The sequence below is a fragment of the Microbacterium proteolyticum genome, assembly GCF_014192415.1.
GTDB lineage: Bacteria > Actinomycetota > Actinomycetes > Actinomycetales > Microbacteriaceae > Microbacterium > Microbacterium proteolyticum.
The window spans coordinates 406463-464133 of the sequence record NZ_JACHXY010000003.1; the positions used below are offsets into that span (position 1 = coordinate 406463).

General features: G+C 70.7%; 49 protein-coding genes (1 of these 49 cut by a window edge). 25 read left to right on the top strand and 24 right to left on the bottom strand.

The annotated features are described in order from the left end of the window. Both FHS07_RS14035 and FHS07_RS14040 read right to left on the bottom strand, forming a co-directional pair. On the bottom strand, positions 1–3109 hold the 5' end (the start) of the coding sequence (locus FHS07_RS14035; protein ID WP_183420516.1) for a PA14 domain-containing protein. 3731 nt of this gene lie to the left of the window's left edge; the window shows 3109 of its 6840 coding nt (coding positions 1–3109); its start codon is at positions 3107–3109; its stop codon lies off the left edge, out of view. Between the two features lie 310 nt (positions 3110–3419). Further along, entirely contained in the window at positions 3420–3977 is a 558-nt protein-coding gene (locus tag FHS07_RS14040) for a helix-turn-helix transcriptional regulator (RefSeq protein ID WP_183420517.1), read from the bottom strand. A 132-nt stretch (positions 3978–4109) separates the two neighbouring features. On the opposite strand from FHS07_RS14040, the gene FHS07_RS14045 reads away from it, so the two are divergent. Genes FHS07_RS14045 through cydC form a run of 4 tightly spaced genes read left to right on the top strand, consistent with a single transcriptional unit; the run spans position 4110 to position 10000 of the window. Beyond that, positions 4110–5549, top strand: a complete 1440-nt coding sequence (locus FHS07_RS14045) for a cytochrome ubiquinol oxidase subunit I (RefSeq protein ID WP_183420518.1) — start codon at positions 4110–4112, stop codon at positions 5547–5549. 9 nt (positions 5550–5558) lie between these two features. Further along, complete coding sequence (cydB, locus tag FHS07_RS14050) at positions 5559–6584, top strand: cytochrome d ubiquinol oxidase subunit II (RefSeq protein WP_183420519.1); 1026 nt, start codon at positions 5559–5561, stop codon at positions 6582–6584. Between the two features lie 30 nt (positions 6585–6614). Then, positions 6615–8303, top strand: coding sequence for a thiol reductant ABC exporter subunit CydD (cydD, locus tag FHS07_RS14055; RefSeq protein ID WP_183420520.1), 1689 nt, complete (start codon positions 6615–6617; stop codon positions 8301–8303). Further along, positions 8300–10000 (top strand): thiol reductant ABC exporter subunit CydC, encoded by a 1701-nt coding sequence (cydC, locus tag FHS07_RS14060; RefSeq protein ID WP_343054730.1) that lies wholly within the window; start codon positions 8300–8302, stop codon positions 9998–10000. The genes cydD and cydC overlap by 4 nt, the downstream gene beginning before the upstream one ends. A gap of 84 nt (positions 10001–10084) precedes the next feature. On the opposite strand, the gene FHS07_RS14065 is transcribed toward cydC, so the two are convergent. The 3 genes from FHS07_RS14065 to modA form a co-directional block, all read right to left on the bottom strand. Continuing rightward, positions 10085–11107 (bottom strand): sulfate/molybdate ABC transporter ATP-binding protein, encoded by a 1023-nt coding sequence (locus tag FHS07_RS14065; protein ID WP_343054731.1) that lies wholly within the window; start codon positions 11105–11107, stop codon positions 10085–10087. A gap of 119 nt (positions 11108–11226) precedes the next feature. Then, positions 11227–12006 carry a molybdate ABC transporter permease subunit gene (gene modB, locus FHS07_RS14070; RefSeq protein ID WP_183420522.1) on the bottom strand — a complete coding sequence of 260 codons (780 nt, stop codon included), beginning with the start codon at positions 12004–12006 and terminating at the stop codon, positions 11227–11229. Continuing rightward, the gene (gene modA, locus FHS07_RS14075; RefSeq protein ID WP_183420523.1) at positions 12003–12776 is read right to left on the bottom strand and encodes a molybdate ABC transporter substrate-binding protein; all 774 of its coding nucleotides are present in this window, start codon (positions 12774–12776) and stop codon (positions 12003–12005) included. Before modA ends, modB begins: the two co-directional genes overlap by 4 nt. A gap of 215 nt (positions 12777–12991) precedes the next feature. On the opposite strand from modA, the gene FHS07_RS14080 reads away from it, so the two are divergent. Together FHS07_RS14080 and FHS07_RS14085 are read left to right on the top strand one after the other, a co-directional pair. Next, positions 12992–13837: a helix-turn-helix transcriptional regulator gene (locus tag FHS07_RS14080; RefSeq protein WP_183420524.1), complete on the top strand. Its 846-nt coding sequence runs from the start codon at positions 12992–12994 to the stop codon at positions 13835–13837. 129 nt (positions 13838–13966) lie between these two features. Next, positions 13967–14896, top strand: a complete 930-nt coding sequence (locus FHS07_RS14085; RefSeq protein WP_183420525.1) for an SDR family oxidoreductase — start codon at positions 13967–13969, stop codon at positions 14894–14896. Positions 14897–15005: 109 nt separating this feature from the next. On the opposite strand, the gene FHS07_RS14090 is transcribed toward FHS07_RS14085, so the two are convergent. Further along, complete coding sequence (locus FHS07_RS14090) at positions 15006–15401, bottom strand: TOBE domain-containing protein (protein WP_183420526.1); 396 nt, start codon at positions 15399–15401, stop codon at positions 15006–15008. Between the two features lie 524 nt (positions 15402–15925). On the opposite strand from FHS07_RS14090, the gene moaA reads away from it, so the two are divergent. From moaA to FHS07_RS14115, 5 genes are all read left to right on the top strand, one after another. Next, the gene (moaA, locus tag FHS07_RS14095; RefSeq protein WP_183420527.1) at positions 15926–17137 is read left to right on the top strand and encodes a GTP 3',8-cyclase MoaA; all 1212 of its coding nucleotides are present in this window, start codon (positions 15926–15928) and stop codon (positions 17135–17137) included. Next, positions 17134–17904 carry a HesA/MoeB/ThiF family protein gene (locus tag FHS07_RS14100; RefSeq protein ID WP_183420528.1) on the top strand — a complete coding sequence of 257 codons (771 nt, stop codon included), beginning with the start codon at positions 17134–17136 and terminating at the stop codon, positions 17902–17904. The genes moaA and FHS07_RS14100 overlap by 4 nt, the downstream gene beginning before the upstream one ends. 64 nt (positions 17905–17968) lie before the next feature. Next, positions 17969–19192, top strand: a complete 1224-nt coding sequence (locus FHS07_RS14105; RefSeq protein WP_183420529.1) for a molybdopterin-binding protein — start codon at positions 17969–17971, stop codon at positions 19190–19192. Beyond that, positions 19189–19734, top strand: coding sequence for a cyclic pyranopterin monophosphate synthase MoaC (moaC, locus tag FHS07_RS14110; RefSeq protein WP_246383597.1), 546 nt, complete (start codon positions 19189–19191; stop codon positions 19732–19734). The genes FHS07_RS14105 and moaC overlap by 4 nt, the downstream gene beginning before the upstream one ends. Continuing rightward, on the top strand, positions 19731–19967 hold the full coding sequence (locus tag FHS07_RS14115; protein WP_183420530.1) for a MoaD/ThiS family protein: 237 nt from the start codon (positions 19731–19733) through the stop codon (positions 19965–19967). Before moaC ends, FHS07_RS14115 begins: the two co-directional genes overlap by 4 nt. 102 nt (positions 19968–20069) lie before the next feature. Here FHS07_RS14115 and FHS07_RS14120 read toward each other — a convergent pair whose 3' ends face one another. From FHS07_RS14120 to FHS07_RS14130, 3 genes are read right to left on the bottom strand one after another with little or no spacing between them, the layout of a single operon-like run. Beyond that, the gene (locus tag FHS07_RS14120; protein WP_183420531.1) at positions 20070–20540 is read right to left on the bottom strand and encodes a molybdenum cofactor biosynthesis protein MoaE; all 471 of its coding nucleotides are present in this window, start codon (positions 20538–20540) and stop codon (positions 20070–20072) included. Then, on the bottom strand, positions 20537–21019 hold the full coding sequence (locus tag FHS07_RS14125) for a molybdopterin-binding protein (protein WP_183420532.1): 483 nt from the start codon (positions 21017–21019) through the stop codon (positions 20537–20539). Before FHS07_RS14125 ends, FHS07_RS14120 begins: the two co-directional genes overlap by 4 nt. A 50-nt stretch (positions 21020–21069) precedes the next feature. After that, complete coding sequence (locus FHS07_RS14130) at positions 21070–22674, bottom strand: SDR family oxidoreductase (protein WP_246383599.1); 1605 nt, start codon at positions 22672–22674, stop codon at positions 21070–21072. Positions 22675–22738: 64 nt separating this feature from the next. Between FHS07_RS14130 and FHS07_RS14135 the strand changes: the two genes are divergently transcribed. The 5 genes from FHS07_RS14135 to FHS07_RS14155 all read left to right on the top strand — a co-directional run bounded on the left by FHS07_RS14135 (position 22739) and on the right by FHS07_RS14155 (position 28823). Beyond that, a complete protein-coding gene (locus FHS07_RS14135; protein WP_343054732.1) occupies positions 22739–23368 on the top strand; it encodes a response regulator in 630 nt (209 codons plus the stop codon). Beyond that, on the top strand, positions 23365–25050 hold the full coding sequence (locus FHS07_RS14140; protein WP_183420534.1) for a hypothetical protein: 1686 nt from the start codon (positions 23365–23367) through the stop codon (positions 25048–25050). Before FHS07_RS14135 ends, FHS07_RS14140 begins: the two co-directional genes overlap by 4 nt. An 11-nt stretch (positions 25051–25061) precedes the next feature. Then, the gene (locus tag FHS07_RS14145; protein WP_183420535.1) at positions 25062–25733 is read left to right on the top strand and encodes a GAP family protein; all 672 of its coding nucleotides are present in this window, start codon (positions 25062–25064) and stop codon (positions 25731–25733) included. 7 nt (positions 25734–25740) lie between these two features. Continuing rightward, positions 25741–27291, top strand: coding sequence for a carboxylesterase/lipase family protein (locus FHS07_RS14150; RefSeq protein WP_183420536.1), 1551 nt, complete (start codon positions 25741–25743; stop codon positions 27289–27291). Positions 27292–27353: 62 nt separating this feature from the next. Continuing rightward, positions 27354–28823: an MFS transporter gene (locus FHS07_RS14155; protein ID WP_183420537.1), complete on the top strand. Its 1470-nt coding sequence runs from the start codon at positions 27354–27356 to the stop codon at positions 28821–28823. Between the two features lie 234 nt (positions 28824–29057). Here FHS07_RS14155 and FHS07_RS14160 read toward each other — a convergent pair whose 3' ends face one another. From FHS07_RS14160 to FHS07_RS14170, 3 genes are all read right to left on the bottom strand, one after another. Further along, a complete protein-coding gene (locus FHS07_RS14160; RefSeq protein ID WP_183420538.1) occupies positions 29058–31064 on the bottom strand; it encodes a helicase HerA-like domain-containing protein in 2007 nt (668 codons plus the stop codon). A gap of 10 nt (positions 31065–31074) precedes the next feature. Next, entirely contained in the window at positions 31075–31788 is a 714-nt protein-coding gene (locus FHS07_RS14165; RefSeq protein WP_183420539.1) for a phosphatase PAP2 family protein, read from the bottom strand. A gap of 264 nt (positions 31789–32052) precedes the next feature. Beyond that, complete coding sequence (locus FHS07_RS14170) at positions 32053–33399, bottom strand: Bcr/CflA family efflux MFS transporter (protein ID WP_183420540.1); 1347 nt, start codon at positions 33397–33399, stop codon at positions 32053–32055. Between the two features lie 232 nt (positions 33400–33631). Here FHS07_RS14170 and FHS07_RS14175 point away from each other — a divergent pair, with 232 nt between their 5' ends. Next, positions 33632–34339 (top strand): thioredoxin-like domain-containing protein, encoded by a 708-nt coding sequence (locus tag FHS07_RS14175; protein ID WP_183420541.1) that lies wholly within the window; start codon positions 33632–33634, stop codon positions 34337–34339. A 2-nt stretch (positions 34340–34341) separates the two neighbouring features. Further along, a complete protein-coding gene (locus FHS07_RS14180; protein ID WP_183420542.1) occupies positions 34342–35013 on the top strand; it encodes a DUF305 domain-containing protein in 672 nt (223 codons plus the stop codon). A gap of 497 nt (positions 35014–35510) precedes the next feature. Here FHS07_RS14180 and FHS07_RS14185 read toward each other — a convergent pair whose 3' ends face one another. From FHS07_RS14185 to FHS07_RS14195, 3 genes are all read right to left on the bottom strand, one after another. Further along, entirely contained in the window at positions 35511–36488 is a 978-nt protein-coding gene (locus tag FHS07_RS14185; protein WP_183420543.1) for a carbohydrate ABC transporter permease, read from the bottom strand. Further along, positions 36485–37837, bottom strand: a complete 1353-nt coding sequence (locus FHS07_RS14190; RefSeq protein ID WP_425488160.1) for a carbohydrate ABC transporter permease — start codon at positions 37835–37837, stop codon at positions 36485–36487. The genes FHS07_RS14185 and FHS07_RS14190 overlap by 4 nt, the downstream gene beginning before the upstream one ends. A 126-nt stretch (positions 37838–37963) precedes the next feature. Then, positions 37964–39295, bottom strand: coding sequence for an ABC transporter substrate-binding protein (locus FHS07_RS14195; protein ID WP_183420544.1), 1332 nt, complete (start codon positions 39293–39295; stop codon positions 37964–37966). 237 nt (positions 39296–39532) lie between these two features. Between FHS07_RS14195 and FHS07_RS14200 the strand changes: the two genes are divergently transcribed. Then, the gene (locus FHS07_RS14200) at positions 39533–40543 is read left to right on the top strand and encodes a LacI family DNA-binding transcriptional regulator (protein ID WP_183420545.1); all 1011 of its coding nucleotides are present in this window, start codon (positions 39533–39535) and stop codon (positions 40541–40543) included. Between the two features lie 96 nt (positions 40544–40639). Here the strand turns inward: FHS07_RS14200 and FHS07_RS14205 are convergent, their stop codons facing one another. From FHS07_RS14205 to FHS07_RS14220, 4 genes are all read right to left on the bottom strand, one after another. Then, a complete protein-coding gene (locus tag FHS07_RS14205; RefSeq protein ID WP_183420546.1) occupies positions 40640–45283 on the bottom strand; it encodes an ExeM/NucH family extracellular endonuclease in 4644 nt (1547 codons plus the stop codon). A gap of 359 nt (positions 45284–45642) precedes the next feature. After that, entirely contained in the window at positions 45643–46029 is a 387-nt protein-coding gene (gene rplL, locus FHS07_RS14210) for a 50S ribosomal protein L7/L12 (RefSeq protein WP_055956082.1), read from the bottom strand. Between the two features lie 38 nt (positions 46030–46067). Continuing rightward, entirely contained in the window at positions 46068–46583 is a 516-nt protein-coding gene (rplJ, locus tag FHS07_RS14215; protein ID WP_055956078.1) for a 50S ribosomal protein L10, read from the bottom strand. A 341-nt stretch (positions 46584–46924) separates the two neighbouring features. Continuing rightward, positions 46925–47326 (bottom strand): SIP domain-containing protein, encoded by a 402-nt coding sequence (locus FHS07_RS14220; protein ID WP_183420547.1) that lies wholly within the window; start codon positions 47324–47326, stop codon positions 46925–46927. 103 nt (positions 47327–47429) lie between these two features. Between FHS07_RS14220 and FHS07_RS14225 the strand changes: the two genes are divergently transcribed. The 4 genes from FHS07_RS14225 to FHS07_RS14240 all read left to right on the top strand — a co-directional run bounded on the left by FHS07_RS14225 (position 47430) and on the right by FHS07_RS14240 (position 51745). Next, positions 47430–48110, top strand: a complete 681-nt coding sequence (locus FHS07_RS14225; protein ID WP_183420548.1) for a YqaJ viral recombinase family protein — start codon at positions 47430–47432, stop codon at positions 48108–48110. Positions 48111–48206: 96 nt separating this feature from the next. Beyond that, a complete protein-coding gene (locus tag FHS07_RS14230; protein ID WP_183420549.1) occupies positions 48207–49967 on the top strand; it encodes an MDR family MFS transporter in 1761 nt (586 codons plus the stop codon). Next, positions 49960–50433, top strand: a complete 474-nt coding sequence (locus FHS07_RS14235) for a MarR family winged helix-turn-helix transcriptional regulator (protein ID WP_183420550.1) — start codon at positions 49960–49962, stop codon at positions 50431–50433. The genes FHS07_RS14230 and FHS07_RS14235 overlap by 8 nt, the downstream gene beginning before the upstream one ends. 292 nt (positions 50434–50725) lie before the next feature. Continuing rightward, on the top strand, positions 50726–51745 hold the full coding sequence (locus FHS07_RS14240) for an NADP-dependent oxidoreductase (protein WP_183420551.1): 1020 nt from the start codon (positions 50726–50728) through the stop codon (positions 51743–51745). A gap of 2 nt (positions 51746–51747) precedes the next feature. Here the strand turns inward: FHS07_RS14240 and FHS07_RS14245 are convergent, their stop codons facing one another. Further along, a complete protein-coding gene (locus FHS07_RS14245; RefSeq protein ID WP_183420552.1) occupies positions 51748–52632 on the bottom strand; it encodes an ArgP/LysG family DNA-binding transcriptional regulator in 885 nt (294 codons plus the stop codon). A 69-nt stretch (positions 52633–52701) separates the two neighbouring features. Between FHS07_RS14245 and FHS07_RS14250 the strand changes: the two genes are divergently transcribed. Then, positions 52702–53349, top strand: coding sequence for a LysE family transporter (locus FHS07_RS14250; protein WP_183420553.1), 648 nt, complete (start codon positions 52702–52704; stop codon positions 53347–53349). Between the two features lie 123 nt (positions 53350–53472). After that, a complete protein-coding gene (locus FHS07_RS14255) occupies positions 53473–53748 on the top strand; it encodes an acylphosphatase (protein WP_183420554.1) in 276 nt (91 codons plus the stop codon). 32 nt (positions 53749–53780) lie between these two features. Here FHS07_RS14255 and FHS07_RS14260 read toward each other — a convergent pair whose 3' ends face one another. The 4 genes from FHS07_RS14260 to FHS07_RS14275 form a co-directional block, all read right to left on the bottom strand. After that, complete coding sequence (locus FHS07_RS14260) at positions 53781–54824, bottom strand: NAD(P)H-dependent flavin oxidoreductase (protein WP_183420555.1); 1044 nt, start codon at positions 54822–54824, stop codon at positions 53781–53783. Positions 54825–54850: 26 nt separating this feature from the next. Then, on the bottom strand, positions 54851–55651 hold the full coding sequence (locus FHS07_RS14265) for an amino acid ABC transporter ATP-binding protein (protein WP_281369422.1): 801 nt from the start codon (positions 55649–55651) through the stop codon (positions 54851–54853). Then, positions 55638–56303, bottom strand: coding sequence for an amino acid ABC transporter permease (locus FHS07_RS14270; protein ID WP_183420556.1), 666 nt, complete (start codon positions 56301–56303; stop codon positions 55638–55640). The genes FHS07_RS14265 and FHS07_RS14270 overlap by 14 nt, the downstream gene beginning before the upstream one ends. Before the next feature lie 132 nt (positions 56304–56435). Then, positions 56436–57242 (bottom strand): amino acid ABC transporter substrate-binding protein, encoded by an 807-nt coding sequence (locus tag FHS07_RS14275; RefSeq protein ID WP_183420806.1) that lies wholly within the window; start codon positions 57240–57242, stop codon positions 56436–56438. Positions 57243–57671: the final 429 nt, after the last annotated feature.

Below are 57671 nucleotides of genomic sequence, written 5' to 3' on the forward strand. Positions count from 1 at the left end.
CGGCGGTCACCCCGTTCGCGTTCAGAATGCTCTGCGGCGCGGCAGCCTTCCGAACGTCTTCGGGAGGGGTCGCGGATGCCACGCGCCCCTCCTTGGTGAAGTGATAAACCTTCCCATCCTCGTCGGTGAAGACCACCCACCCGTTGCCGTCGAGGGAGAGTACCCCGAATTCCCCGCTCGGCGCCGTGTAACCGCCGGTCGCGACCTTCGTGTACGTGTGCGCCTTGCCGGTGGTGTCGGTGAGGACGACGGAGGCGTCGGTGACCTGCGCGGAAACCCACGTCGCGGCCGTTCCCGACAACGGCACCGAGGCACCCCACCCCTGCGGGAGCGTCGAAACGCGCTTGGTGAACCAGTCCGGCTGGACGTCAACCCGCGTGGGGGCCGAGGCGCCGTCGGGGATGTACTCGATCCACAACGCGACGTAGGCATCACCGGTTGCTTCGTAGTACTCCACCTGAATCGGCTTCGCCCCTCCGGCGCCGGTGACCGTCGACGCCGCCGCCGTCACCCATCCCCCTCCCTGCCACTTCTCGACCAGTTTCTGACCGTCGTACGTGACGCGGATCCCGTCATCGTGGGTCGCGCCCAAACGCAGGGGCTTGCCGACAAGGCTCGGCGGCAACGTGAGGAACCCCGACCAGCGCGCCAAGAAATGATCAGTGGGCAGCGCGTCCGCAGGCGCGCCCGTCCCCCATCGAAAGGACACCGCCGGATCGGTGCGGACCATCGCCGCCGTCTTGTTCTCGAAGGTGTACCCGCTCGGGGAGGTGGGCGCCGCACCTGCGACACGGGCATCGAAGTACTCGCCGGTCAGTCCCCGATTCGCGCCCGCGACCTCCTGCGAGTTGTAGGTGAACGACATGCCCATCGCGCCGCCCAGCGTCGTCACCGTCGGCGAGGCGAAGGACACGTTGACGTTGCCGTTGGCTAAGTTCGTGGTCACCGGTCCCGCCGTGTCGTAGGGCGAGGGTCCCGATGACCCGAGACGAAGGTCGGTGCGGAGGCGCCGCACCCAGCCGTTCTCGGTGTTCGTGTCCTGACCGTCATTGGTCGTGACGGTCCAGGAGTAGACGCCGCCGTCTTGCAACGTGCCCGCGGGCACCGTCCACGCCGCCATGCCGTTCGCCGCCGTGATCCACCCCGAGGTGACGACAGCGCCGGAACGGGCGTCCTGCCCCGTGGCGATCTTAAACTTGTAGGTCATCGTGCCGCCGGTGCCGTCGGTGTCGGCGACGGCGCCCACCTGCAGCGTGGGCGTCAGCGTCGTGACGGTGGCAGGCGTCTCGGTCACCGCGCTCCCGGGCGCCGCCGTCCCGGCATCCGGAAGCGGCACGACGTTCGTCGTGAAGCTGTACACCGGCGACTGGCGGAACGTCGATTGACCCCACAGTCCATTGAGGTCGTCGACCAAGGAAGCGCGCCAGTAGTAGGTGGTGGCCGCTCGGAGGATGCCGGTGGGCATGTCGTACTGACCGCTGCTGCTCCACCCGCGGGTAGCAACGAGATTCGTCATGTTCGGGTCCGTCGCGACCTCGATGGCGTACTGCTGGGGACGGCTTCCGGGATTGGTGGCCCCCAGAGCGAAGTGGGGCGCCAGAGACGCGCCTCTCGCGCCGTTCGACGGGATGCCGCCCCACACCGACGGGTACTCCCACGACTCGATCCACATGTCTGCCTGGACGCGCTTGAAGGAGTATGAGGGTCCTTCCCACCCCCCGATCATGAACGCCGGACGATCACCGCTTCGCAGCTGGCTCGCGAGCCGGGCAGCGACGCCGTCGCCCTCCGTGTCGGCCCATCCACTGTCGATCGTGTAGTTCGCGAGGTGCGGGCCCATTCCGTTGTAGCTGAAGCCCATGGCGTGCTGCACCCAGCCCGTCTGCCGGGACGTGGTGCCGTAGCCGTCGTAGCCCACTCCGATCTGCGCACCCGCGATGAAGCGCCCGGGGACGGAGCCGTAGTCGAAGGTCACGACCGATCGCCAGTACCGGTCGCCGGTGCTCTCCCGCGTGTTGCCGACGTACGTGAGCCCGGAACGGACGGTTCCGTCCGACTTGTACGCCGTCGTCCCGTTCGGCGTCATCACCGTCGGATCGATGCGCACGGGATACACCCGTACACGGTCGTGCAGCCACGTTCGATCGGCGCGCAGGCTGTACCGCCACGAACCGTCGGAGGCCTGCCGAAGCCCGACCCGCAGCGGGGTCTCGGCATCGGCGGACCGGCCATCGACACCGCTCGAATCGATCGCGACCGGCGTCGGGATCATCAACACGGCCGCACCGGCTTGGTCGTTGAAGATGACGGAGTCCGCCTCCCCGAGCGTCGGCGTGAGCGACCCCGCCTCGATGCGCCACGTCCAGGACGTCCGCCATTCGGGGGCGGTATCCAGGACCAACGATTCCTTCACCCCGCCCGGCTCGACGCGATACTCGAGGTCAGCGCTGCCCGAGACGTCGCGGTAGGTCAGCTGCTCCCAGTCGTCCCACCACCAGAAGGGCGCCGCCACGTCGCCCGGCTCAGCGCCGATAAGCGAGAACGACACGTCGTGCCCCTCTCGAGAGACGGTCACCGCGGGGGCCTCGTCGCTTCCCCCGCGGAACACGGGTTTCAGCGGGTGATCGGCGACCGTCCAGTCGTCGTTGCGGCGAGACACCGACGTATTCACATCGACCCAGTCGCCGTCATCGTTGCGCGCGCGGGTGGGATCCGTCGTCAGGTGCGTGACGGTTCCCCCCGACGGACCGCGGTACTGCGCAGAGTCCTCGGACTCGGCGACGACCTCCATGCCGGACGCCGGGACGGAGCGCTTCTCCCACTCGGCGACGGCAGACGTTCTCTCGGGCGGCGTCACGGGTGCAACGGGCTGCGGGGCTTCGACGGTCTCGGCGACCGGGGAGGGAATGTCGAACGCTCCCTCGGGAAGCTTCGGCTGCGCATCGGGTTCGTCGGTGGACGGGAGCGCCGGGGCATCGTCGGCGGTAGCGACCGGGGTATCGACCGAGGGTGTCGCCGCGCGCGCGGCGTCTGCCGGTACGCCCGCGCCGATGAGGAGGGCGATCGTCGCAACGATCGACACGAGCGAGAGACGAGGAAGAGAAGGCACGGGCAACCCCCGGAGGGCCGCCGGCGTGGCGGTCGACGTCGCCTGAATTCAGACAACGCCGATCGTGCGCATAGCGTTCGTCCAGGAATTGTCGATCCCCCGGAATGACGCGGACCACGTCAGCCGAATTCACCCGCGACTCATCCGGATCCGGATCCACGGCTCTCGCTCGTCAGACGACCGCCGCCGGGTCCGTCGTAGGCAGCGCGCAGGTGAAGGCGCGGAGGCCGCCACGATCGATTGCGCTCGACCCACACGACGGCACCACCGGAGCGGCCGGCGCCCGGTTGCCCACCGTCGCGAGTGGGATCTATCCGACGGAACGGGCGGGCCTACCGCGGCGCGGGCGGTCCTCGGACAACGCGAACGGGGTCGCCCCGGCGGCGAGCACCGCCACCTCGTCGAGCCACCGCAGGTCGGCCTCGAGCCGCGCGCGCCGGGCCGCGCGCACGATCGCCGCGGGCACGGCATCCGCGTCCCTTTCCTCCGACGCAGCCTCGGCCTCGGCGAGCGCCGCGCGGACCGCCGCACGCTGGGCGGACAGGATGCCGCCGATGTCGGCGCCCGGCAGCGTCACCGCCAGGGCGATCTTCAGCGCCACGTCGTCGCGTCCCTCGGCGAGCGAGGCGGTGGAAAGCCACGCGCGGACCTCGGCGCGCCCGGCCTCGGTGGGCTCCCAGAGCACGCGCGCCTCGTCGTCCACGCCGGCGCCGGTCACCAGTCCATCGCGCTCGAGCCGCTCGAGCGTCGTGTACACCTGCCCGACGTTGACCCGCGCGCCGGTGCGCCGTTCGTACTCGGCGCGCAGCTGCGAGCCGTAGCAGGCGCCGCGATCAAGGATCGCGAGCAGGCTCTGACGAACGGACACGGGCGCCTCCTGGCGGGTCAGAAATGACTTGCCGAGTATATCGTTCGACGCCGAGGGATCCCCCGACGCGCCGGGGAGCCCCGGCGTACCATGTGGTCTGACCACACAATCCGGTTCGATCGGAGGCTCCTGATGGAGTGGCTCGACCCCCTCGCCCTCGCCCGCTGGCAGTTCGGGTTGACGACGCTGTACCACTTCCTGTTCGTGCCCCTGACGCTGGGCATGTCGCTGATCGTGGCCGTGTTCCAGACCGTCTGGTACCGCACGGGAGACGTCCGGTGGCTGCACATCACGCGCTTCTTCGGGAAGATCTTCCTCATCAACTTCGCCATGGGCGTGGTCACGGGGATCGTGCAAGAGTTCCAGTTCGGAATGAACTGGTCGGCGTACTCGCGCTTCGTCGGCGACGTCTTCGGCGCCCCCCTCGCCTTCGAGGGGCTGCTCGCGTTCTTCCTCGAAGCGACCTTCATCGGCCTGTGGATCTTCGGGTGGGACAAGCTCCCCCGTCTCGCCCACCTCGCGAGTATCTGGATGGCGTCGATCGGCGCCACCCTCTCGGCGTATTTCATCATCGCCGCCAACGCCTTCATGCAGAACCCGGTCGGCTACCAGATGTCGGCCGAGGGCCACCGCGCCGAACTCGTCGACTTCTGGGCCCTGCTCACCAACCCCGTCGCCCTCGCCGCCTTCCCGCACACGATCTTCGCCGGCTGGATGTTCGCCGCCATGATCGTCGTCGCCATCTCGGCCTGGCACCTGTCACGCGGACGCAACACCGACATGATGCGGAAGACCCTGCGCTTCGGCCTGTGGTCGACGGTGGTGTCGTTCGTGCTCGTCGCGATCGTGGGCGACCAGCTGAGCCTGGTCATGGTGGCCACCCAGCCGATGAAGATGGCCGCGGCCGAGGCGACCTTCAACACCGTCTGCGGAGCGGATGCCTCGTTCTCGATCTTCACGCTCGGAACCCCCGACGGCACGAGCGAGCTGTTCTCGATCCGGGTGCCGTTCCTGCTGAGTCTGCTGTCGACGCACTCGCTCGATGGATGCGTCGAGGGGATCAACGACCTCAACACCCTCTACAGCCAGCAGTTGTTCCCGCAGTTCGCCGACCAGGTGGACGGCAACTTCGCCCCCGTACTGTGGGTCACCTACTGGGCGTTCCGCTGGATGATCGCGCTCGGCGGCATCACGGCGCTGGTGTGCGTCGCGGGCCTGTGGGTCACGCGCAAGAAGGCGACGCGCCCCGTCGCACCGTGGATGTGGCGCGTGGCCATCTGGGCCGCTCCCCTGCCGATGCTCGCCAGCCTCGTCGGCTGGGTGTTCACCGAGATGGGTCGTCAGCCCTGGATCGTGTTCGGCCTCATGCTCACCGAAGACGGCGTCTCACCCAGCGTCCCCGGCTGGAGCGTGCTGATCTCGCTCGTGGCGTTCACCCTCGTGTACGCCAGCCTCGCCGTCGTGGAGTTCGGACTCATCAAGAAGTACGCGCAGAAGGGCCCCGACCCGCTGCCGGACCCGGATGCCGAGCGCGACGACTCCATCGAGAACACCCCGACCACGGTCTACTAGGAGCTCATCATGGATCTCGCGTACCTCTGGTTCTGGATCGTCGCCTTCCTCTTCGTCGGCTACTTCGTGCTCGACGGCTTCGACTTCGGTGTCGGCATGTCGATCCCCTTCCTCGGCAAGGACGACATCGCCCGCCGACAGATCATCAACACGATCGGCCCCGTGTGGGACCTGAACGAGACGTGGGTCATCGTCGCGGGAGCTGCGCTGTTCGCCTCGTTCCCCGAGTGGTACGCGACGCTCTTCAGCGGGTTCTACCTGCCGCTGCTGGTCATCCTGCTCGCGCTCATCGCCCGGGGCGTGTCGTTCGAGTACCGGCACCAGCGCGACTCCGCGACGTGGAAGAGGTCGTTCGACCGGATGATCTTCTTCGGGTCGGCGCTTCCCGCGTTCCTCTGGGGCGTCGCCTTCGCGAACATCGTGCAGGGAGTCCCCCTGGATGCCGATCACGAATACGTCGGCACCGTGCTGACGCTGCTGAACCCCTACGGCATCCTGGGCGGGCTGACGACGCTGACGCTGTTCTTCCTGCACGGGCTCTATTTCGTCGCGTTGAAGACCGACGGACAGGTGCGGACCGATGCGCGCCGCCTCGCGGGGCGCGCGGGTCTGGTGACCATCGCTCTGGCGGCACTGTTCCTGGCGTGGACCGTCGCGAACGCCGCCGACGCCCCCCTGTTCTTGGGGGTCGTGGGCCTCTCGGCAATGGCCGCACTCGCACTCATCGGTTCGTGGGTGGCGAACAGCCGCGACCGAGAGGGCACCGCGTTCGCGCTGGGAGCGGTGACCATCGTGGCGGCCGTGGCGGCGCTCTTCTTCGCCCTCTTCCCCTACGTCATGCCCTCGACCCTCGCCGAGGGCTCGAGCCTCACGATCGAGAACGCCTCGAGCACCGACTACACGCTGACGATCATGAGTTGGGCAGCGCTCATCTTCCTGCCGCTGATCCTGGCGTATCAGGGCTGGACCTACTGGGTGTTCCGCAAGCGGGTCACCCGCGCCCGTATCGAGAAGGCCGCGCTCGTCGCGCACTGACGGCCCGCTCCCTTCCCTGGACACCTCCCCATGAAACCCGTCGATCCGCGGCTGCTCCGCTACGCCACCGCCTCCCGCGGCTTCCTCGCCCTCACCGCGGCGATCGTGCTCGCGCAGACGGTCGTCGTCGTCGGGTTCGCGTGGACGCTGACCACCGCGCTGGTCGGGGCGATCGAGGGCCGGCCGCTCGACGAGCTCTGGGGACACGTCGGGATCGCGGCATCCCTCGTCGTGGTCCGAGGTCTGTTGATCGCGGTCTCGGAGCGCGTGTCGGCGCGAGGCGCTGCGACGGCATCGCTGCAGCTGCGGGCCGCGCTGGTCGCGGCGGTCGGCAGACTCGGCCCCGCGTGGCTTGCCCGGCGCAACGCCGCCTCGCTCTCGGTGACCGCGGGGCACGGCCTCGACGCGCTGGATGCGTACTTCGGCCGGTACCTGCCGCAGTTGGTCGCCACCGCGATCACCATGCCCGTGCTCATCGGCACGATCGCCCTCGCCGACCCGCTCTCGGGCCTCACCGTCGCTCTGACGATCCCGCTGATCCCGCTGTTCATGGTGCTCATCGGTCTCGCCACCCGCGGTGTCCAGCAGCGGCAGTACCGCACGCTCGGACGCCTTGCGGCGCGCTTCGCCGACACCGTCGAGGGTCTCGGCACGCTCAAGGCGTTCGGCCGGCAGCACCGGGCCGCCGACTCGATCGAGAAGATCACCCGCGACTACAAGCGCGAGACGATGACGGTGCTGCGCGTGTCGTTCCTCTCGGGCTTCGCGCTGGAATTCCTGGCATCCATCTCGGTCGCCATCATCGCCGTGACGATCGGCTTCCGCCTGCTCGCGGGCGATCTCAGCCTGCTCGTGGGGCTCTTCGTACTGCTGCTGGCGCCCGAGGCCTACCTGCCGCTGCGTCAGGTGGGGGTGCAGTTCCACGCGGCGAGCGAGGGGGTGGCCGCGACGGAGCAGATCTTCGACACGTTGGATGCTGCGCGGGAGGTCCCGACCCCGGATGCCGCGCACTCGGCGCCCGGATCGACGCTGGCGCTGCACGAGGTGGAAGTCGACCGAGAGGGCACCGCACTGCCGCGGGTGTCGCTGTCCGTCGGTCCGGGCGAGGTCGTGCTCGTGACGGGGCCGAGCGGCGTGGGGAAGTCGTCGCTGATCGCCGCCCTGCTCGGCTTCGCCGCTCACGACGGCGAGATCCGCGTCGACGGGGTCGCCGTGCCGCACGCGCGCTCGTCGGTGGCGTGGGCCGGGCAGCGGCCGGGGCTCGTCTCGGGCACGGTGGCCGAGAACGTCGCTCTCGGCTCCGTGGCGGATGCAACCTCCATCGTCGCTGCGCTGACCGACGCGGGAGCCGCGGACATCGCCCCCGAGACGCCCCTCGGCGCGGGGGGTGCCGGACTCTCCGGCGGCGAGGCGCAGCGCGTCGCCGTCGCCCGCGCGCTGTACCGGGCCCGGGTCGTGGGCGCATCTGTGCTCGTGCTCGACGAGCCCTCGAGCGCCCTGGATGCCGCGACCGAGGCGCACCTGTGGACGACGCTCCGCCGTGAGGCCGACGCCGGCCGCGGCGTGCTGCTGGTCTCGCACCGTCTGTCGGCGCGGGCGATCGCCGACCGCGTGGTCTCGCTGCGCCCCGCGCGGGAGTTGCCGAAGATGGTCGCCTCCGCCGACCGCGAGGCGACGAGTCGCGGCAACTCAAGCCGAGCCGATGGGGTGCGGGCGTGAACGGGCGGGTGCGCGGCATCCTGCGATCGGCGATGCCGTCGCCGAGACGCTTCGCGCCCGCGGTGCTGTCGGGCTTCGGCACCGCGGCGAGCGCGATCGCGCTGCTCGCGGCGAGCGCGTGGCTGATCGCCCGGGCGTCCGAGCAACCGCTGGTGATGTACCTGTCGATGGCGGTCGTCGGGGTGCGGGCGTTCGCGCTGTCGCGCGGGGTGTTCCGGTATCTCGAGCGTCTCACCGGCCACGACGCCGCCCTGCACCAGCTCGCCGGGGTGCGCGCCGACCTCGTCCGCGAGATCGTGCCGCTCGCCCCCGACGGCCTCGCCCGCGCGCGCCGGGGCGGCCTGCTCTCGAGCGTCGTCGACGACGTCGAGGAGCTGCAGAACCTGCCGCTGCGCGTCGTACTGCCCCTGGCGGTCGCCGCCGTCACCTCCCTCGCCGCGGTCGTCTTCACCGCGCTCGTCTCGTGGCCGGCCGCACTCGTGCTGCTCGGATGCCTGATCGTGGCGTTCGCCGTCGCGGTGGCCGTGGGCTGGGCGGCCGGAGCGCGCGCCGAGCGGTCGATCGCGCCCTTGCGTGCGGCCGTCGCCGACGCCGTGCACGACCTGCTCGCGAACCTCGACGTGCTCACCGCGTACGGAGCCCTGGATGCCGCGACCGCCCGCGTCCGCGCCGCCGACGCCGCGCTGCGCCGGGCTGTCGTCCGCCGCGGCGGGGCGCAGGGACTCACCTCCGGGGTCGTATCGATGCTCGCCGGCATCGCATCGCTCGGCGCCCTGCTCGTCGCCGCCCCCGCGGTGACCGGCGGTGCGCTGTCCGGGCCGGGACTGGCGGTCGTCGTGCTGCTGCCGATGGCGGTATTCGAGGTGTTCGGCCCCGTGCCGCTCGCCCTCGCGTCCTGGCGACAGGTGCGGGCCGCCGCCGAGCGCATCGCCGAGGCGGTGCCCGAGCGCATCCCCGAGGGTCTCCCGCAGGGCGAACCGACCCCGACCGGCGACGCCCCCGCCCTGGGCCGCGGGCTCGAGCTCCGCGGCATCCGGGCCCACTGGCCCGCGCGGGGCGACGCCGACGGGGACTCCGGGAGACTCGTCGACGTCGACCTGCACGTCGGCCCCGGCGAGCGCGTGCTCGTCACCGGACCCAGCGGCGCGGGGAAGACGACGCTGGCCCACGTGCTCGCGAGGTTCCTGGACTACGAGGGGTCGTACACGATCGACGGCGTCGAGGTGCGCGAACTCTCGGGGGACGACCTGCGCCGTACCGTCGGGCTCATCGAGCAGGCACCGCACCTGTTCGACGAGTCGGTGCGGCAGAACCTGCTCTTCGCCCACGAGACCGCGACCGACGCCGACCTCTGGGACGTTCTCGCCCGCGTCGGCCTCGACACCTGGACGCGCGAGCGCGGCGGCCTCGACACCCCCGTCGGCGACCGCGGCGTCCTCGTCTCGGGAGGGCAGGCGCAGCGCCTCACCCTCGCCCGCGCGCTGCTGCGCGGATTCCCGGTGCTCGTGCTCGACGAGCCGACCGCGGGCGTGGACCCCGCGGCATCCGATGCTCTGCTTCTCGACCTGCTCGGCGCTGTGGGGCGCGAGCAGGCGGTGGTGCTCGTGTCGCACGTCGACGTGCCCGCGGGGCTGGTCGATCGCGAGGTGTGCGTGGAGGGCGGGCGGGTGACGGCGTCCACGCCGTCACCCCGTTGAGTGTCCAGAACACGCGGGGCGCTTCGAGAAACGTCCGAGTGTCGTGGACACTCAACCGGGCATCGCGGCGTGACGCCGCACAGATCAGGCCACCGCGACGAACCGCACGCGATCCGGCGCGATGCCGAGGAGCACGACGTCGCCCGGACGGATCCCCGCCGCGTCGCCCGGAGCGACCTCCGCAGCCCCGTGGTCGGTGACGACCCGCACGCCGGTCGGGGTCGGCTCGAGGTGCGAAACAAGCGCCGGTGACCCCTCCCCCAGCCGTGCGTCAGCCGCGCGGAAGACGGCGGCCAGACGGGCGCCGTCGATGGCGGCGAGCGCGCGCGACGCGGCATCCGTGGACGAAAGCCGCAGCCCCTCCCGCTCGAACGCCCCGCCCCGGGCAACCCCGACGACGCGCTCCAGTCCCGCGATCTTCGCCGCCACCTCGGTCGCGGGCGCCGCCAGCACCTCTCGCACCGACCCCTCCTGTGTCACCGAGCCCCGCTCGACGATCAGCAGGCGGTCGGCCAGCGCCGCGGCATCCACCGCGTCGTGGGTCACTGCGATCGTCGTGACCCCGTCGAGGCTCTCCCGCAGCATCGCGCGGATCTCGGATGCCGTCACCGCGTCGAGAGCGACGAGCGGCTCGTCGAGAAGGACGACCCGCGGCTGGGCGGCGAGCGCCCGCGCGACCGCGACGCGCTGCTGCTCGCCACCCGACAGCCGGGTGGGGCGACGATCGCCCGCGCCCGGCAGCCCCACCCGCGCCAACCACTCGTCGGCTCGGGAACGGGCATCGGATGCCGAGACCCCGGCCGCCCGCGGACCGAAGGCGACGTTCTCACGCGCGGTGAGGTGCGGGAAGAGCCGGGCGTCCTGCCCGAGCAGGACGATGCCGCGGTGCATCGGGGCGGTGCGAAGCCGCGGGGGGCGGTCGAGCACCCGCCCGTCGAGCGAGATCTCGCCGCCGTCGAGGGGGGTGAGCCCCGCGAGCGCGTCGAGGAGGGTCGATTTGCCCGCACCGCTGCGGCCCATCACCGCGACGGTCTCCCCCCTCGCGACGTCGAGCGCGATGGCGACGTCGAAGTCACGGCGGCGTACGACGACGTCGGCGCGGAGCACGGGGGCGTTCCGACCATCCCCGCCCCAGCGCGGCCCGACGCCGACCCGTGCGTGCGACTCGGACACGGCGGCATCCGGGTTCGCCCCAGCCGGATCTCGGGCCTCCGCACCGCCCCCGTTCATCGCCCCACCCCCGGGCGCCACCCGCGCACGAGCAGCAGGACCGCGACCGCGGTCACCAGCAGCAGCATCGACAGCGCCACGGCCGTGCCCTGCGAGACCCCGGCGCCGTTGAAGGCGGTGTAGATGGCGAGCGGCATGGTCTGGGTCACGCCCGGACGGTTGCCGGCGAACAGCGCGGTCGCCCCGAACTCGCCGATCGCACGCGCGAAGCACAGCACGACACCGGCGACGATGCCGGGCGCGGCCAGCGGGAGGGTCACGCGCCGCAGGATGGTCGCGCGCGACGCTCCGAGAGACGCCGCCGCCCGCTCGAACTCGACCCCCGTGCTGCGCAGCGCGCCCTCCACGGCCAGCACGAGAAACGGCAGGGCGACGAATACCTGCGCGAGCACCACGGCGGGCGTGGTGAAGGGCAGTCCGAGCGCGCCGAACCAGCCGTTTCGACCGAAGAGGTAGAGGAGCGCGACACCCCCGACCATCGGCGGCAGCACGAGCGGCACGGTCACGAGTGCCCGCAGCAGCGCGGCGACGCGGGCAGGGCTCCGGGCGATGAGGAGGGCGAGGGGGATGCCGACGATCGCGCAGAGCGCCGTCGCCACCGCCCCCGTCGACAGCGACAGCCCGAGTGCCGACAGCGCGGCATCCGAGGTGATGTCGCTCCACAGCGTCGCCCATTCGACGCGGGCGATGAGCGCGCTGAGCGGCACGAGCAGGAAGAGCAACCCGATCACCGCCGGCACGATCAGCCAGCGCGGGACGAAACCCGCCGATCTCACGGTGCCTCGAACCCCGCGTCCGCGAGGATCCGCTGCCCCTCCTCCGACAGCACGAAGGCGACGAACGCGGATGCCGCTTCAGAATCCTGCGAGTCGGTGAGCGCCGCGATCGGATAGCGGTTGACGACCGCGTCGGCGCCCTCGGGGACGATCGCCTCGACGTCGTCTCGACCGACGACGTCGGTGGCGTAGACGAGCCCGGCGTCGGCTTCGGCGGCCGCGACCTTGGTGAGCACCGCGGTGACGTTCTGCTCGGAGCTCGCGGGGCTCACGGTCACTCCCGCATTCGACAGCAGCGTGAGCGAGGCGGCACCGCAGGGCACCTCGGGCGCGCAGAGCACGGTCGTGACGCCGGAGAGGTCGGCGAGGGTCTGGACACCGCCCGGGTTGCCGGGGGGCACGGCGATGACGAGGGTGTTGCCCGCGAAGATCTGTGGATCGGGCGCCTCAGCCGCCACCTTGGACATGTTCTTCTCGTCGGCCGAGGCGAAGACGTCGGCGGGCGCACCCTCGCCGATCTGCGTCGCGAGGGTGCTCGAGCCGTCGTAGACAGCGCTCACCGTGACACCCGGGTGCTTCTGCTCGAACGCCGCCGTGATCTCATCGAACGAGCGCTGCAGGGAGGCCGCGGCGTAGACCTCGACGGTCCCCGACAGGTCGTCGGACGATGCTGCGGATCCGGATGCCGCGGGGGCGGGCCCAGAGCTGGCGCACCCGGCGAGAAGGGTGGCGGCACCCAGAAGGGCGAGAAGACGCACGGGTCGCGACATGGCATCCTTTCGGCGACGCCGGCGGGCCGCTCCCGCCTCATTATTCCGCATTCGCGGAACCAGAGGGTCTTCCGAGTCGCATCCGCGAGAAGTCCGCGTCTCGCCAGCACCTCCGCCGGCGACGCAACCGCACCCCGAACGATGCGAGGGGTGGACCGGCGGGTCCTGGCACCACACCGATCGGCAGGGTAGGAACGGGGGATGCGAGCAATGACATGAGCGACCTGGCCGGACTCGGCGACTTCCTCCAGCGACGCCGGGAGGCACTGCAGCCGGAAGACGTCGGCCTCGCCCGCGGTGTGCGGCGGCGCACGGCGGGTCTCCGCCGCGAGGAGGTGGCCCTGCTCAGCCACATGTCGACCGACTACTACGCCCGTCTCGAGCGCGGCACCGGCCCGACCCCGTCGGAGCAGATGCTGACCTCGCTGGCGCAGGGCCTGCACCTCAGCCTTGCGGAACGAGACCACCTCTTCCGACTCGCGGGACACGAGGCGCCCTCCCGCCACTCCGCGACGGAGCACGTCAGCCCCGGCATGCTGCGCGTGCTGGACCGCCTCGACGACACCCCGGCCGAGATCGTGACCGAGCTGGGCGAAACGCTGCGCCAGAGCCGTCTGGGGACCGCCCTGCTCGGCGACGCAACCCTGCGCAGGGGCCCGGCACGCAGCATCGGATACCGATGGTTCACCGACCCGACCGCCCGCGCCGCTTACCCGCCCGAGGAGGTCGCGGTCCTCTCGCGCGTCTACGCGGCCGGGCTGCGCGAATTGGTGGCCGCGCGCGGCTCGCGATCGCGCGCGGCCGAGCTGTCCGACGACCTCCGCCGCCGCAGCGAGGAGTTCGCCGCGCTGTGGGACGCGCACGAGGTCGGCGCCCGCCCGCCGGAGGTCAAGCGGTTCCTCCACCCCGAGGTGGGGCACCTCGACCTGTCGTGCCAGACGCTCCTCGACCCCGACCATTCGCACCGCCTGCTCGTCTACACGGCGCAGCCCGGGAGCGAGAGCGCCGAAAAGCTCCGCCTGCTGGCGGTCGTCGGCACGGCCTCCCCCGCTCCGCACTGAGACTGCCCCCTCGTGCGTGCGGATGACGTGCGGCGCTGAGGGGTGGATCGCCGATCAGCGGCTGAGCGGGCACTGGCCCGCTCCGGACACGGGCGCGAGCATCGAGACATCGACGCGAAAGGACCGACCATGTCCCCCACCTCTTCCCCCCTCCGCGGCCGCCTGGCCGTCGTCACCGGCGCCAGCGACGGCATCGGCACGGTCATCGCGACGCGCCTCGCCTCTCTCGGTGCCGAGGTCGTCCTGCCCGTCCGCTCCCCCGAGAAGGGCCGCCGCGCGCTCGACGCCCTGCTCAGGGAGATCCCGGATGCCGTGGCCTCGACGCGCACTCTCGACCTCGCGAGTCTGGACTCGGTGCACGCTCTCGTCACCGACCTCCGCGGGGAGGGCCGACCCGTGCACCTGCTCGTCAACAACGCCGGCGTGATGACGCCACCGGACCGGCAGGAAACCGCCGACGGCTTCGAGCTGCAGTGGGGCACGAATCACCTGGGTCACGCGGCGCTCACCCTCGGGCTGCTGCCCCTTCTGCGTGACGGTCACGCGCGCGTCGTGCATCAGACGAGCATCGCCGCCCGCCGGGGGCGCCTGCGCGAGGACGCCATCGACGCCACTCCCTACGACGCGATGGCTTCGTACGTGCAGTCGAAGATCGCGGTCGGTCTCTTCGCGCAGGAGCTCGAACGCCGCAGCCGCGCCCAGGGGTGGAAGATCACCAGCACCCTGGCGCATCCCGGCGTCTCGCCCACCAACCTGCTCGCGGCCCAACCCGGTCTCGGCCGCTCGCGCGAACTCGGCGCACGCCGTGTCATCCGGTTGCTCTCGCGCGTGCACGTCACCGGCACCGTGGCATCCGCCGCCGAACCCGCCGTGCTCGCCGCGACCGCGCCCGCGCCCGCGCCCGCGCCCGCAACGAGCGACGCCTTCTTCGGACCCTCGCGGCTCATCGGTGGTCCCGCCCGCTCGGTCGCACTGTGGGAGCCGTTCCGCGACGCCGCTGACGCGCGGAAGCTCTGGGACCTCACCGCCGACGCCATCGGTCCGCGCTTCGCGGTCTGACGCTCGATCGCGCGGCTGCGAGAGTATCCGGCCGCGCGGGCGGCGCGGGTATCCCGCCGCGCGGGGCGCAGCTCGCTCCGCCGAGGTCGTGGCCGGCGTCATCCGCGCCTCAGGCGCGCGGGGCCTCCACCGTCACGACCGTCGCCTTCACCGACGCCACCGCGAGCGAGCCGGGCTCGAGCGCGAGCTCCGTCGCCGCTTCGGCCGACATCAGCGACACCACCCGGTGCGGGCCGCACTGCAGGTCGACCTGCGCCATGACGCCGTCGATCTGCACGCGGGTGACGATCCCGACGAACCGATTGCGGGCGCTGGACGCGATGCCGGTCGGGTCGTCGGGCTCGTCGGCGAGGGCGACCGCACGCTCGGCCAGCGCGGCGCCGGGGATCTCCACCGGCGATGCCCCGGTCGTCGGCAGCACGCCCTGATCGATCCAGCGGCGCACCGTGTCGTCGCTGACTCCGAGGAGCCGAGCGGCCGTCGCGATGCGGAAGGTGTTCGGCATCCCCCGACCGTACCGCCCGAGCTGGTCGGGGCGGACGCGAGTGGTACGCAAGGGGCTGGTCCGAGTTCTCACCACGTCGGGTTCCGCGGCGGGGTTCCGCGTCGAGCGGACCCGCGGCGTTCCGGGGCAGCGCGAGGTGGTCGTGACGCGGTCGCACGCGTACGTGATCCGTCGGCTTGCCCCATGCGGATCCACACCGGAGCCGACGCCGACGCGCACACAGGGGTCGACAAAACCTGACCCTCGCTATGCAATGGACGCGTGACGGAAGTCGATCGCGATCTGTCCCCTGCCCGCGAGGGATACCGCGTGACCGTCCTCGGGGTGCCCAACAGCGTGAGCGCGTACTGCATCGGCGTCGAAGGCCTTCGATGATGTGCGACAACCACCCCTCCAGAACGCTCGGCGTGGAGCGCCTCGAGGCGCCGGAACCAACGTTCTCAGCGCGCCCGGAAACCCACGAAACTCCTCCTACTCCGTCTCGGCCCGCCCCCACCCCCGCAGGGCTGACCTAGGCTCAAGCCATGGATGCCGAGCACACGCACACGAGACCACGTCCGGTCTCCGTGCCGCTCGGCGCCACCGTCACGTCGACAGGACCGACCGCCCAACTCGGCGCGATCCGTTCCACCGGCGGCCCGCGACCAGCAGATCCGCAGCGACCCGGACCGCAACGCGAACCAGGTGCTGTCCGCGTCACCGGCGCCCCGACGGAGGGCGGCCTGCAAGACCGCTTCGGCCGCGTCGCCACCGACCTGCGCGTCTCGGTGATCGACAAGTGCAACCTGCGCTGCACCTACTGCATGCCGGCGGACGGGATGCCGTGGCTCCCGCAGACGCAATTGATGAGCGCCGACGAGATCCGGCGCATCGTGCGGGTCGCCGTCCACTCGCTCGGGGCCGAAGAACTGCGCATCACCGGCGGCGAACCGCTCGTGCGCAAGGATCTCGAACACGTCATCGCCGGCATCCGCGCCGACAACCCCGACCTGCCGATCGCGCTGACGACCAACGCCGTCGGTCTCGACCGCCGCGCCCAGGCACTCAAAGACGCCGGGCTCAGTCGCCTCAACGTCTCCCTCGACACCCTCCACCCCGAGACCTTCGCCGAGCTCACCCGCCGCCCCCACCTCGACAAGGTGCTCGCGGGACTGCAGGCTGCCCGCGCCGCGGGCCTCGGCCCGATCAAGATCAATGCCGTGCTCTTGCGCGGCATCAACGACACCGAGGTCGTGCCGCTTGTCGACTGGGCGGTCTCGAACGGCTTCGAGATGCGGTTCATCGAAGACATGCCGCTCGACGGCGACCGCTCGTGGAGCGCGACCAACGTCATCCCGGCGCGCGATATCCGCGCCGCGATCGAAGAGACCTTCACGCTCTCCGCCGACCCGCGCGGTCGCGGCGCCGCCCCCGCCGAACGGTGGGAAGTGCGCCGCCACGGTGAGACGGCCCTCGCCGGACACGTCGGCATCATCTCGTCGGTCACCGAGCCGTTCTGCGCCGCCTGCTCACGCACGCGGGTCACCGCCGACGGCCGCATCCGCTCGTGCCTGTTCTCGCACGAGGAGACCGACCTGCTCACGGCGCTCCGCGACGGCGCCGACGACGAGGGGCTCGCGCAGATCTGGCGGGATGCCATGTGGGCCAAGCCCCGTGCCCACGGCTCCGACCGTGTCGGGCTCGCGCGCCCCGACTTCGTGCAGCCGGAACGCACGATGAGCGCGATCGGCGGATGAGGCCGCTCGTCGAGCCCGTGGCATCCCTCGCCCCGGAGGAACTCATCCGCACCGCCCGTCACGCCGTGCTCGCCGGGATCGGCGAGGAGGGGCAGCGCCGTCTCGCCGCCGCGCGAATCGCCGTCGTGGGTGCCGGAGGACTCGGCTCCCCCGTGCTGCTCTCGCTCGCCGCGGCCGGGGTGGGCGAGCTCGTGATCATCGACGACGACACGGTCGAGCGGACCAACCTCCAGCGCCAGCTCGCGCACCGCATCGACGACATCGGCACCGCGAAGACGGCTTCCGCCGCCCGCGCCGTGCGCGATCTGTCGCCGCTCACCGTCGTTCATGAACGAAACCTCCGGCTGACCTCCGACAACGCCCGCGAGCTCTTCGAGGGCGCCGACCTCGTCATCGACGGCAGCGACACGTTCGACACGCGCGAGGCCGTCGCAGCGGCCGCCGAGCACCTCGGCATCCCCCTCGTCTGGGGTGCCGTGCAGGAATGGGCGGCGCAGGTGACGGTGTTCTGGTCGAACCCGCCCGAGGGATACGCCCCGGTCGTCCTCGGCGACCTCTTCCCGTCCGGGTCCGCCGGTGAACCCCCGACGTGCGCGCAGGTCGGTGTGCTCGGCTCGCTGTGCGTACAGGTCGGCGGGCTGCTGGCGACCGAAGCGATCAAGCTCATCACGGGAGCGGGCGATCCCCTCCTCGGACGCCTCGTGGTCATCGACGCTCTGCGCACACGGCACGATGTCATCCCGCTCGCCGGGGCGCGGCGAACGTGAGCCCCCGCTCTCGCGAATCGACAGCCCTGGCATCCGTCTCCTCCCCGTCCGGAAGGTTCCCCTCGTGACCGACCTCCTCACCGTCGAAGAGCATCGCGACCGCGTGCTCGCCGCCGTCGTCCTGCTGCCCGCCGAGTCGGTGCCGCTGTCCGAGGCGTCGGGTCGGACCCTCGCCGAACCGGTGCTCGCCGCGCACGACCTGCCCGGCTTCGACAACTCCTCGATGGACGGTTTCGCGGTGCGCTTCGCCGACGTCGAGAGGGCGGATGCCGAGAACCCGGCGACTCTGCGCGTGGTCGCCGACCTCCCCGCGGGCACCGCCGACGACCCCGCGCTCGCCCCCGGTCAGGCCGCCCGCATCATGACGGGCGCCGCTGTGCCCGCGGACGCCGACGCCATCGTGCCGTTCGAGGACACCGCCGGCGGACTCGCCGATTCGCTGGGCGCCGTGACCGTGCTCCGCGCGCCCAAGGCCGTCGGCGCCTACATCCGCCGCCGAGGGGGCGACACTCGCGCCGGTGACACGGTGCTCTCTCCCGGGGAGCGCCTCGATCCGTTCGCCCTGGGAGCGGCGGCGGCCGCGGGCGTCGACGCCGTCACCGTCACTCGCCGCCCCCGCGTCGCCATCATCTCCACCGGCAGCGAACTCGTCGCCCCCGGACACGCACTCGGCCGCGGTCAGACGCCCGATTCGAATGCGACGTTGCTCGCGGCCGTCGTCGCCGACGCCGACGCCGACATCGAGCTCGTCGACCGTATCGGCGACGACCCCGCGGGTATCGACGCCGTGCTGGCACGCGCCACGCGCGCCGATGTCGTCGTGTTCACCGGCGGAGTGAGCGCGGGAGCGTATGAGCCGGTGCGTCTGGCCCTGGCCGATCGCATCGCGTTCGACAGGGTCGCGATGCAGCCCGGCAAGCCGCAGGCGTTCGGCGTGCTCGACGACGGCCGCCTCGTCTTCGGACTCCCCGGCAATCCCGTGAGCGTGGCGGTGTCGTTCGAGGTGTTCGTGCGTCCCGCGCTGCTCGCCCTGCAGGGCCGCGCGACCATCGATCGGCGTCTCGCCCGGCTCACGGCATCCGAAAGCTGGACGACCCCGCCCGGCCGCCGCCAGTACCTCCCCGCCGTCGTCGATCTCGTCGCCGGCACCGTCCGCCCGGCCACCGCGGGCGGCTCCGGATCGCACCTGGCCGCCTCGCTCGCGCGCGCCGGGGCGTTCGCGATCGTGCCCGCCGACGTCTCCGTGGTGTCGGTGGGCGACCCGCTCGATGTCATGCTGATTCCATGACCTTCACCCATCTGGATGCCGCGGGCCACGCCCGCATGGTCGACGTCACCCTGAAGCAGCCCACCGTCCGCACCGCGACCGCTCGCGGTTTCGTCCGGTGCGCACCCGAGGTCGTCGAGGCCCTCCGCGGCGGCACCGCCCCCAAGGGCGACGTGCTGGCCGTGGCCCGCATCTCCGGCATCCAGGCCGCGAAGTCCACGCCTGCGCTCCTCCCCCTCGCGCACGTCATCGGCGTGCACCGCGCCTCGGTGGACCTGGCGATCACCGACGAAGGGGTGGAGATCGAGGCCATCGTCGGCACCGCCGATCGCACGGGCGTCGAGATGGAGGCGCTCACGAGCGTCTCGGTCGCCGCCCTCGCGATCGTCGACATGGTGAAGGGCATGGACAAGGGCACGTTCATCGAGAACGTGCGCATCGTGTCCAAGACCGGCGGCAAATCCGGCGACTGGGTGCGCCCGGGAGAGCCGGGGGCCGCAGGTATCGCGTCATCCTCCGCACCGGCGCCCGCGCCGAGCGGCGTCACCGGAGCATCCGCGTGAGCGTCCGCGTGCGGTACTTCGCCGCCGCCGCGGAGGCCGCGGGCACGGATGCCGAGGACCGCGACGAACCGGGTCTGGCGGCGCTGCGTGCGGCCGTGGTCGCCGACCACCCCGCCCTCGCCGGGATCCTCGACCGCTGCGCGGTCCTCGTCGACGGCGAGCGCCGAGACGACGATGCCCCGCTCGCCGGGGTCGCGCACGTCGACATCCTGCCGCCCTTCGCCGGCGGCTGACCCGCGTCGGCGGTGGACCCGTGCGCCAGAATCGCACGGACGCCCGCCACGACGACCTTCTCCGTCGCGCTCACCCGACTCCGTCGCGGGCGCGAGGAGCCGTCAGCCCCCCAACCCCTTCCACGCCGTCGTGCCATCGGCCTCGACCTGACGCTTCCACACGGGCAGATCGGTCTTGATGGTCTCGATCACGCGGCGGCAGACCTCGAACGCCTCCGCGCGGTGACCGGACGCCACGGCGATCACGACCGCCGCCTCGCCGACACCGAGGCGACCCACCCGGTGGCTGACCGCGACGATCGCGTCGGTGCCCTCGGCCGCCGTGGCGGCGATGCGGTGCAGAGCCTGCTCGGCGTCGGGATGCGCACTGTACTCGAGCGCGATGACGGCGTCGGACGCGTCGGGGTCGGTGTCGCGGACACGTCCGACGAACGTCGTCACCGCACCTGACGCCGAGTCCTCGACGGCATCGAGGTGCGCATCGAGGTCGAGCGACGTGTCGGAGAGGCGCGCGATGCGCACCGCGCCCCGGACCGGAAGGTCGGACGGCGAACCGCTGTCGGGCGTGGTCATGCGTGGTCTCCTCCGGCGAGTTGGTCGAGCACGTGCGGGGCGATCTCCGCGATCATCGCGATCCCGGATGCCACGGCCCGCGTGGACCCGGGGAGGTTCACGACCAGCGAGCCGGGGTCGACGACGCCGACGAGCCCCCGGGAGATGACCGAGAGGGGGGTGTCGGACAGACCGCGACGGCGGAGTTCTTCGGCGATGCCGGGCAGCTCGCGATCCAGCACACGCGACGTGCCCTCCGGCGTCCGGTCACGCGGAGCGACACCGGTTCCGCCGGTCGTGACGACGAGTCCAGGGCCTGCCGCGACGGCGGCACGCAGAGCGGCCTCCACGCTGTCGGCACCGTCGGGGACGATGATCGCGTCTTCGCATTCGAAGCCGCTCTCGCGCAGGAGCGAGACGGCGAGCGGACCGCCACGGTCTTCGCGGAGTCCGGCGGCGGAACGGTCGGAGACGGTGATCACCCGGGCGGCATGCGGCACGCACTCAGCCTAGGCGCGCCACGATGCCCCGCGCCCCCGGACCGGCGATGTCACCCGCCGATCGTCTCGACCTCGGGCACCTCGGGCTCGATCCGGCCCGCCTCCGACTGCGGCTCGGGGTTTTCGCGCTGAACGTGCTCGGCGGCGGCGGTGATGCGCTGCGCCATGCCGCTGAAGATCAGCCCGTGGAAGGGCAGGACGGCGAGCCAGTAAAGTCGCCCGGCGAGACCCGTGGGGAAGAACAATGCACGCTGATCGAACCGCGCGCCGTCACCCTCGGGGGTCGCGCGCAGCTCGAGCCATGCCCCACCCGGGACCTTCATCTCGGCGCGGAGCCGCAGGAGGTGTCCGGGTTCGATGGCCTCGACGCGCCAGAAGTCCAGCGCGTCGCCGACGGTGACGACCGAGCGACTGCGGCGTCCGCGGGCCAGGCCCACGCCGCCCACGAGCCGGTCCATCCAGCCGCGGATCGCCCACAGCAGAGGCGAGGAGTACCAGCCGTTCTCGCCGCCGATCCCCTCGATCACCGACCACAGCTGTTTGGCGTTCGCCGTCGTCGTCATCGAACGCTTGTCGGTGTAGACCAGGCGGCCGGCCCAGTCGGGGTCGCTCGGCAGCGGGTCGCTCGGAACGCCCGAGACCTCGGCATCCAGCCAACTGGTCTCGATGTCGTCGTTGTTGACGCGGCGCATCGCCAGGCGGACCGCCTCGCGGTAGGGCATGAGCCCCGCCTCGGGACGAGGGATGAGGTCGTCGACCGCCCGGTCTTTGACCACGCAGTCGTTCTGCAGCGACTCCACGAGCGGACGGGCGATCGACTTCGGAATCGGCGTGACGAGGTTGACCCAGTGCGACGCGAGCCGCGGCGTCAGCACGGGCAGCGACGCGATCGGACGCTGGTTCAGACCCGCCTCGAGGGCGTAGCCGTTCATCATCTGCCCGTACCGCAAGACGTCGGGTCCGCCGATGTCGACGGCCCTGTTGACGTTGGGTGCCACGCGCGCCGCCCCCAGCAGATAGTGCAGCACGTCGCGCACCGCGATCGGCTGGATGAAATTGCGCACCCACTTCGGCGCGGGCATGTACGGCAGCACGTCGGTGAGGTGGCGCACCATCTCGAACGACGCGGAGCCCGAGCCGATGACGACGCCCGCCTGCAGCACCAGGGTCGGCACCCCGCTGGCGAGCAGGATGTCGCCCACCTCGACGCGAGAGCGCAGGTGGGCCGACAGGGTCGTGTCGAGGGGGTGCAGGCCGCCGAGGTACACGATGCGGTGGACGGATGCCGCGGCCGCCGCATCGGCGACGGTCTGCGCCGCGCGCCGGTCGGTGCTCTCGAAGTCTCGGCCGCCGCCCATCGAGTGGATCAGGTAGTAGATGATGTCGACGTCGCTCACGGCCTCGGCGACGGCCGAGGTGTCGGTCGCATCGCCCTGCACCACCTCGACCTCGTCGCCCCACGGGAACGCCGCCGCACGCCGGGGGTCGCGCGCGAGGACGCGCACGCGGTAGCCCGCCGCGATGAGACGGGGGACGAGACGCCCGCCTAGATATCCAGTGGCGCCGAGTACGAGGGCGCGGGGCGCCGAGCCGTCGTCGCGGGGCTGCGCGACGAGGGCGGGTTCGCGGCCGGTGGGTGTGGTCAGCTCGCTCATGCCCGACACCGTACGCCCGGGCTCCGACATCCCCGGGGGCTTGACGCGGCGCTAGGGTGGGCGCGTGCAGACCGCGTGGATGCGACGCGTGCTCGTCGTCGAAGACAACCCGGCGATGCGCGCCCTGCTCTGCGACATGCTGGCCCACCGGGGGTTCGACGTTACCGGTGCCGCCGGGGCGGGAGAGGCGGTCGCGGCCTTCACCCGCACGGATCCCGACGTGCTGCTGACCGACATCGATCTCGGCTCTCGACCGTCCGGGGTCGAGCTCGCGGTCATGTTGACGGGCCTTGCTCCTCACCTCGCGGTCGTCTTCCTCAGCAGTTTCCCGGGGGCGGCGGCGGGCGGCCCGGCGGCTGCGGTCTTCCTCTCGAAGCTCGAGGTCGACTCCGCCGAGACGGTGGTGCGGGCCGTCGAGACGGCACTCGCCGGGGTGACTCCCCCCGCCGGTCCGGCAGAGACGCGACGGAGTCCCCTCGCTCCTCTCACCCGCCGTCAGCTCGAAGTGCTGTCGTTCGTCGCGCGAGGATGGACGAACGCCCAGATCGCCCGCCATCGCGGCACCAGTACCCGCGCGGTGGAGAAGACGGTCAGCCGCATCTTCGAGCGACTCGGGCTCGGATCCGACCCCTCCACGAACGCACGGGTGCGCGCCACCGCGCTGTACGTGGCGGAGCACGGCGCCCTCCCATGACAGGGCTCGTCGCCGTATGCGCGAGCGGACGCTTCGTCTCGCGATACACCTTCGCGACGATTCTCGTCGTGTCGGTCGTCGTGCTGGCTCCGACGCCCGATCCGATGCATCCGGGGCTGCGGATCCTCATCGCCGCCACGACGGCGTCGCTCTTCGGCTGCGAGTGGGGCGCCGTGGCATTGGCCGAGCGGGCGATCCGGCGCAGGGCCGTGCGGGGGGCGGTCGTCCTCGCGACCTTGGCCGTCTCCTCTCTCACCCGGCCGACGGTGCAGGATGCCGTCTCCGTCGCGCTCGGCGCGCCCGTCCCTCCGCCAGGAGCGGAGCTCCTGCGCGCGGCGACCAACCTCGTGGTCTGGACGCTTGCGCTCGGGGGCACGGCACTGCTCGTCGACGCCGCCCGCACCACCCGTCAGACCAACACCCTGCTGCGCACGGTTCTCGCGCAGCTGCAGTCGAGCGCTGTCCGCGCGCGGAGGTTCACCGTCGAGGCCCGCGCGGCGACGATGCGCGCGACGGCGCTGATCCGCGAGCCGTTCGAGGCCACCTCGGAGGGTGCTCGACTCCGGGCGGCGACGCTGCGCACCGCGGCACACGAGCTGCACTCTCTGGCCGACCGGAGCGCCGCGTCATCGGAGCGTCTCGAGGTGGTCGACTCCCCGTCGGCGCGCGCCCTCTTCCGGCTGCCGCCGGTCGGAGCGCTCACCGCCTTCTACGTCGTGGCCGTCCTGCCCTACGCTCTGCGCACGGTCGACCCGGTCGCCCTTCCGTTCGGGATCGCGGTCACGCTGGTCTGCGGTCTGGCCGCCGAGCTGGCACCGCGCCGGGCGCGGTGGCGACGCTCCGTTCGGCGGCGCCTGAGGGTGTTCGTGGTGTCGATCGTCGCGGCGGGGGTCGTCCTCGGCGTCATCGCCGGCCTCCAGGGAGTTCCCTGGCCGGTCGCCGCCCTGCCCGTGATCGTCTTCCCGGCGTTGGGGATGGCGGCGGCGCGGTGGCGCGGAGGGGAGCACGCGCTCGCGGTGGAGCGCCGACGACTGTCCGCGGCGATCACGGCGCGCACGCGCGCTGACGACCGGGATACCCGCTCCTCCCGCGCGGGGCTGCGGGCGGCGGCCGACATCCTGCATCGCGACGCTCAGGGCGCCCTCGTGCTCTTCGCTCTGCGGTGCCCCGAGCCGTCGCCCGCCGATCGTGCCGAGCTCTCCGACGTCTTGGAGCACCTGGCGTGCGCCGTCGTCACGGCATCCGAGGCGCCCGTCACGGGAGCGGACTCTCGAGCGCTCGACGCGCTCGTCGCGACGTGGGCCCTGGCGATGCGCGTCGAGGTGGCGATCGACGGCGATGCACGTCTTCTTCTCGACGCCGATCCGGCTCTCGCCGACGACACGATCGATATCGTCGCCGAGGGGTTGCTGAACGCCGCGAAGCACGCGCGCCACCGCGCGGCGATCGTCACCGTCCGGGTGTGCGCCACCGGTGCCGGCCCTCGCCTGCGGGTGGAGGTTCGCTCCCCCGGCGCCGCCGCGGCACCGGCGGCGCTGCGCGCCGGATCGCGGATCGCCCTCCGCGGCGCGCGTCTCGTCGCCGAACCCGACACCACCGTCCTCATCGCCGACCTGCCCCCGGGGCCCGGAATTGTCGTGTCGACCGAACATCGCTCGGGAGCCGCCGTCGACCCGGCGTAGCGTCGGCGCCGATGTCCTCGCTCACCCCGCTCCTGCCCCTCGCCGTCGGTATGGCCATCTCGCCTCTGCCGATCGTCGCGGTCATCGCCATCCTCCTCTCCGCCCGCGGGCGCTCGGCCGCTCCCGTGTACACCGCGACGTTCTTCGGCGTGACGCTCGCCGCCATCGCCGTCGGCGCGCTCACCGCCGCGGGCGCAGCCGGCGCCACACACGGAGGCGGTCGCCTCGTCGTGACCGCGCTCGGCGCCCTCTTGACCGTCGGCTTCACGACCATGTCGATCCTCAGTTGGCGCGGGCGCCCGAAGCGCGGAGCGCCGCCCACGCCACCGGGCTGGCTCGCGGCGATGGATGCCATCACTCCCGCGCGGGCGGCCGGACTCGGACTCCTGATGGCCGCGACCAACAGCAAGAACCTGCCCCTCGAGCTGAAGGGCGGCTCTCTCATCGGCGCCGCGCACCTGCCTCTTCTCGTGGCCGCACTGTTCTGCGTCGGTCTCGCGGTGGCGGGTTCGCTCACCCTCATCCTGCCCACCGCGTTGGGCGCCACCGGTCTCCCCCGGGTGGTGGCCGCCCTCGATCGCCTCAAGAGCGAGATGATCGACCACAACGCGATGATCATGACCGTGCTGTTCGCCGTGCTCGCCGCCAACGAGGCCTCCCACCTCGTCCACCAACTCGTGTGAGGTTCCCATGACCGTCTCCCCTCCGCCCTGTCGAGTCACGGCTCCCGCGGGCACATTCACCGGCTCCGTCGAACGCGCCGTGCGCTCGTGGCGCGGCATCCGGTTCGCCCTCTCCGCGGTCGGCGAGCGTCGCTTCCGCGATCCGGTCGCCGCCCCTGATCTCGACGGCGAGATCCCCGCCACCTCCTTCGGCGCGGTGTGCCCGCAGCCCGAGAACCCGGCGATCCCCCTGGGCGAGGGCACCGTGCAGGACGAGGACTGCCTGTCGTTGAACGTCTGGGCCCCCGACGACACGAACGGGCCGCGCCCCGTCATGGTGTGGTTGCACGGCGGCGCTTACACCTTCGGCTCGTCGAGTCAGCCGCTGTACGACGCCACGTCCCTCGTGTCCTCCGGCGACGTGATCGTGGTCACGCTCAACTACCGGCTCGGGGCGCTGGGGTTCATCGACCTGTCCGACGCCCTCCCCTCGGGCGGCTTCGACGGCAATCTTGCTCTCAAGGACGTGCTGATGGCCCTGCGGTGGGTGCAGCGCAACATCGGAGCCTTCGGCGGAGACCCCGACCGCGTGACGGTCTTCGGCGAATCAGCGGGGGGAGGCCTCGTCACGACCCTCCTCGCCACGCCGTCTGCGGCGGGCCTGTTCCATCGGGCGATCGCGCAGTCGTCCCCCGCCTCGAGCGTGTACGGGCCTGAGCGCGCGCGTCGCGTGGCCGACCGGTTCCTCGCCCTGCTGGGCATCGACCCCTCCGAGCCGGGGGCATCCGACGCCGTGCGCTCGACGCCGGTCGCTGACGTGGTCGCGGCGGGGAAAGCCGTGTACACCGAAGTCCCCACCACCGACCCGGGAACGCTCGCGTTCGCGCCCGTCATCGACGGCGACCTGCTGCCCGAGGCGCCGATCAGGGTGCTGCAGGAGGGGCGGGGCCTCCCCGTTCCGCTGCTCATCGGTACGAACAAAGACGAAGCGTCCCTGTTCTCCTTCATGAAGTCGCCGCTCATCCCCATCACCGGCGAGCGCATCGATCAGATGTTCGTCGCGATGGCCGCGGAGAACCCCGGGGTCGAGCTCCCCACCCGCGAGCAGGTCCTGACCGCCTACGAGCACCTCCGCCACCGCGCCGTCGGACTCGGCGTCGCGCGAGACATCGGCTTCCGTCTTCCCACGATCTGGGTGGCCGAGGGACATTGCCGTGTCGCCCCGGTGTGGTTGTACCGCTTCGATCACGCCGCGCCGTTCCTGCGTCTCATCGGCCTCGGGGCGACGCATGCCAGCGAGCTTCCGTACCTCTGGGGCAACCTCGTCAGCGGGCCGAAGGACCTCACCTTCCGCCTCGGAGGCCTGCGGGTCGCGGAAGACATCTCGTCGCGCATGCAGCGGCGATGGAGCGCGTTCGCCCACGGCGGGGAGCCCTCGGCATCCACCGAGTCGGACTGGCCCGCCTACGACGTCGCGGCGCGTACCACCCTCGTCATCGACCGGCGTGACCACGTCGTCGACGACCTCGACGCGGACCTCCGGCGTGCATGGGGCGACGACGTGCTGGCGTTCCGGTAGCACGACCCGGCCGGCGGCGCCCCGATTGGCAACCTCGTGGCGATCGGGGTAGGGGTAGAGGAATGAACGAGAATCGCCCCTCGGCATCCCCCTCCCCCCGTCTCGAAGTCGACGACGTCATCGTCGTCGACACGAAGCGCGTGCGCACGGCCATCGGCGGCACCGTCGTCGGCAACTTCATGGAGTGGTTCGACTTCGGGATATACGGCTATCTCGCGTTGACCCTCACCGCGGTGTTCGCCTCGGACGTCCCCGACCCGTGGGGGCTGCTGGTCACCCTCCTCGGCTTCGCGATCTCGTTCCTCGTCCGTCCCTTCGGAGGTTTCGTCCTGGGCCCCCTCGGCGACCGCATCGGTCGGCAGAAGGTGCTCTTCCTCACGATGGCGATGATGGCCACCGCGACCGCTCTCATCGGCATCCTGCCCACCTCCGCGCAGATCGGGCTGTGGGCCATCGTGCCGCTGTACCTGCTGAAGATGGTGCAGGGTTTCTCCACCGGCGGCGAGTACGCCGGTGCGACCACCTACGTTTCGGAGTTCTCCCCCGACCGCCGCCGCGGCTTCTGGTCGTCGTGGCTCGACGTGGGCTCCTACGTCGGCTTCGCCGCGGGCGCCTCAGCGGTGGCGCTGACGACGGCCATCACCACCTCGATCTCGGGTGACGACGCCATGGTCGAGTACGGCTGGCGCATCCCGTTCCTGCTCGCCATCCCCCTGGGCATCGTGGCGATCTACTTCCGCCTGCGGATCCCCGAGACGCCCGCGTTCGAGCAGGCCGGCACCCACGAGACCGACGCCGACGACCCGATGGCCCGTCAGGGCCTGGTCGGTATCGTGCGTCACCATTGGCGCGCCCTGCTGATCGGGATCGCCCTGGTCGCCGCCACCAACACCGCCGGCTACGCGTTGACGAGCTACATGCCCACCTACCTCGAGAAAGAGGTGGGCGTCTCCAATATCGCGGCCGCCGTCGCAACGGTCCCCGTGCTGCTGGTGATGTCGGCGTCGCTCCCGCTGATCGGGCGCCTCAGCGACCGCATCGGCCGCAAGCCCGTCTACGCGATCGCCGCGGGGTCCGCGCTCGTCCTACTGGTGCCCGCGTTCCTCATCATGCAGATCGGAGAGCTCTGGGCGGTGATGATCGCGCTGTGCATGGCGGCGGTGCCGGTGGCGTTCTACGTCGCGATCTCGGCATCCGCCCTGCCCGCGCTGTTCCCCACCGCGTCTCGATTCGGCGCCATGGCCGTCGCGTACAACGTCGCGGTGTCGCTGTTCGGGGGAACGACCCCCCTGTTCAGCCAGGCCCTCATCGACTGGACCGGCAACACCCTCATGCCCGCGTTCTACATCATGTTCTTCGCCGCACTGGGGCTCGTCGCGCTGCTGTCGATGCGCGAGACCGCTCGGCGCCCACTGCTCGGCTCGATGCCCACGGTGGAGACCCCCGCCGAGGCGGAGGCGGTCGTCGCGCGACAGGATCGCGACCCGCTCATCGACACCTCGACGATGCCCCTGGCCGTCCGCCGTCCCTGAACCGCACCCCGCCACCACGGAAACCCGTCGGATCGGACGGAATCGGATGCCACGCCCTCCGGCGTCCGATTCGGCGACATCGTCCCGACACGGCGACGCCCGCCGCCCGGGAGCGGCCATGGTCGGCAGAATCGGATGCCCGCACGCCCCGGCCGGCATCCGATTCTGTGACCACGCTCGACAGGATGACGCGCGCACCACCGGCCCCCGCACGCGAGCCGGCCGGCGTCGCGTTCAGCGCCGGCGACTGTTGCCGAACAGGCCGCGGATCACACCCGAGACGATGCTCTTCGTCGCCCCGCGCCCGAGCAGTCCGTCCAACCCGGGGGTGGGCGCGCTCGCGCGGGATCGCGGCGCCGCCGTGGACTTCAGAATCCGCTCGTACTCGCGCTGCGCCTCCTTCTGCGCGGCGGCGTTGCGCTTGTCGATCGCGGCCTTCTGCCTGGCGTACTCGGCCTCGTCGGCGGCGGCCTTCTTCGCCCGGTCCTCCGCCTCGCGGGCCTCGGTCGCAGCCTGCATGCGCGCGCCGAGGATCTCGCGCGCCGACTCGCGGTCGATGGGTGTTCCGTAAGTGGAGAAGAGGGGGGATGCCGACACGGCCGACGCCATCGCGTCGGCGGCGATCGGCGACATCGATGCCCGCGGCGCGAAGATGCGGGTCCAGGCGACCGGCGTCGGAGCTCCGCGTTCGCTCATCACCGTGATGATCGCCTCCCCCGTCCCCAGCTCCTGCAGCACGCGCTCGAGGTCGTAGCCGGAGTCGGGGTAGGTGCGCACCGACGCGCGAAGCGCCTTGGCATCGTCGGGGGTGAACGCGCGCAGGGCATGCTGCACGCGCGAGCCCAGTTGCGCGAGGACGTCGCCGGGCACGTCTTTCGGCGTCTGCGTGACGAAGAACACACCCACGCCCTTGGAACGGATCAGACGCACGGTCTGCGTGATGGCGGAGAGGAACGCCTTCGACGCGTCACGGAACAGCAGGTGCGCCTCGTCGAAGAAGAACACCAGCTTGGGCTTGTCGAGGTCGCCCACCTCGGGCAGCACCTCGTAGAGCTCGGCCAACAGGTACATCAGGAAGGTGGAGTACAGCTCCGGACGGGACGCCACGTTCGGCACCTCGAGCAGACTCACGATGCCGAGGCCCGCGGCATCCGTCCTCAGGAACACGCGCACATCGAGTTCGGGCTCGCCGAAGAACGACTCCGCACCCGCGGCGGAGAAGGCGACCAGCTCGCGCAGGATCACGCCCGCGGTGGCGGCCGACAGCCCGCCGATCCCCTTGAGCTCCGCCTTGCCCTCGTCACCGGTGAGATAGGTCAGCACGGCGCGCAGGTCCGACAGGTCGACGAGGGCGAGGCCCTTCTCGTCGGCGTAGTGGAAGACGAGTCCGAGGCTCGACTCCTGGGTGGCGTTCAGGCCCAGCACCCGGCTGAGCAGCAGGGGCCCGAAGCCCGAGACCGTCGCCCGCACCGGGATGCCCGAGCCCACGTCGTCGCCCAGGGCGTAGAACTCGGTCGGAAACGCCCGCGGCGACCAGTCCTGGCCGAGGGCTGCCGTGCGGGCGGAGAGCTTCTCGCTCGGGGTCCCGCCGGCTGCGACACCGGAGAGGTCGCCCTTGATGTCGGCGGCGAACACCGGCACACCGTTCTCCGACAGTTGCTCGGCGAGCAGCTGCAGCGTGCGCGTCTTGCCGGTTCCCGTCGCCCCGGCCACGAGGCCATGGCGGTTGATCATGGCGAGCGGGATGCGAACGGGAACGGATGCCACCGGCCCGCCGTTCATCAGCACCCCGAGGTCGAGCGCCGCACCGTCGGCGGTGTACCCCGCGGCGATGCCGGCGACCTGCGCCGGGCTGAGCGGAGCATCGGATGCCTCGGGCGCGCCCGGTGTCGCCGCGGCGGGGGCCGTTGCTGTCGGCGTTTCAGCGGCGGAGCGCTCCGCTGCGGGAGTCGTGTCGGGTGCCGAGCCGGCGCTTTCCGCCGCATGCCCCGCACCGTCCGCTGCGTCGCCGGATCCGCCGCCGCCCGCCGCATCGCCGTTTCCGGCGCCGCCCGAAGCGCCTCCGCCGCCGCCCGCCGCCCGCCCGCGCGCGGCCGCGGCTGCGGCCTCTGCCGCGGCGAGGTCGGCACGCGCGCGGGCGAGGCGCAGCTCAGCCTCGGCCGCCTCCGCCTCGGCTCTCAGGCGCGCCAGCTCGGCATCGGCCGCGGAGGGAACGGGGGCTGCGTCGCCGAGCTCGCTCATGGGCGTCAGCCTACGGCGAGGCCGCCGCCTCGGCATCCGTTCGCCGGGCGCGTCGAATCGTCAAGCGGTCCTCATCACGGGCGCGCAAGCGCGAGAACGCTGCCGCGAACACGAGGGCGGCTCCGGCTCCCACCAGTGCCCCGCCGATCGTGTCCGACAACCAGTGCGCGTGCAGGTACGTCCGGCTGAACGCCATCAGCACCACCCAGGCGACCCCCACGATCCGCACCCACACGTGGGGGAACAGCACCGCTGCGACCACCGCGATCGTCGCTGCGTTCGCCGTATGGCCCGACGGGAAGGAGCCGTAGTCGCTCAGGATGAGGATGTCTTCCGGACGCGCCCTGCCGAAGGTCTGCTTGACCACCTGCACGAGTAGGGCGCTGCCCACCGACGCCGCGAGGAAGTACACCGCCGACCATCGTCTGCGCGACAGGAACAGCGCCAACGCGCCCAGAAGGGGCACGATCAGCACCGCGGTGAGGTGGCCTCCCACGCCGTCCATCACGAGCGCGAACACGTACACCGGCTGCGATGGCGCCGCGGCGAACAGCTGGTTCCACCACACGTCGATCGCGAACGGGCTGGGTCCGCGGAAGAACACCCACGCCCCGAGCCCGCACGCCAGAGCGATGAGCACGACACCCACCACGGCTCGGAAGCGCTGCGGACGCGTGTCGAGCACGACCTCTCTCGCGCTGTCGCCTATCGACCTGTCATCCATCGACTCATGATGCCGTCTCGAGCGGCGCCGCGGAATGGTCGCGCGCACGGCCGGGCTCTCGCGACCGCTCTGCTACTGTTCGCCGCGGCACGGCGTCGCCGACACCGGATGCCGGGCACCGCACGTGCCGACACGGACTCGCCCGCCCGGGCCGGGTGCCGGGACCGACCCATCCGCCCCGGCGGGGTGCCGGCACCGCGCGTGCCGCCACCGACCCACCCGCCCGGGCCGGGTGCCGGGACGCTGTCGTGCGACCCGCACGCCTCAGGGCGTGAGACGCTCCACCGTGCGCGGGCGCACAAGGGTCCACAGCGCGATCACGCCGATGACGGCGCAGCCGACCATGACCGATGCCATGGTCGTGGCGGTGATGCCGGACCCGGTCGCGAGCAGGCCGACGAGCGGCGAGATGATCCCCGCGACGCCGAAGTTGGCGGCACCGATGATCGACTGCGCCGTCCCCGCGGCCTTGCCGTGCCGGTCGAGTGCGAGCACCTGCGCGCAGGGGAAGGTGAACCCGCACGCGGTCATGAAGAAGAACAGGGGGATGACCGTGCCCCAGAGGCCCAGTCCGAGCTGGTCGGTGAGCACGATCGTGCCGCCCGCGACCACCAGCACCGCGGTCGACACCGCGAGCACCCACTGCGGCCCGAAGCGCGCCGCGAGTCGCGACGCCACCTGCACGCCCACGACGACTCCCACCGAGTTCACCGCGAAGAGCACGCCGTACTGCTGCGGGTTGAATCCGTAGGTCACCTGGAACAGGAACGAGGATGCCGACAGGTACGAGAACAGACCGCTGAAGGCCATCGCACCGATGACGAGCACGCCGATGAACACGCGATCGCGGAAGACGCTGCCGTAACGCTGCCAGACGGTCGTGGCGCCCGGTCCGCCGCGGCGAGCCGGCGGCAGAGTCTCGGGGATGAAGATGATGGCCGACACGAGCATGACGGCACCGTAGACCGCGAGCACCACGAAGATGCCGCGCCAGTTCATCACCAGCAGCAACGCCGAACCCGCCAGCGGCGCGAGCACGGGAGCCACGCCCGAGACCATCGCCATGCGCGAGAGCATGACGACCAGGCGGCGGCCGCCGAACAGGTCGCGGATGATGGCCGCGGCCACCACACCGCCGGCGGCGGCACCGGCGCCCATGAGCACGCGAGCGACCGAGAGGGTGCCGAGGGTCGGCGCGAGCGCGGCGAAGATGCTGGCGGCCACGTGCAACGCGGTGACCGAGAGCAGGGGCAGTCGCCGCCCGACCTTGTCGCTGAGGGGTCCGACGATGAGCTGCCCGAGGGCGAAACCGATCATCGTGCCGGTCAGGGTGAGCTGGATGGCCGCGGCCGTCGTCTGGAAGTCGGCCTCGAGCACCGGGAACGCCGGCAGATACAGGTCGATCGTGAACGGGCCGAGGGCGGTGAGCGCGCCGAGCAGCACGATGTACAGCACGCGCCGCGACGACGGGATGGCGTCGCCCGGGTGCAGCACGATCGGCGCGGTGGCCGGGTTCTTGCCCAGCGTCCGGATGGCCCCGGTGGTGGTGGGGGCGGGGCGCGCGGGCGCGGTGGAGGGAGTGATGACGGGGTGGGAGGAGGTATCGAGCACGCGTCTGGTTTCGTTTCGTCACGCCGGACAGCCCGACGCTGTCGGGCTGAGAAAGTGGGGGGATCGTCGAACCTCGAATCGATTCGACCTCGTCATACTATCGCGACTCCCCCGCCCGCCACCATCCCGGCTCGGGGGTTCCTCCCAGGCCATAGGCCCATTCGCCCGAATAGGCTGGACGTGTCGGCGGACGCCGATGTGTCCCGCCCCGAAGAGAGACAGAACACAGCGCATGACCTCCCCCTCCGATAAGCGAGCGAGCGGCAACCCCGCCAAGCAGGCTCAGATCGACCTCACCGTCAAGCAGCAGCGCGAGCAGAAGCGCCAGGAGAAGCTGGCCGAGTACCAGAAGCAGATGGCGCGTCGTAAGCGCGGCAAGCTCGTATGGTGGGTCGTCGGCTCGGTGGCATCCGTCGCCGTGATCGGTTTGGTCGTGGCATCCTTCGTCTTCGCCCCCGCCCCCGCCCCCAGCTACGAGGCGGGCAACTCCACGGGCCAGGAGATCGGCGGCGTTCAGACCTTCGAGAACCGCTCCGACCACGTGCAGGGCACGGTGACGTACGAGCAGAACCCGCCCGCCGGCGGCCCCCACAACCCGTACTGGCTCAACTGCGGCGTCTACACCGAGCCCCAGGTCAACGAGAACGCGGTGCACTCGATGGAGCACGGCGCCATCTGGGTCACGTACGACCCGGCGCGCGTCGACGAAGCCGGCATCGACGCCCTGAAGGCCGTCATGCCCTCCAGCTACGTGATCCTCTCGCCCTACTCCGACATGGACACCGCCGTCGCGGTCAGCGGCTGGAACCACCAGCTCAAGGTCGACGACCCGGCCGACCCGCGCATCAAGGACTTCTTCACCGAGTTCTGGCGCAGCCAGAACGTCCCCGAGCCCAACGCCTCCTGCTCCGGCGCGGTCGACGGACCGGGCAAGGCCTGAGGGTGAGCGACGACGCTCCGTCGGCACGTCCCGCGGTTCGTTGGATCGTCGTCGCGGTCGTCGCCCTCGCGGTCGTGGCCGTGGCCTTCGCGATCGGACGCTTCACGGCGTTCGGTGCGACGGCCGCGCCCGCGCACCCGTCGGAGACTTCGGCCGATGCGGGCTTCGCCCGCGACATGCAGGTGCATCACACGCAAGCGGTGCTCATGGCGATGGAGATCTATCGCAAGACCGACGACGACGAGCTGCGCACCCTGTCGTACGACATCGCGACCGGGCAGTCCGGCCAGCGCGGCGAGATGTACGGGTGGCTGGTGGAGTGGGGCCTGCCGCAGGCGTCGAGCCAGCCCCTCATGACGTGGATGGAAGCGTCGGGAGAGCACAGCCACGGCGACACCGCGGCGCTCACGCAGCAGCAATTGCTCACCGAGATGGGAATGGCTTCGGATGCCGAGCTCGACGAGCTCCGCACCCTGCAGGGCCAGCCCGCCGACTGCCTCTTCCTCGGCCTGATGACCCGCCACCACCAGGGCGCGATCCCCATGGCGCAGGCCGTCATCGAGCTCGGCGACGACCCGCGGGTGAAAGAGGTTGCCGGCACGATCGTCAGCGGGCAGTCCGCCGAGATCGACGCGATGCGTGACATCCAGTCGCGCCTCGGCTGCAGCGCCTGACCCGCCCGCCCCCGCGCGCCTTAGCCCCGCGTCCCGGCATCCCCCGCCCGGCGCCCCGCCCGCCTTCGGCCGAAGTGCCTTCGCATCCCGCGCCCCGACCACTCCACGCCACCCCACCGAGAAACGCCCTGCCGTGGAGGACACGCCTCGTCACGCCGTTTCTTCCCGCAGATCCCGTTTCTCAGAGCCACACCGCCGCAACGCACCGTGGCGCACCCGCACATCGCGTCCCTCCGCGCTACCCCCGCGCCCACCGTGGCCCACCCCGCGCCGGCACCCCCGCACCCCACCGAGAAACGCCTTCCCGCGGAAGAAACGCCTCGTCACGCCGTTTCTCCCCGCCAATCGCGTTTCTCAGGGCCGCACCACACCACGGCAACGGCACCGCGACACACCCTGCACATCGCGTCTCCCCACGCCGCACCGCCGCAACGACACCTGAAACGCCAAGGGCGCGGCATCCCCTCGGATGCCGCGCCCTTGGCGTGTGGTCGGGCTCAGCCCTTCGTCGCGCCCGCCAGCAGGCCACGCACGAAGAAGCGCTGCAGCAGGAAGAAGACGATCAGCGGAACCAGGATCGAGATGAACGTTCCCGCGGACTGCAGGAACCACTGGTCGCCCCACGTACCCGACAGCGAGTTGAGCGATTGCGTCAATGGCAGAGAGGACGATGGCGCGAAGATCGTCGCCACCAGAAGGTCGTTCCACACCCAGATGAACTCCAGCACCGCGAAAGACGCCAGGGCAGGAGCTGCGAGCGGAAGGATCAGGCGGAAGAAGATCTGCCCGTGTCCGGCGCCGTCCACGCGCGCGGCCTCGATGACCTCGGCGGGGATCTCGGCGATGAAGTTGTGCAGCAGGAAGATGGCCAGCGGCATCGCGAAGATCACGTGCGCGATCCACACGGTGGCGAAGCTGTGCTCCACGCCGCGCAGGTCGAAGCCCGGGAAGATCGTGACCTCATTGATCGTCAACCCTCGCGAGAACAGACTCAGCAGCGGCACGAGGGCCATCTGCAGCGGCACGATCTGCAGCGCGAAGATGAAGATGAAGAAGAAGTTGCGGCCCTTGAAGTCGATCCACGCGAAGGCGTACGCGATGAGCGAAGCGATCGCGAGGGCGAAGAGCACGACGGGGATCGTGATGGCCAGCGAGTTCAGGAACGACTGGGCCAGCGTCAGAGCCGTGCCGCCGGAGGTGAGCGCCAGGCGGTAGTTCTCCAGAGTGAACGACGGATCGGTGAACACCGTCCACCAACCGGTCGACTGGGTGTCGGATCCGGGGCGGAAAGACGTCAGGAACAGACCGAACGTCGGGATCGTCCAGAAGAACGCGATCGCGATCGCCGCGATCGTGGCGCCCTTGGAGGTCAGGCGCCTGCGCGCCATGGCCTCGTGCTTGCGTGTGTCGCGGGCGACCTGACGGGCGGTTCGGGTGTCGGTGGTGGGTTCGAGCACCACGGTGGAGGTGGTCATCGCACTTCCCTCTGCTTCCGGATCTGGCGCACGTTGAAGATGATCAGCGGCAACACGAAGACGAACAGCACGACCGCCAGCGCCGCGGAGTGCCCGTAGCTCTGGAAGCGCTGCTGCTGGTTGACCATCTCGAAGGCGAGGACGGTCGAGTCGTTACGACCGCCGGTCATCACGGCGACGATGTCGTAGATCTTCAACGCACCGATGGCGATGGTGGTGAGCACCACGATGAGCGACGAGCGGATGCCGGGGACGGTGACGTTGATGAACCGCTCCCACGCGCTCGCGCCGTCGAGTTCGGCGGCCTCGTTCTGCTCCGGCGGGACGGCCTTGATGGCCGCCGACAGGATGACCATCGCCAGCCCCGTCTGGCTCCAGATGAACACGACGACCAGCAGCAGCGTGTTGACCAACGGCGCGGCCGACAGCCACGAGATCGGTTGCCCCCCGAAGGAGGTGACGATGGCGTTCAGGATGCCGATCTGATCGCCCTGGCGGAAGTCGTAGACGAACTTCCAGATGATGCCGGCGCCCACGAACGAGATCGCGAAGGGCATGAAGATCAGGACCTTGAGGTACTTCTCCCCCGCCGCGCGGTCGATGAAGACGGCGTAGGCCAGGCCGATGGCCGTGGCGATCGTCGGCGCGAGCAGGACCCAGATGAGCGTGTTGATGACCGACCAGAAGCCCTCGGGGTTCGTGAAGGTCCAGATGTAGTTCTCGAGACCGACGAAGTTCTCTCCCGTCTTGTCGAAGAACGACTGGAAGAAGGTCGTGATCGCCGGGTACACCAATCCGAGCAGCAGCAGGATCGCGGCCGGAGCGGCGAACAGGATGAGCTGGAACAGGTAGCCCGCGCCCTGGCGGGAGCGGTAGTCGGCATAGAAGAGGATCGCGCCGAGGATGATCGCGATGCCGAGCACGTAGATGACGGCGTTCTGGTAGGGCCGCAGGAGCATGAAGGCCAGGACGGGGATGACGAAGCACGCCGCCAACCGCAGCCAGAAGTAGCCTTTGCCCGCGCGCGGTGCGTACTCGATGAGCAGCAGCAGGAGGCCCACCACGGCAGCGAACACCACGAGCACGAGGGGGATCTGCGCGATCGGACTCAGTCCGCCGAGCCAGATGAAGAAGCTGTTGAGCGAGAAGCCCAGCGTGGTCGGCCTGGTCTCGACCGGCGCCCGCGTCACCATGAAGAGGAAAAGGGCCACCGCGAGGATGAGGCCCACGAGGACCACGAGCAGCGTGGTGCGATGCGTGGCCGCGGAACCGCGTGACGCGGGCTTGCCCCGGCCAGTCGGCGGTGGTGACGCCTTCGGCGTCGTCTCCGCGTTCTTGATATCGGTCATGACGTCCCTCCCGAACACGCCTTCGTGCTCATCGATGAGTGCCCGTGTGGTGCGTGGGGCGGATTACGAGTATGGACCGTATGGGCCGCCCGCGTCGCGGGCGGCCCATCGGTTCGTCGGTTTCGACTAGTTGTCGTAACCGGCCTGGATGTCGCTGAGCACCTGGTCGGTCGGCGTGCCGTCGATCCAGCTCACCATGCCCTTCCAGAACGAGCCCGAGCCGACGGTGGCCGGCATGAGGTCGGATGCGTCGAAGCGGACGGTGGTGTTCGGGTCCTGCAGCGTCTGCATCGCCTCGGTGAGGAACTCGCTGGACGCGAGCGAGGGGTCTGCGCCCTTGTTGGCGGAGATGACGCCGCCGAGCTTGACGCGGGCGTCGGCGAACTCGGGCGACGACATGTACTCGACGACCTTCTGCACGCTCTCGTCCTCGGAGAAGGCCGCGACGAACTCGCCGCCACCCTCGACCGCGAGCTCGCCCTCGGTGACGCCCGGGGTCAGGAACGCGTAGACGTCTCCATCGGGAGCGATCGTCGGGGTCTCACCGGCAGCGTTGGTGACCGTCAGGAAGTTGGCCGAGAGGAACGACGCCTGGTGCGTCATCGGGCAGCTGCCGTCGGCGACCTTGGCGGCGACGTCGGCGAAGGCGGTCGAGTTGATGCTGCTGACGTCGCCGAAGCCGGCGTTGACGTACGACGGGTTGAGGAGGATGTCGCCCACCGCGTCGAAGGCCGCCTTGATCTGCGGGTCGGTGAACTTGACCTCGTTGGCGACCCACTGGTCGTAGACGTCGGGGCCCGAGAGACGCAGCACCATGTCTTCGACCCAGTCGGTTCCGGGCCAGCCCGAAGCGGCGTCGGAGGCGAAGCCGGCGCACCACGGGGCGGCGCCGGTCTTCTGCTGGATGGTCGCGGTGAGCGTCATGAGCTCGTCGAGAGTCTTGGGAACCTCGACACCCCACTCGGCGAACTTCGCCGGCGAGTACCACACGTAGCCCTTGAGGTTGGCGAGCATCGGGGCGGAGTAGAACGTGCCGTCCTCGGTGCCGTAGGACTTCCAGTCCTCGCCCCAGTACTCGTCGACGTTCGACGAGACGGCGTCGGAGGCTGCCTGAACCTCGCCGGTGCCGATGAGGGTCTTCAACAGGCCCGGCTGCGGGACGATGGCGATGTCGGGGGCGTCGCCACCCGACACCTTCGTGACGATGTTGCCCTCGAAGCTCTTGTCGCCGGTGTACACGACCTCGATGCCCGTGTCCTGCGTGAACTGCGCGAACGTCTCGTTCAGCGCATCGGCCTCCGTGCCGGTGATTCCGCCGGAGATGCGGACCGTGGTCGCGCCCCCGCTCGATCCGCTCGTGCCGCCGCTGTCGCCTTCGGCGCAGCCCGCGAGAGCGATCGCACCGACCGCCAGCAGCCCGACGGGCGCCAGCAGGCGAGTCCGCTGTGACATACCCATGTGGTCTCTCCTCTTTGAGTTCTGTGGTGCACCGGATCCAGTGAGGAACCGATTCCAGGCAACCGTAGAGGCAATTCACAAGACTCGCAACCAGCGTCAGGTCACGAACGGATAACTGGCGAATTCACGGGGTCCACCTGGTGCACGAGCCCCGGGAACCGGTTCCACTTTTCTCGGATGTTGGATACTCTTCTCGACGTCGACACGGACGTCGACCCATCACGAGGAAGACCACGCATGAGCGGAATCGCTGAGGTGGCACGTCTGGCAGGCGTGTCCAAGTCGACCGCCAGCCGCGCCCTCACGGGCGGCGGGTACGTCTCCGACGGCACCCGCCGACGGGTCGCCGACGCGGCGGCATCCCTGGGATACGTCCCCTCGACGAGCGCGGTGAGCCTGGCCACCGGCCGCACGCGAACAATCGCGCTGATCGTGCCCAAGGTGAACCGGTGGTACTTCGGGGCGATCGTCGAGGGGGTCGAGCGCACCCTCATCCCGCTCGGCTACGACGTCACCCTGTACGTCGCCGAACCCGGCTCGAACGATCGGGAGAGCCTGTACTCGACGTACCTCGCGCGAAAGCGCTTCGACGGCATCATCGCCGTCGCCCTCGAGCCCGACGACGCCGATCTCGAACGCCTGGCGAACATCGGCAAGCCCGTGGTCAGCATCGGCAACGCCCTCTCCGGCGTCCCCACGCTCGGGCTCGACAACATCGCCATCACGCGCATCATCACGCAGCACCTGATCGCCCTCGGTCACACCGACATCGCCTTCGTGGGCAGTACGCCCCGCTCCGATGCTCCGGCGAAAGACGTCGACGAGCGCTCGATCGGCTACCGTAACGCGATGAACGACCACGGTCTCGCCGTGCGCATCCGCGACGTCCCCTCCACCCTCACCATCACCGACGCCTATGCCGCGGCGGCCTCGTTCCTCGCCGATGCGGCCTCGCGCCCGACGGGAGTGGTCGCCGCGTGCGACGAGGTCGCGATCGGCGTGATCATCGCGGCACGACGGATGGGCATCTCGGTGCCGACCGAACTCAGCGTCGTCGGAATCGACGGGCACGACTACGCCGAGATGTTCTCCCTCACCACCGTCGAGCAGTTCCCCCTCGCTCAGGGCATCGAAGCGACGCGCATCCTCGTCTCGATGATCGAGGGCACCGGCGAGGCGCCACGACGCACCGATGCCGAGACGCGGTTGGTCGTGCGCGCGTCCACCGCTCCCCCGCGCTCCGCGTGAGACCACGGCGGCACAGGATGCCATGGCATCCAGGGCCCCGATCCTCGACGAAAGCCCCGGATGCCATGGCATCCGGGGCTTCCGTGTCGTTACGGGTCAGCCGCTCTGGCGAACCGAGCGACGACGTGCGATCACGCCGAGCCCGAGCAGCGCGAGCGCGGTGAGCACGCCGGCACCCATCCAGCCCGAGTCGGCACCCGTCGTGGGGAGGGACCCGCCCTGGCCCGCGTTGCCGCCCTGGCCCGCGCCGACGCCCGAGCCGGAGCCCGTCCCGTCACCGCCGCCGAGGACACCGACCTGGACCGGCACCGTCACGTCGGTGCCGCTGGGCTGCGCGGTGAGCTGTAGCGAGAGCACCCCTGCGGCATCAGCCGGGACGCCGACGGTGACCGCCGCCGCCCCGTTCACGACGGGGAACTCGACCGGTTGACCCTGCGCACCCGAAGCCCACGCCGCGGCCAGCGACGTGTTCGCCGGCGCACCGAGCGAGGTGAGGTCGAGGTTCGAGACGGCGAGCGTGACGTCGCCGCCGGGCACGACCTCGGCGGATGCGCCCGAGACCTGCACCGCGCGGGCGGTGAAGTCGGGGGTGAGGCCGGGGTTGGCCTCCAGGTAGTCGATCCACCCGTCGCGGTCGATGAGGCCGGAGTCCCGTGTATCCGCCCCCTGGCCGAGCACGGAGAACGCGTCGCCGCCCTGCAGCAGGAAGCTGAACGAGCCGACACGGTACTGCGCCGCCGGGTCGACGGCCACCCCGTCGATCCAGATGCCGGTGATGCGTTGACCGGCACCGCGCGAGACGTCGTAGGTCACCCGGACGTTCTCGGACACGCCGAGGGCCAGGTCGCGGTCGCGACCGGCGGTGTCGCCCCACTGCTGTTCCAGGGCTCGGCGCAGCTGGTCGCCGGTGAGGGTCGTGGTCCACAGATTGTTCACGAACGGCAGCACGGCATTGGCCTCGGCCAGTGTGATGACCCCGTCGCCGGCGTAGAGGAGCTCGGCGCGCAGGCCGCCCGGGTTGACCAGGGCGATCTCCGCCCCGCCTCGGGTGGGGTCGGCGAGGGTGTCGCGCAGCGCGTCGGCGACCAGGCCACCGAGCGCGGACTGCTTCGAACGGTCGTCGCGCTGGCCTCCGGTGTAGACACCGTCGACGTACGAGCCGCCGCGGAATGCGGTGGTGATGTCGGCCGTGACCGATCCGACCGGCTGGGCGCCGACCCGGTCGGCCTCGGCGCGGGCGAGCTTCACGATGCGGTCGACCTCGGCGACCCGCGGGTACGTGGCGATCAGCTCGCTGTCCAGAGCGGCGCTGTTCGCGGCGGTCTGCGCGGGGTTGTCCGGCACGGTCGCCGCGGCGAGGCGGGCGACGTTGCGGGCCGAGTAGTCGACCACGTCGCCGTTCTCGCTGTCGACGGTCAGCACGATCTCGCCGATGTTCTCGCCGTAGCTGCCGGTCTGCACGATCGGGCGCGTACCGTCGGCGCCGGGGATCGGAGCGTTCCACGCGTACTTCTGGTGGGTGTGACCGGTGAAGATCGCGTCCACCGCGGCATCCGTCTCGTTGACGATGGTGGCGAAAGCACCGCCGGCGGCGACGGCCTCCTCGATCGTCTCGCTCGTGGAGTCGCCTTCGGCGGCGCCCTCGTGGTACTCGGCCACGATGACGTCGACCTGGTCCTCGATCTCGGCGACGACGCGGTTCACCTCGGCGACGGGCTCCCGGAACTCGATTCCCTCGATACCGCCGGGAGAGACGAGCTGAGACGTCTCCTGCGTGACGGCACCGATGACGCCCACGCGCACCCCGTCGACCTCGAAGATCGCGTACTCGTCGAGCAGCGGCTGCCCGTCCTTGTAGACGTTCGCGGCGAGGTACGGGAAGTCAGCGGAGTCGGAGACCCGACCCGTGAGGTCGCCCGCGCCCTTGTCGAACTCGTGGTTTCCCGTGGCGGATGCCGCGAGCTCGAGCGCGTTCAGCACCTCGATGGTCGGCTCGTCGTCGAAGTACGCCGAGGCGAAGAGCGAGGCGCCGATGTTGTCGCCGTTGGAGAGGAACAGCGTGTTGTCCTCACCGGCTTCCGCGCGCAACCGCTCGATGGTGCCGGCGAACTTCACCGTGTTGGCGTCGATACGGCCGTGGAAGTCGTTGATGCCGAGCAGGGTGATGTCCGTCGTCGGGGCGCCGAGGTCGAGGCCCACGATCACGGGGTCGTGGTCGCTGGAGCGATACGGCGTGGCTTCGTAGAAGTTCCGTACGTTGTAGTTGAAGCGGCTGTACTCCAGGGCGAGCGCCTCGACGGCGTTGATGTTCCAGATGTCGGTGCCGGTGACCAGTTCGCGAGCCGACGGCGAGGCCAGCACGTGGTCGAGGGAGCCCGACTGACCGCTGAACGAGTACGAGTATTTGCCCGTGCCCGCCTCGAGCGGCTCGAAGCCGAACGAGCGGAGCTTCTCGATCGGGTCCTCCTGCGTGTAGGCGTTGAAGTCGCCGAGCAGGAACACGTCGTCGGTGCCGACCTCGGCCGAGCGGGTCTTCGCGAAGTTCCCGAGGGCCTCCGCCTGACGCACGCGGTCGCCGTTGAAGGCACCCTGGATGCCGTTGGCGTTGTCGCCGGTGGCCGCGGGGCGACTGTCGCCCTTGGACTTGAAGTGGTTCACGATCGCGAGGATCTTGGCATCCGGAGTCTCCACCGGGGCGAAGGCCTGCGCGAGCGGCTGACGGGCGTTACGGAACGCCGGGTCGTCGAGGATGACGCTGTCGCCCGAGGGCGCGACCACGTCCTTCTTGTAGATGAACGCCGTGCGGATGACGTCTTCGGATGCCGGGAGGACGGCCGGCGACGGGACGAAGGCCCACTGCGCCGAGCCCAGGGCCGCGTTCAGCGCGTCGACGAGGGTCGACAGTGCGGCATCCCGGTTCTTGCCGAACGCGGCGGAGTTCTCGATCTCCTCGAGCGAGACGACGTCGGCGCCGAGTCCGTTGACGGCGGCGACGATCTTGTCCTGCTGGCGCTGCAGGTTGGCGTCGTTCGCCGCTCCGCGGGGACCGGGCGCCGGGCACGTGTCGGCCGTGACGGGGTTGCCCTCACGGTCCTTGTACGTCGAGGTGCACCCCACGCTCTCGGCTGTCGTCGTGAAGTAGTTGAGCACGTTGAAGCTGGAGATCTTGACGTTGCCGCCGACGGCCTCGGGGGCCTCGGTGCGATCGTTCTCGAACATCGCCGGCTGCACGTCACCGGCGTTGTCGACGGTCAGCTGCTGCGTCGGCTGGAACTTCCACGCGTTGTTGCGGAAGTCCAGGATGACGGGCGTCTCGAACGACACCGCGGCCCCGACGCGCACCGGCTCGGTGAGCGACACGTACGGCAGGGGGATGCCCTTGTTGGCGTCGTTCAAGAAGTTGATCGACGCGCCGTCGTCGAGCACGACCGCGCGGGCGTTGTTGTCGGCAACGGCGGCGACGTAGGCCGGGGTGTCGGGGCGTGCCACGTCGGTGGGCGTGCGCAGTGGCGTCGTGCCGGCGGCGAGGCCGACCTCGGCGTACTGGTTGGTCGAGTAGGTGTTGGTGACGGTGAAGTCGCCCTGCGGGGCGAGGAGCATGCCCTCGAAGCGCTCGCGCTCCTCGTCGGTCTTCGGCCACGTGATCAGCGCGGGCTCCACGGCGGCGGCCTGCTCCGTGAGGATGCTGACGGAGGCTGCGTCGACGGTGATCTGCGTCTGCCCGGCGAACTCGTTCGCCGTGCCCGTGACCTCGACGTGCTGGCCGATCGACACCCGCTGCGCGGCGTCGGAGCCGTAGACGAACACGGCGTCGGATGCGGTGCGGGTGGCCGGGTCGAGCGAGCCGCCCGTGCCGGGGGTCTGGATGAAGAATCCGTTGTATCCGCCGGTCGCGTAGGCGGCGGTGACGATCCCGCGCGTGGTGACGGTGGTGCCCGCGAGGGGGGTCGTCGCTCCGGTGCCCTGGATGTCGCGGATCGGCGTGACCGCGCCGGGGGTGACGGTCGGCGCGGGCGTCGGCGTGGCAGTGGGGGTGGCCGTCGCGGTCGGCGTGGGCGTGGGTGCGACCGCGCCTCCCGAGCCCTGCGGCGTCACGGTGGTGGTGTTCGTGAAGTCGAGGGAGTTGTCGTTCGTGTCGACGAAGCCCGTGCGAGAGAGCGCGTTCGCGGTTCCGTTCGGGCCCTCGACGGTCGCCGCCTGCGTCTCGAAGCTGGCCGCACTGCCGTACCCCAGGAAGTCGACGACGCGACTGTCGGCGACGGACCCGGCGGGCAGGGCGACGGGCTCGGTGACGTTGGCGAGGAACAGCTGACCGTTCGTACCCGAGGGGTTCAGGCCCCCGCTGATGACGTCCGCCGTCGGAAGCGTCGCTCCGTTGGCGCCGTTGTTGTTGCCGGGCAGGCCGATGAGGTAGTAGCCACCGGGGACGATGGACCCGCTCAACCGCTGCGTGTTCGCACCCGTCGGAGCATCTGCGCTGCCCGCCGAGCGGTACTGCAACGACCATCCGCTGAGGTCCTGCGGGGTGTCACCGGCGTTGTAGAGCTCGACGAACTTCTGGTTGAAGAATGCGTCGGCGCTGCCGCCCTTCAGGTAGGCCTCGTTGATCACCACCCGGGGGCCGTCTGCGGCGAAGGCCGGGAGCGGAACGAGGGCGGAACCGAGCAGTGCGGCGCCGAGGGCGGCGCTCAGCGCGGTCGTGAAGCGGCGCGCGGGTACGCGCGAGGCAGCGTTGGGCATGAGTCTCCAGGTACCGACGCGCGAACGATCGACGTCGGATGGGGGGATCGACGGGGGTTCTCAACGACCGTAAACGATGGGCATACGGTTTTCCCAGGCTTCAACGTTTCGATCTGGTGAACATCGGTCCCTCGACCGGTGAAACCGGGTTTCACGCTGCGCGTGCCGCCCGGGAGATCCGGATGCCGTGCCCCCGACCTGCCGCCCAGGAGACCCGGATGTGCCGTGCCCCCGGCCTGGAGGTCACCCGGCGCCGACTCGCCTCGGCGTCGACGCCCCCGCCGGAAACGACGAAGACCCGGATGCCAGTGGCATCCGGGTCTTCGTGTATCGCGTTACCGCGACCGCATGAAGCGTGATTACTTCAGGGTCACCGTGGCGCCGGCACCCTCGAGCGCCTCCTTGGCCTTCTCGGCGGTCTCCTTGTTCGCGCCCTCGAGCACGGCCTTGGGAGCACCGTCGACGACGGCCTTGGCCTCGCCGAGGCCGAGCGAGGTGAGCTCGCGGACGACCTTGATGACCTGGATCTTCTTGTCACCGGCGGCCTCGAGGACGACGTCGAACGAGTCCTTCTCCTCGACCTCTTCGGCGGGGGCAGCGCCACCGGCGGCGGGGCCGGCCACGGCCACGGGGGCGGCAGCGGTGACGTCGAAGGTCTCCTCGAACGCCTTGACGAACTCGGACAGCTCGATGAGCGTGAGCTCCTTGAACGCGTCGAGCAGCTCTTCGGTGCTGAGCTTAGCCATGTTGTATCTCCTTGATCGGGTTAATCAGCCGGGCCGGGTCAGGCCGCGGTGTCCTGCTTCTCGCGCAGCGCGTCGACCGTGCGAACGGCCTTCGACGGAAGCGCCTGGAAGACGTATGCCGCCTTGGTCATCGTCGCCTTCATCGCACCGGCGAGCTTCGCCAGCAGGACTTCACGGCTTTCGAGATCGGCGAGCTTGTTGACCTCATCCGCGGTCAGAGCGGCGCCATCGAAGTAGCCGCCCTTCACCACGAGCTGAGGGTTAGCCTTGGCGAAGTTACGCAGGCTCTTCGCGACGGCGACGGGGTCGCCGTGCACGAACGCGATGGCAGACGGGCCCTTGAGCTCGTCGTCCAGTCCCGTGACCCCCGCGTTGGACGCGGCGATCTTGGTCAGCGTGTTCTTCACCACGGCGTAATCCGCGTCCTGACGGATGTCGTTGCGCAGCTGCTTGAGCTGGGCAACCGTCAGACCGCGGTACTCGGTCAGCAGAACGGCGGTCGAGTTCTCGAAGTTCTTCGTGAGCTCGGCGACCGATGCATCCTTCTGCGCCATGGCCACTCCTTGTGTGTACGAGGCGCTCCGCGATGACGGGGCGCCAGCCGAAGACACCGGGTCTGGGCAAAAAGAAGAGCTCCGGCGCAGGCGCACGGAGCTCGGATTCCCTCTCGGGAGGAGTTCATGTGACCTGCGTAGGTTCTCTGCTTCTCAGCAGACGCTTCGACCGGAATGCGAGCACTCCGATAACCGACGGTCTTTGGCTTGGGCTCTAGTGTACCCGACCGTCGCGCCCGTCGCCAAACCGGGCGCCGCCCCACCCCGCCCGGCCTCGCTCGCCCCCGCCTCGCCCGACCGACGCACGCCGCCTCCGCGGCGGCGGGCCGGGCTCCCCCGCGTCAGGAGACGCGCGGCTCGGGCAGCAGGGCGCGGGTCATGCGCACGATGCGCGAGGGCGTGCGGGCGCCCAGCCAGACCGTGCAGACGGGGTCGTCGCCGCAGGCCCACTCCGCGCACCAGGCGTGGATCGCCTGCGCGAGACGCTCGCCACGCGGGCGCAACCCGCCGTCGAGAGACCGATCGAGCCAGCTCACCCGCCCCTCGCGGGCGTCGATGACGCCGACCTGGTCGGATCCGCACACCTCCACCAGCACCGTCACATGAGCTGCGGGCGAGAGGGCGGCGGCGATGCGCCGCATCTCGGGGAGGTTCCGCGCGTCGCCGCCGAGCAGCACCGCACCCTCGAGATCGCACCAGCGACCGCCGTCGGGGCGGCGCAGCGAAGCGGCATCCGGAGTCATGCCCATCAACTTAGGTCCCCCTTACCTGCATCACAAGACCCCGGATGCCGACGCGCCGAGATTCGCATCCGGTCCACGCGCGAGCGGGGTTAGGGTCGAACGCATGTCCCCCGAGTTCGTCGCGTCCCGAAGCGCCGACCTCGACGCACGGATCGTCGCCGACTCCCGCGATCGAGTGGCCTGGATCCGCGCGCGATCCCGCGGGATCACCGCCACCGATGTGGCGACCCTGACCAGCCCGAACGCGATCTCCCGGGCGGCGGATGCCAAGCTCCTGGGCTCGAGCTTCTCGGGCAACGCCTTCACCGCCCACGGCCGTCGGCGCGAGCCCGAGATCGCCGCCTGGGTCGCGGCGACGCACGGCATCCGCCCCTCCTCCGCGTTATACCACGCGGTCGTTGAGAAGCGTCACCTCGCTACCCCCGACGGCGTCGTCGTCGACAGCGAAGGACGCGTGGTCCTCGCCGAGATCAAGACCACCAACAAGGCGTGGCGCTCGATCCCCCGCACCTACATGCGGCAGATCTGGTGGCAGCAGCACGTGCTCGGCGCCGAGCGCACCCTCGTGGCATGGGAGCAGCACGACGGCTTCGTCCCCCTGCACGACGAACCCCGCTGCCAATGGATCGACCGCGACGAGCGCGAGATCGGCAAACTCGTGAACCTGGCGACGTCGCTCATCGACGAGCTCTACCGCCGCACGATGCAGGCGCGCCAACCGCGCCCTGAGCCCGTGCGTCCGGAGCCCACGGAGAGGTACCGCGCACTCGCGCTTCTCGATTAATAGTTGATTCAGGTCAAGCATCAGGGGTATCGTTGACACCAGTCAACTAATCGCGCCATCGTCGTCGCGGCATCCGTCCCCCACGTGGAGTTCCGCATGACAACCGTTTCCCCCGAGACCGCCGCCCCGCGGCGTGTGCTCCCGGCCCTCATCGGGCTTCTGCTCGGCACCTTCGTGTCGATGCTCGCCTCGACCGTCGTCTCGACGTCGCTGCCGGTCATCGTGCACGACCTGTCGGGCGACCAGAACGCCTACACCTGGGTCATCACCGCGACCCTCCTCACCACCGCCATCTCCACCCCCATCTGGGGCAAGCTCGCCGACCTGTTCGACCGCAAGGTGTTGATCCAGGTCGCGATCGCCATCTTCGTGCTGGCCACCGCCGCCGCCGGGTTCTCGCAGAACACCGAGATGCTCATCGCCTTCCGTGCGGTGCAGGGACTCGGCGCCGGCGGTCTCGCCGCCCTCAGCCAGGTGATCATGGCCGACATCATCAGCCCCCGCGAGCGCGGCCGCTACATGGGCCTCTTCGGCGCCGTCATGGCCGTTGCGACCGTGGGCGGTCCGCTTCTCGGCGGCGTCATCACCGACGCGTTCGGCTGGCGCTGGAACTTCTTCGTCGCCCTCCCCTTCGCCGTCGCCGCCCTGCTCATCCAGCAGCGCACGCTCCACCTGCCGGTCCGCGCGAAGCGCAAGGTGAAGATCGACTACGTCGGCATCGTGCTGCTGTCGACCGCGGTGTCGCTGCTGCTGATCTGGGTGACGAACGCCGGCACCACCTTCGACTGGGCGAGCCTCGAGACCGCGCTCATGGTCGGCGGTGCCGTGCTGGCGGCGGTCCTCTTCATCGTCGTCGAGCTGCGCTCCTCCGAGCCGCTGGTTCCGCTCACCCTGTTCCGCGACGCGACCTTCACCCTCGCCACCATTGCCTCGATCGCGACGGGACTGGCGATGTTCGGCACGTCGGTCTTCCTCAGCCAGTACATGCAGATGGCTCGCGGTGCCACGCCCACCGAGGCCGGCGTCATGACCATCCCGATGATCGGCGGCCTGCTCGTGGCATCCATCGTCGTCGGCGCGCTCATCTCGCGCTTCGGCCGCTGGAAGCCGTTCCTCATCGCCGGTGGAGTACTGCTGATCGCGGGATCGTTCCTACTGTCGACCATCCACTACGACACCAACTTCGCCCTGGTCTCGCTGTACATGTTCTTCCTCGGCGCGGGCGTCGGCATGACGATGCAGAACCTCGTGCTCATCGTGCAGAACACCGCCGACCCGGCGCAGATGGGAGCCGCAAGCTCAGGGGTGACGTTCTTCCGCAGCCTCGGTGGCACGATCGGCGTCTCGGTCATGGGCGCAGCACTCGCCAGTATGGCCACGACCCTGTTCACCGATCGAGCCGCAGACCTGCAGGCAGCGATCATGGGTCTGGGCGCGAACGGCGCCACCGTGGCCCAGTCGCTGCAGTCGGGAACGATCCCGCAGGTGTCGGCGCTGCCCGAGAGCGTCCGCGTCATCGTCGAGGACATCTACGCGCAGTCGATCGCGCACTCGTTCCTCATCGCGGTGCCGGTCGCCGTGGTGAGCCTGATCGCCATCCTGTTCCTGCCGAACCGGCCGCTGACCCGCATGACCACCAGCGAGCGCGTGGCGGCCAGCGAAGCCGATCTCGCCACCGTCTCCGTCCCCGCCGCCATGGCGACCCTCTCCGCGACCGGTTCGGTGCGGACCCTGGATGCCGCGGCCGACTCCCGCGCCGACGGCGGCGCCCTCTCCGCCACCGGTTCGGGGCGAACCCGGGATGCCGCCGGCTCCCGCCGCACCCACCGCGGCGCCGAGATGGGAGAGGATGGCTGACGTGACGAGCGACGTGACCGATGACCGCCGAGTGGCCGTGCAGGCCCTGGAATCGTCGTTCTCGGAGCTCATGACCGTGTTCCGCCGCTTCGTCTCCGAGGCGGCGGAACGCGTGAGCCCCGGAATGCTCCCGGCCACCTTCAAGGCGCTCTCCGTCGTGAGCCGGTTCGGACCGCTGACCCTCTCGGCCCTGGCCGAGCGCCTGGCGGCCGACAAGGGCTTCCTCAGCCGATCGATCACCGAGCTCGAGGAGCTCGGGCTCGTCACCCGCACCCCCGATCCCAACGACGGCCGCTCGCGCCTCATCGCCGTCACCGAGGTCGGTCATCGCCGGCTCGCCGACGCCCGCGCGCCGCACGAGAGCCGGCTCTTCGAGGCGATCGCCGATTGGTCGATCGACGACATCCGCCACCTCTCGACGCTGTTGCACGCGCTCGCGGTGGGCGAGGTACCGGCTCGGGACTGACGGCTCGGCGGCGTCGGCCCCGCATGTGGCCCGGGCGAGCGCGCGATGGCCGCAATAGTCGCGCGAGAAACGCGGTTCGCGGCGAGAAACCGCGCGACGAGGCGTTTCTCCGAGCAGGCCGCGTTTCTCGCCGCGCTCGAATCCCCGCACCCGCACAGACGGGATGCCACCCGGCGCGGGCTTCGCGACACGGTGACGGCCGCGAAACACCGTCGAGACAATGACGCGCTTGACTGTGATGGTCGGGGCGGAGCCGCCTCGGCTGCGACTATCCCGCGAGAGAGAGCGCCCGATGAGATTCCGATCGACGCGTCCCGAGACCGCCCTTCGCCCCGCTCCCGCGGTGCCCGAGACGATGCGTTCGGTGGTCTACGACGCGCCCGGCGCCGCCGACGTGCTGCGCATCGCCGAGACCGCGGTGCCGCAGCCGGTGCTGAGCGAGGTGCTCGTGCGAGTGGTCGCGGCGGGTATCAACCCGATCGACGCCAAGACGCGGGCGGGACGTGGGATGTCGGCATCCATCGACGCCTGGCCCGCGGTGCTCGGGCTCGACGTCAGCGGTGTCGTCGTGCGGGCACCCTTCGACGCGCACCCGTTCCCGGTCGGGACGGAGGTGTACGGCATGGCCGCCGTCCCCCGCACGGCGGGCACCTACGCCGAGTACGTGGTCGTGCCGACCCTGTCGCTGGCACGCAAGCCTGTCTCCCTCTCGCACGTCGAAGCCGCAGGGGTGCCGGTCGCCGCGCTCACCGCGTGGGGGCTCGTCGTCGAGACGGCCCTCGCCCATCAGGGGCAGCGCATCCTCATCCACGCGGGCGGCGGCGGAGTGGGGCACTTCGCCGTGCAGTTCGCCGCGTACTTCGGCGCGCACGTCATCGCCACCGGGTCGCCGCGCAATCTCGCGTGGCTGCGTGAGCTCGGCGCCGCGGAGGTGGTCGACTACACCTCGACGCGGTTCGAAGACGTGCTGGACGACGTCGACGTCGTCATCGACCTCATCGGCGACGTCTCCGACGACACCGGAACCCGCTCGCTCGAGGTCCTCCGCCCGGGCGGGCTGCTGATCGAAGTTCCGACCGGCGCATGGCCCGGGTTCCGCGAGGCGGCGGCTGCTCGCGGCATCCGCTGCACCGATTACAAGACGATCCCCGACGGCAGTGCTCTCTCGACCATCGCACGCCTGCTGGATTCCGGCGCCGTGCGGGTCTACGTCGACCGCGTGTTCGACCTTGCCGAGGCGGCCGCAGCCCACACCGAGCTCGAACGCGGGCACACCCGCGGCAAGATCGTGCTGCGGGTCAGCGACGACTGACCTCACGCCGCGAGTACGCGGCGCCCCTCGCCGACGATCTCGTCGGCGATGTCGTCGAGCAGCGGCGAAGTGAGGTTCCACTGCTGCCAGAACAGCGGCACGTCGACGGGATCCTCGCCCAAGCGCACGAGCGCACCCGCCGCGAGGCCCGCCGCGGACTGGAAGCCCGGCAGCAGCCCCCACCCCAGCCCCAGTTCGATCGCGGTGGCGAAGTCCTGGGATGCCGGCACCCGGTGCCGTGGAGGACCCGCAGCGGCCACACCCCGACGAGCGAGCCACCGGGACTGAAGGTCGTCGCGTCGGTCGAAGTCGACCACCGGCGCCGCGCTCAGAGCCTGTGAGTGTGCACCGGAGGGGAACCACCGCGCTGCGAAGCCCGCCGCAGCCACCGCCTCATAGCGCAGCACCCCCAGCCGCCGCACGCGACACCCGGCGACCGGGGCCTCGCGCGAGGTGACGGCGGCCATCACCGTGCCCGATTCCAGAAGCCCCGCCGTGAAGTCCTGATCGTCCCGATGCAGGTCGAACACGACGGCGCGGCGCGCGGCGACGCGGGCCAGCGGCGGCAGGAACCAGGTGGCCAGCGAGTCGGCGTTCACCGCGAGAGGCACGGATGCCACGGCACCACCCTCCGCCCCCATCGCGGCGAGCGCGTCGTGCTCCAGCAGGGAGAGCTGGCGAGCGAGCCGGACGATCGCATCCCCCGCCTCGGTGGTGCGCACGGGCTTCGAGCGGACGAGCACGACCCGCCCCAGCTGGTCTTCGAGGGCACGGACGCGCTGGCTCACCGCGGAGGGAGTGATGTGCAGGCGACGGGCGGCGGCATCCAGTGTCCCTTCCTCCACCACGACGGCGAGAGTGCGGGCGAGGTCGAGCGGGACGTTCATGAAGCGATGCTAATGGTCCTGAAGAATCTTGAGCTGGTCTTGTGTGCATCACCGCCTTAGCGTCGAAACGTGCTCACTCCCCTGCTCGCCGGTCTCGGCCTCGGTCTCTCGCTCATCGTGGCCATCGGCGCCCAGAACCTGTTCGTGCTGCGGCAGGGCGTCCGTCGCGAGCACCTGCTCCCCGTCGTCGCGGTGTGCGCGATCTCCGATGCCGTGCTGATCCTGCTCGGCGTCTCGGGGATCGGACTCGTGCTGCAGGTCGTCCCGTGGCTGATCGTGGTCGCTCGCTGGGCGGGAGCGGCGTTCCTCGTCGGCTACGGCGTGCTCGCGGCTCGGCGAGCCGTGCGGCCCAGCGGCGAGACCCTGCGGGTGGGCACGGCGACGCCCGCGAGGACCGATGCCGGCGGCACCGCCCTGCGCACCCGAACGACGGTGACCGCCACCGTGCTGACGTGCCTCGCGCTCACGTGGCTCAATCCGCACGTGTACCTCGACACCGTCTTCCTGCTCGGCTCCGTGGCATCCACTCACGGCGAAGGCCGCTGGGCGTTCGCGATCGGCGCCTGCATCGCGAGCCTCGCGTGGTTCTCGGCGCTGGGATTCGGCGCGCGCTACCTCGGCCGGTGGCTCGACACCCCGCGGGCGTGGCGCCTCCTCGACGCGATCATCGCCGTGGTGATGTTCGCCATCGCTCTCTCGCTCGTGCTGTCGCACTGAATCGTTGCGACGCCATGGGACTCGGGGCGCGATTCGGCTCCCGCGGTGCACGTCGCCCGCCCCACCGCGCCCTTCCCCGTCGGCCGCGCGCCCGACCGCGAGTCCGTCGGCGAGAATGAGCCCATGCGAACGGTGATGATCATGGTGCACGGGCGGGTGCAGGGCGTCGGCTTCCGCTATGCGCTGGAGGCCGCAGCGCAGCGCGCGGGCGCAAGGGGCTGGGTGCGCAACCGCCGCGAGGGGACGGTCGAGGCGCTCATCGCGGGAGACGCGGCGACCGTCGACACCGTCCTCGCGTGGGCGCATCAGGGCCCTCCGTCCGCGCGGGTGGACGGCGTCGACACGGCCGAGAGCTCCGAGACGCCTCCCGACGGCTTCGAGATCCGCGCCACCGCCTGAGCGAAGCGGCACGGCACGCCGTGCCGCCGGTGTCAGCCGGGAAGCCCGGCGCGCAGTTCCGCGAGGACTTCCGCGGCGTCGTCGAGACGCGCGAGCGCCGCCGCCTGCCCGGCCCACAGCGACACCAGCTCGGCGTCGCCCGACGCGGCCGCCGCGGCACGGAACACCCCGGTGAGCCAGTTCTGCGCGGGGAACGGAGCGATCATGCCCGATGCCTCGAGCTCGCGCATCGCCCGGTTCGGGATGCCACGAGCCAGCCGTCCGCTCATCGCCCGCGTCAAGACCGTGTCCGTGTCGGCGGCCGCGGCGATCGCCGCCCGGTGGCCGTCCGTCGCGGCGGACTGCCGGGTGCGCAGGAACGCGGTGCCGACCTGGACGCCCTCGGCTCCCAGCGCGAACGCCGCCGCGACGCCCCGACGGTCGGCAATGCCGCCCGCCGCGATGACCGGGATGTCGACGGCGTCGACGACCTGGGGCACCAGCGCGAAAGTGCCGACGAGCGAGTGCGCGGGGTCGCGGAGGAACGACACCCGATGTCCCCCCGCTTCCGTTCCCGTGGCGACGACGGCGTCGACGCCGGCGGCCTCGAGCGCCATCGCTTCGGCGACCGACGTGGCCGTGCCGATGACGCGAATGCCCTTTGCCTCGGCGCGGGCCAGGGTGTCGGCATCCGGAACCCCGAAGACGACGCTCAGCACGTCGGGGCGCGCCTCGAAGACCGCGTCCAGCTGGTCGACGACCGTCGGCATGAAGGATGCCGGGGGTGCGGGCGGCGTGATGCCGGCGGCCGCGAAGAGCGGGTCGGCGGCGCGGAGGAAGGGGACGATGTCGATGTCGGCGGGCGTGACCTCGTCTCCGCGGGGCCACCAGAGGTTCACGGCGATACGACCCGAAGTGGCCGAGCGCAGCGCGGCGACCGTGTCGTGAATGCGCGCGGGCGTATAGCCGTAAAGCCCGAACGACCCGAGACCGCCGCCGTCGCTGACCGCCGCGGTCAGCGCGACGGACGAGAGTCCGCCGAACGGCCCGAGCACCACCGGGGTGTCGATTCCGAGCAGACTCTCGAGGCGTCGCATGCTTCGACGCTACTCCGCGCCGGGTGCTACGCGGTGTCGTCCGACGCGGGATCGGGACCGTCGAGGGGACGCAGCAGTCGGTTGAGGAAGCGCCGCGTGCGCTCCTTCTTCGGCTGTCGCAGCAGCTCCGACGGCGCACCGCGCTCGACGATCACACCCTCGTCGAAGAACAGCACCTCGTCGGCGACCTCGCGGGCGAAACCGAGTTCGTGCGTGACGATGACCATCGTCCACCCCTCGTTCGCGAGTTCGCGCAGCACGGTCAGCACCTCCCCGACCAGCTCGGGGTCGAGGGCGCTGGTGGGCTCGTCGAACAAGAGCAGCTGCGGCTCGAGCGCGAGCGCGCGCACGATCCCCACCCGCTGCTGCTGGCCCCCCGACAGCTCGGACGGGTAGGCGTCGCGCTTCTCCGACAGTCCGACGCGGGCCAACAGCCTTTCGGCCCGCTCCATCGCCTCGGCCCGGGGTACGCGGTGAGCCTGCACCGGCCCCTCCATGACGTTCTGGATCACGGTCAGGTGCGGGAACAGGTTGTGGTGCTGGAACACCATCGCCGAGCGATCTCGGAGCGCCGTCCGATCGGCTTTGGTCACCTTCGCCGCGAAGTCGACGCTCGGCCCTCCCGCGAACGCCACCACTCCGGCATCCGGGGTCTCCAAGCCGTTCAGGCAGCGGAGCACGGTCGTCTTGCCCGACCCCGACGGTCCGATCAAGACGAGGACGTCGCCGCGGCGGACCTCGAGATCGACGCCGGCGAGCACCTTGTTCGTCCCGAAGCTCTTCTCGAGCCCGGTGACCTGCAGCAGAGGGTTCTCAGTGGGCGACATGGCGGTCCAACCTCTTCTCGAGGGCGTTCTGCCCGAAGGACAGCACCAGGCAGAACAGCCAGTAGATGAGCGCCGCCTCCAGATACACGGCCATGAACTCATACGAGAACGCGGCGATGTTCTGGGCCTGGCGGAACAGTTCCGAGACCAGGATGAGGGATGCCAGCGAGCTGTCCTTCACCAGCGAGATGAACGTGTTCGACAGCGGCGGCACCGACACCCGCGCCGCCTGCGGCAGGATGATGCGCGTCAGCGTCTTTGCGGGCGAAAGGCCCACGGTGTGAGCCGCCTCCCACTGTCCACGGGGGACCGAGAGGATCGCCGCGCGGATGACCTCCGCGGCGTATCCGCCCACGTTGAGCGAGAACGCGATGACCGCCGCAGGAAAGGGGTCGATCGTGATGTTCAGCGACGGCAGGCCGTAGAAGATCACGAACAACTGCACCAACAGCGGTGTGCCACGGATGATCGAGATGTAGAACCGGGCGATTCCCGACAACACGATGTTGGGCGACAGGCGCAGCAACGCCATGAACAGCGCGATGACGAGACCGATCGCGAACGAGGCCAGCGACAGCGGGATGGTGCCCCGCAGACCCGCCAGAACCATCGGCCAGAACGAGTCGAGCATCAGCGTCCAGATGTCGTTCATGGGCCTCCTTCCTCCTGCGGGCCATGTGCCCGGATTCTGCCCGCGGGCGCCCGCGCACACGCGGACGCGGACCGACCGGTTCCCACGCTAGGGGCGGGAGACGGTCGATCCGCGGGGCTTTACAGCGGGTCGTTACTGCGTGACGTCTGCGCCGAAGTACTTCTCGCTGATCTCCGCGAGCGTGCCGTCGGTGCGGAGTTCTTCGAGGGCGCCGTCGACGGCCTGGGCGAGGGCGTCCTGACCCTTCTTGAAAGCGAACGCGCTCTCAGAGGTGTCCTCGGTCTCGGCGGCAATCTTCAGGCCGGTCGGGCTGTTCGTCTTCTCGTAGTCGAGGTAGGTCAGCTGGTCGTTGACCGTGGCGTCCACGCGACCCTGCTTGAGCAGGGCGACCGCCTGCGCCCAGCCCTCGACGGCTTCGACCTGGGCGCCGGACTCGGTGGCCAGCTCGTACCAGTTGCTCGTCAGCGACTGCGCAGTGGTCTTACCCGACAGGTCGGCGAAGCTCGCGATCGAGCTGTCGGTGTCGGCGGTGACGACGACGCCGCGCGACACGGTGTACGGGGTGCTGAAGGTGTACTTCTGCTCACGCTCGGGGTTGATCGACACCTGGTTGGCGATGACGTCGAAGCGTCCCGCATCGAGGCCGGCGAAGATGGCATCCCACTGGGTCTCCTGGAACTTCACCTCGAGGCCGAGTTTGTCGGCGACGGCCTGGGCGATCTCGACGTCGAAACCGGTGAGGTCACCCGCGCCTTCGTGGTATGAGAACGGGCGGTAGGTGCCCTCGGTGGCGACGGTCAGAGTGCCGTCGGAAACGAGCCCGTATTCGGATACCGCCCCCGGGGTGGCCCCGGAGGTCGCACCGCCGCTGCAGGCGGTCAGCGCGAGGGCGCTCAGGCCCAGGGTGGCGGCGAGGACGGTCAGACGGCGACGGGGCATAGCTGTTCCAGACATGTGATGAGGGGGTGGCGCGATCGGCGCCCTCCAGCACAACACGGGCGCGCGCCGGTCTCTTCCCGGATGACGCTGTGTTGCACGTTCGTGCGGGATCGCGGACGCGATAGGCAGGCGATGGAGGTCCGTTGAGCCCGAGGACGGGGACGGTGCCCGAGGACACTCGGAGGCCCCGGAGAGTGAAGCCCTTCGGTGGGGCAGTGCGGGCGCCGAGCCACTTCGGCGGTGCGGTGCGCGCGCCGCTGCGGCGGTGCGGGGGCGCGTGCCGAGCCACTTCGGCGGTGCGGGGGCGGGCGCCTAGCCACTTCGGCGGTGCGGGTGCGGGCGCCGCTGCGGCGGTGTGGGTGCGCGAGCCACTTCGGCGGTGCGGGTGCGGGCGCGCGAGCCGCGCGTTCGGGCGGGGCATGCGGAAGC

What these genes read in the sequence shown, in the direction of transcription:
- FHS07_RS14045 (WP_183420518.1), top strand. Translation starts at nt 4,110, where the DNA reads ATGGAGTGGCTCGACCCCCTCGCCCTCGCCCGCTGGCAGTTCGGGTTG.
- cydB (WP_183420519.1), top strand. Translation starts at nt 5,559, where the DNA reads ATGGATCTCGCGTACCTCTGGTTCTGGATCGTCGCCTTCCTCTTCGTC.
- cydD (WP_183420520.1), top strand. Translation starts at nt 6,615, where the DNA reads ATGAAACCCGTCGATCCGCGGCTGCTCCGCTACGCCACCGCCTCCCGC.
- modA (WP_183420523.1), bottom strand. Translation starts at nt 12,776, where the DNA reads ATGTCGCGACCCGTGCGTCTTCTCGCCCTTCTGGGTGCCGCCACCCTT.
- FHS07_RS14080 (WP_183420524.1), top strand. Translation starts at nt 12,992, where the DNA reads ATGAGCGACCTGGCCGGACTCGGCGACTTCCTCCAGCGACGCCGGGAG.
- FHS07_RS14085 (WP_183420525.1), top strand. Translation starts at nt 13,967, where the DNA reads ATGTCCCCCACCTCTTCCCCCCTCCGCGGCCGCCTGGCCGTCGTCACC.
- FHS07_RS14090 (WP_183420526.1), bottom strand. Translation starts at nt 15,401, where the DNA reads ATGCCGAACACCTTCCGCATCGCGACGGCCGCTCGGCTCCTCGGAGTC.
- moaA (WP_183420527.1), top strand. Translation starts at nt 15,926, where the DNA reads ATGGATGCCGAGCACACGCACACGAGACCACGTCCGGTCTCCGTGCCG.
- FHS07_RS14100 (WP_183420528.1), top strand. Translation starts at nt 17,134, where the DNA reads ATGAGGCCGCTCGTCGAGCCCGTGGCATCCCTCGCCCCGGAGGAACTC.
- moaC (WP_246383597.1), top strand. Translation starts at nt 19,189, where the DNA reads ATGACCTTCACCCATCTGGATGCCGCGGGCCACGCCCGCATGGTCGAC.
- FHS07_RS14120 (WP_183420531.1), bottom strand. Translation starts at nt 20,540, where the DNA reads ATGACCACGCCCGACAGCGGTTCGCCGTCCGACCTTCCGGTCCGGGGC.
- FHS07_RS14130 (WP_246383599.1), bottom strand. Translation starts at nt 22,674, where the DNA reads ATGAGCGAGCTGACCACACCCACCGGCCGCGAACCCGCCCTCGTCGCG.
- FHS07_RS14140 (WP_183420534.1), top strand. Translation starts at nt 23,365, where the DNA reads ATGACAGGGCTCGTCGCCGTATGCGCGAGCGGACGCTTCGTCTCGCGA.
- FHS07_RS14145 (WP_183420535.1), top strand. Translation starts at nt 25,062, where the DNA reads ATGTCCTCGCTCACCCCGCTCCTGCCCCTCGCCGTCGGTATGGCCATC.
- FHS07_RS14150 (WP_183420536.1), top strand. Translation starts at nt 25,741, where the DNA reads ATGACCGTCTCCCCTCCGCCCTGTCGAGTCACGGCTCCCGCGGGCACA.
- FHS07_RS14155 (WP_183420537.1), top strand. Translation starts at nt 27,354, where the DNA reads ATGAACGAGAATCGCCCCTCGGCATCCCCCTCCCCCCGTCTCGAAGTC.
- FHS07_RS14160 (WP_183420538.1), bottom strand. Translation starts at nt 31,064, where the DNA reads ATGAGCGAGCTCGGCGACGCAGCCCCCGTTCCCTCCGCGGCCGATGCC.
- FHS07_RS14165 (WP_183420539.1), bottom strand. Translation starts at nt 31,788, where the DNA reads ATGGATGACAGGTCGATAGGCGACAGCGCGAGAGAGGTCGTGCTCGAC.
- FHS07_RS14175 (WP_183420541.1), top strand. Translation starts at nt 33,632, where the DNA reads ATGACCTCCCCCTCCGATAAGCGAGCGAGCGGCAACCCCGCCAAGCAG.
- FHS07_RS14185 (WP_183420543.1), bottom strand. Translation starts at nt 36,488, where the DNA reads ATGACCACCTCCACCGTGGTGCTCGAACCCACCACCGACACCCGAACC.
- FHS07_RS14190 (WP_425488160.1), bottom strand. Translation starts at nt 37,837, where the DNA reads ATGACCGATATCAAGAACGCGGAGACGACGCCGAAGGCGTCACCACCG.
- FHS07_RS14195 (WP_183420544.1), bottom strand. Translation starts at nt 39,295, where the DNA reads ATGGGTATGTCACAGCGGACTCGCCTGCTGGCGCCCGTCGGGCTGCTG.
- FHS07_RS14200 (WP_183420545.1), top strand. Translation starts at nt 39,533, where the DNA reads ATGAGCGGAATCGCTGAGGTGGCACGTCTGGCAGGCGTGTCCAAGTCG.
- FHS07_RS14205 (WP_183420546.1), bottom strand. Translation starts at nt 45,283, where the DNA reads ATGCCCAACGCTGCCTCGCGCGTACCCGCGCGCCGCTTCACGACCGCG.
- rplL (WP_055956082.1), bottom strand. Translation starts at nt 46,029, where the DNA reads ATGGCTAAGCTCAGCACCGAAGAGCTGCTCGACGCGTTCAAGGAGCTC.
- rplJ (WP_055956078.1), bottom strand. Translation starts at nt 46,583, where the DNA reads ATGGCGCAGAAGGATGCATCGGTCGCCGAGCTCACGAAGAACTTCGAG.
- FHS07_RS14220 (WP_183420547.1), bottom strand. Translation starts at nt 47,326, where the DNA reads ATGACTCCGGATGCCGCTTCGCTGCGCCGCCCCGACGGCGGTCGCTGG.
- FHS07_RS14225 (WP_183420548.1), top strand. Translation starts at nt 47,430, where the DNA reads ATGTCCCCCGAGTTCGTCGCGTCCCGAAGCGCCGACCTCGACGCACGG.
- FHS07_RS14230 (WP_183420549.1), top strand. Translation starts at nt 48,207, where the DNA reads ATGACAACCGTTTCCCCCGAGACCGCCGCCCCGCGGCGTGTGCTCCCG.
- FHS07_RS14235 (WP_183420550.1), top strand. Translation starts at nt 49,960, where the DNA reads ATGGCTGACGTGACGAGCGACGTGACCGATGACCGCCGAGTGGCCGTG.
- FHS07_RS14240 (WP_183420551.1), top strand. Translation starts at nt 50,726, where the DNA reads ATGAGATTCCGATCGACGCGTCCCGAGACCGCCCTTCGCCCCGCTCCC.
- FHS07_RS14245 (WP_183420552.1), bottom strand. Translation starts at nt 52,632, where the DNA reads ATGAACGTCCCGCTCGACCTCGCCCGCACTCTCGCCGTCGTGGTGGAG.
- FHS07_RS14255 (WP_183420554.1), top strand. Translation starts at nt 53,473, where the DNA reads ATGCGAACGGTGATGATCATGGTGCACGGGCGGGTGCAGGGCGTCGGC.
- FHS07_RS14260 (WP_183420555.1), bottom strand. Translation starts at nt 54,824, where the DNA reads ATGCGACGCCTCGAGAGTCTGCTCGGAATCGACACCCCGGTGGTGCTC.
- FHS07_RS14265 (WP_281369422.1), bottom strand. Translation starts at nt 55,651, where the DNA reads ATGTCGCCCACTGAGAACCCTCTGCTGCAGGTCACCGGGCTCGAGAAG.
- FHS07_RS14270 (WP_183420556.1), bottom strand. Translation starts at nt 56,303, where the DNA reads ATGAACGACATCTGGACGCTGATGCTCGACTCGTTCTGGCCGATGGTT.
- FHS07_RS14275 (WP_183420806.1), bottom strand. Translation starts at nt 57,242, where the DNA reads ATGCCCCGTCGCCGTCTGACCGTCCTCGCCGCCACCCTGGGCCTGAGC.